A 43,281-nucleotide genomic window follows, 5' to 3' on the forward strand; every position below is an offset into this window, starting at 1 on the left:
CGTGCTGGTCTCCTCCGGCGTCATCGCCGCCGGCCTGGCCCCGCTCGGCCTGCCCCGACGGCCGCGGGCGCTGGCCGCGCAACAGGCCGCCGCCTCGGTCGGGCAGGGCCTGTTGATGCACCGCTACACCGAGGAGCTCGGCCGGCATGGCATCACCGTCGGCCAGGTGCTGCTCACCGTCGACGACATCACCCGGCGCGCGCACTACCGCAACGCGATCTCGACCTTCACCACCCTGCTCGAGCTCGGCGTGCTGCCGATCGTCAACGAGAACGACACGGTGGCCACCTCCGAGATCCGGTTCGGGGACAACGACCGGCTCGCCGCGTTGGTGGCGCACGTGGTCCGCGCGGACCTGCTGGTCCTGCTCAGCGACGTCGACGGGCTGTACGACGCCCCGCCCGGCCACCCCGGCGCGAGCCTGGTCGCCGACGTGACCTCGCTCGCCGACCTCGCCGAGATCAAGGTGGGCAGGGCCGGCTCCGCCGGGGTCGGCACCGGTGGCATGGTGACCAAGCTCGAGGCGGCCCGGATCGCTGTCGAGGCCGGCGTACCGGTCGTGCTGACCTCGGCCGACCGCGCCGCGGAGGCGCTCGCCGGGGAGCCGGTCGGCACGCTGTTCCATGCCACCGGGCGCCGCCGGCCGTCCCGACTGCTCTGGCTCAAGCACGCCGGGGAGCCGGTCGGCGCGGTCGTCCTGGACGCCGGCGCGGTGCGGGCGGTGGTGGAGCGTGGCGCCTCGCTGCTGGCCGCCGGGGTGACCGAGGTCCGTGGCCCGTTCCACGCCGGCGACCCGATCGACCTGGTCGCACCGGACGGCGGGGCGGTCGCCCGCGGGCTGGTCAACTACGACGCCGAGGAGCTCCCGCAGCTGCTGGGCCGCAGCTCGCCCCAGATCCGGGCGGAGCTGGGGCCGGCGTACGCCCGCGAGGTGGTCCATCGCGACGACCTGGTGGTGCTCTGAGCCGAGTCCGACCCGGCTCCGTCCGGACGGCGCCGGCACCGCCGGTCTCACCGTGAATCCGCAGGTGGTGGGCCGGATCACGGCCCCGGCGGAGGGGAGGTGAACATCTGACGAACAGCGTTTCGGAACGCTTTACGACTCCCTGCCGGGTCGGCACCGTTGACGTGTGAGCCCCGAGACATTAGCCCTGGTGATCGTCGTCGTGACGGCACTCGGATTCGACTTTACGAACGGCTTCCACGACACCGGCAACGCGATGGCGACCTCGATCGCCACCGGAGCGTTGACGCCGCGCGTGGCGGTCGCCCTCTCCGCCGTGCTGAATCTGGTCGGCGCGTTCTTGTCCGTGGAGGTGGCGCTGACGGTCACCAACGCGGTGATCAAGGTGCAGAGCTCCGACGGGACGCCGTTGACCGAGTTCACCGGCAGCGGTGCGGACAAGCTGTTGATGATCATCCTGGCCGGCCTGGTCGGTGGCATCGTGTGGAACCTGCTGACCTGGCTTCTCGGGTTGCCGTCCAGCTCCTCCCACGCGCTCTTCGGCGGCCTGATCGGCGCCGCCGTTGCCGGCCTCGGCTTCAGCGGCGTCAACTGGGTCGGTGACGGCTCCGCGCTCGACGGCGTGGTCGGCAAGGTGATCCTGCCGGCCGTGCTGTCGCCGGTCGTCGCCGGCGCGGTCGCCGCGCTGGCCACCTGGCTGGTCTACCGGATCACGGTCGGCGTCGCGGAGCGGTTCGTCCGCGACGGCTTCCGCTGGGGTCAGGTCGGCACCGCGTCGCTGGTCAGCCTCGCCCACGGCACCGGTGACGCGCAGAAGACGATGGGCGTCATCACCCTGGCGCTGATCGCCAGCGGTCACTGGACCGACACCGCCAACATCCCGCTCTGGGTCAAGGTGGTCTGCGCCGTCGCCATCGCCAGCGGGACCTGGATCGGGGGCTGGCGCATCATCCGCACCCTCGGCAAGGGCCTGGTCGAGATCGACTCCCCGCAGGGGATGGCCGCGGAGGCCAGCTCGGCGGTCACGATCCTGGCCTCCAGCCACCTCGGCTTCGCGCTGTCCACCACGCACGTGGCCACCGGCTCCATCCTGGGCACCGGCCTGGGCCGCCCCGGCGCCGAGGTCCGGTGGAGCGTGGCGATGCGGATGGTGACCGCGTGGGTGATCACCCTGCCGGCGGCGGCGGTCGTCGGCGCCATCATGTTCGGCGTCGGCCGACTCTTCGGCGACGTGGGCGGTCCGATCGTGGTGCTGGCCATCCTGATCGCGCTGGCCGGCTTCATCTACGCCCGATCGCGCCACGAGCCGGTGGACGCGAACAACGTCAACGACGAGTGGGACGGCATGCCGACGCCGAGCGGCGGCACCCTCGCCGGTACCGCAGGAGGTGTCGCATGAACGCACTGGAGGCAAGTGCCTTCGTCAAGGATCTGGGCTACACCCTGGATGGCGCCTGGAAGGTGCTGCTCGCCGGGCTGATCCTCGGCGCCGGGCTGTGCGCGGTGTACGCCGTCGGCATCCGTGGGATGGCGCTGTCGGCGGCCGGCTCCGGGGAAGCCGGGCAGGGCGGGCAGGGCGGTCGGCAGGGCAACGCGATCGGATACGTGATCGCCGGGGTGTGCCTGCTGATCGTGCTCTACGGCATCGTCAGCGGCATCATGATCGTGCTGGGCAGTGGCCTGGGCAAGGACGTCACCTTCGACCATGTCATCCCGATGTTCACCGAGAAGTCCTGAGGAGGCGGACATGACCACCGACAGCACCGACAGCTCGACCGTCTCCCGCATCCTGGGGTGGCTCAAGGCCGGCTACCCGGACGGGATCCCGCCGAACGACTACCCACCGGTGCTGGGCGTGCTGCGGCGCAACCTCACCGAGACCGACATCGAGGCCATCGCCGACGACCTGGCGCTGCACTCGGTCTCGGCCGGCGACGTCCCGGTCACCGCCGACGACATCCGGGCGATGGTGCGCGAGCACATCTTCCAGAGCGCCACCGGCGAGGACCTCGCCCGGGTCTCGGCCCACCTGGCGGCCGGCGGCTGGCCGCTGGCCGCCGACCTGGCCTGAGTCCTCGCCCGGACCCGGCGCCTGGGCCTGGTGCCTGGACCGGTCGCCTGGATCGGGCTCGACAGCGAGGGGCGGTACGCCGATCGGCGTACCGCCCCTCGCTGGAGTTCGATGGAGTTCGACGGCGGTCAGCTCGACCGCACGCTCTTCTTCACCCAGGAGATGAAGTTCGTGGTCGCATCCCCGGTCCGCTCGGCCATGGTGTGGCCCTGGCCCCACACGGTGGCGAAGTCGATGTTCTTCACCCCCACCGCGTTGAGCGCGAGCATCAGGTTGATCTCGGTGGTGTTGGCGGTGTCGCCCTGCATGATCCCGGTCCGGATCCGCCAGTGCGGCGCGATGGTGGAGGACCCGTAGCCGTCGTAGTAGCGGTTGAGGAAGTACATCGGGTTGTACATGTCGCTGCGGGTCAGCACGTCCTTGCCGATGCTGTCGGTCTTCGTGAAGTCGCTGGTGTACTCGGCGGCGGCGTAGTCCGAGCTCCAGTCGTCGAGCGCGGAGTAGCTCGAGCGGTGAGCGGCGATGAGGTCGCGGGAGACCGGCGCGAAGTGCAGGCCGTCGGTGCCGCTGCCCAGGACGACGTTCTCGGTCTCGCCACGGTCGATCCCGTCGAAGGCGCCGACGTCCTTGCTCGCGCTCTTCTGGGAGTTGACGAAGCCCTCCAGGCTCAGCACCGTGGCGGTGTTGCTGCTGGAGTCGTAGCTCACCCACTCGGTGTCGCTGTTGAGGTAGTCGATGTAGTCCTCGACGGTCTCGTACGTCGTGGAGGAGCTCGACGAGCTCGACGAGCTGGAGGAGTCGCTGGAGCCGGAGGAGTCGGTGGAGTCGGTGGAGTCGGTGGAGCCGGTGGAGCCGGTGGAGCCGGTGGAGTCGGTGGAGCCGGATGGCGCCGCGCCACCGCTGGGAGCACCCGAGGGGGCGTCCCCGGTCGGCGCGTCGCCGGTCGGGGCGTCGCCGCTGGAGCCGCCGGTGTCCATGCCGGCCATGGTGCTGTTCGACGGGGTGTAGGGGAAGGTGGTGTCGGAGAGGAAGTTGTTCAGCGAGGTGGTGATCACGCCGACGACGTAGTCGTAGTAGCTCCCGGCGAGGTACCGCCCGCTGGCGGACTTCTTCAGCTTCAGGGTCTTCCCGGCCGGGCTCTTGAGCTTGAGCTTGTTGAGGTAGCCGGCGAAGGCGGTGGCGAGGTCGTCGGAGTAGGCCGCGGTCCAGGTGCCCGACGCGCGCGTCCCCGAGGACGAGAACTGCCCCATGTTCCACTCGTACGCCGCGTTGGCGTAGTCCAGGTTGGTGATCGGGCACCACGCCATCACGCCGGCGACGGCGTCGCTGATCGTCTTCCCGCTGGTGTCGGTCATCGCCGCACCCAGCGACTTCAGGTAGGGCCGGTACGCCGCGATGTCGCCGGTCGTGCCCATGATCGAGCTCTGCGCGCCGCCGCCGCTGTGTCCGAAGACGAAGATCCGCTCGGTGCTGCCCGGCAGCACGTCGGAGTTGTAGCGCACGTAGCGCACCGCGGCCTTCAGGTCGGTGACGCCCCAGGGCGCGTTGCCGTCGTAGTCGTCGGTGTTGCTGTCCTTGCCGCGCAGCCCGGCGAAGACGTAGACGAAGCCGGCCTCCAGGAACTCCGAGACGTCGTCGTAGCTGTAGCTCGACGGCGGAGTCTGGGCGGCGTAGCCGGGGGTGTTGACCGGGAAGACGATCGGCGCGGTGCGCGCGGAGAAGCCGCTCACCCGACCGGAGTCGTCGATCGTGGCGGTGTAGTTCCCCTCGTCGTTCTTGCTCGCCTTCAGGTAGGCCCCCGGCACGTAGATGCCGCAGGACTCGTAGTCCTCGGCGGCCGGTGTCGCGACGTAGTAGTTGCCGATCTGGTAGTAGACGTCGTTGTCGGAGTCGTAGCTCCAGGCCGTGTCGTCGAAGGCCAGCGAGGTGTCCTTCGACGACGTCGTCGCCGAGCCCGCCGAGCTGGAGGAGCTCGAGGAGGTCGACGCCTCGGCGGCGCACCCGGTCAGGGCGAGCGCTCCCAGGGAGGTCACCCCCACCGCTTTGAGCATGGTGCGTCTGTTCAGTTCCGTCATGGCCGGCCTTCCCGCTTCGAGGTTGCTGTGCCTCGAAGCCTGCCGGGAGCGGCTATGCGGTTCGTTTACGTCTTCTGTGCCGATATTGTGAACAATCTAGTCGCCGACCGCCTCGATGCCGCGCTTGACGATCAGCGGGTCGGGTCGGCCGACGACCTCTGGGTCCTTGTCGTCGTAGTCGACGCCGGCCAGGAAGTGTCGCATCGCGTTGAGCCGGGCGCGTTTCTTGTCGTTGCTCTTCACCGTGGTCCACGGCGCCCACTCGGTGTCGGTACGGCGGAACATCGCCTCCTTGGCGGCGGTGTAGGCCTCCCACCTGTCCAGCGACTCCAGGTCCATCGGGGAGAGCTTCCACTGCCGCACCGGGTCGATCTGGCGGATGATGAACCGGGTGCGCTGCTCGGACTGGGTGACCGAGAACCAGTACTTGGTCAGCGTGATCCCGGTGTCGACCAGCATCTGCTCGAAGAGCGGCGCCTGGTTCATGAACTGCTCGTACTGCTCGTCGGTGCAGAAGCCCATCACGCGCTCCACCCCGGAGCGGTTGTACCAGGACCGGTCGAAGAGCACCGTCTCGCCGGCGGTCGGCAGGTGCTGCACGTAGCGCTGGAAGTACCACTGTCCGCCCTCCCGGTCGCTCGGCTTGTTCAGCGCCACGGTGCGGGCATAGCGGGGGTTCATGTGCTCCATGAAGCGCTTGATGGTGCCGCCCTTGCCGGCGGCGTCTCGTCCTTCGAAGAGCAGCACGTGTCGCGACCCGGTCCGCTCGTTCCAACGCTGGAACTTCAGCAGCTCGACCTGCAGCAGGTACTTCTGCTCGTCGTACACCTCGCGCTCGAGCCGGTCGGGGTAGGGGTAGTTCTCCCGCCAGGTGTCGACCGCCCGCCCGCTCGGGTCGATGAGCACCGGATCGTCGTCGTGGTCCTCGCCGATGGTGTGACCGTCGATGATGAGGTGGTCGATGTAGGCACGCAGATCCTGGGACATGGCGCGAGCGTAGGGAGCCCGGTTGAACGGCGGGTTACGAGCGGCGCGCCGATGGGCCGTAGGCTGGGGCACGCGATGAAGGACCGCACCGTCTACCTGGATCACGCCGCCACCACGCCGATGGTTCCCGCGGCGATCGAGGCGATGACCGCGGAGCTCGCCCGGGTCGGCAACGCGAGCTCGCTGCACGCCTCCGGCCGCCGCGCGCGCCGGGCGGTGGAGGAGTCCCGGGAGCGGATCGCGCACGCGCTGGGCGTGCGGCCCAGCGAGATCGTGTTCACCTCCGGCGGCACCGAGGCCGACAACCTGGCGCTGAAGGGCATCTTCTGGTCCCGGCGAGCGGCGGACCCGCGCCGGGTGCGGATCCTCAGCTCCGCCATCGAGCACCATGCGGTGCTCGACTCGCTGCACTGGCTGGAGTACGCCGAGGGGGCCAAGGTCGAGCTGGTCGGGGTGGACGCCGAGGCCCGGCTCCGCCTCGACGAGCTGCGGGCGGCGGTCGAGGCGGATCCGAGCTCGGTGGCGCTCATCTCGGTGATGTGGGCCAACAACGAGGTCGGCACGCGGCAGCCGATCGAGGAGGTGGCGGCGCTGGCCGCGGCCTACGACATCCCGGTGCACACCGACGCCGTCCAGGCGGTCGGCGCGGTCCCGGTCGACGCGACCGGCGTGCACGCCCTCTCCCTGACCGGCCACAAGGTGGGCGGTCCGATCGGCGTCGGTGCGCTCAAGGTCGCCCGCGAGCTGGAGGTGACCGCGCTGGTGCACGGTGGCGGTCAGGAGCGCGACATCCGCAGCGGCACCAGTGCCACCGCGGGCATCGTCGGGTTCGGGGTCGCGGTCGAGCTCGCCGTCGCCGGTCAGGCCGAGTACGCCGCCCGGGTCGGCGCGCTGCGCGAGGAGCTCGTCGCCCGGGTGCTCGCCGAGGTGCCCGACGCGGTCCGCAACGGCCCGGCCGACCCGGCCGACGCGCTGCCCGGCATCGCGCACCTGACCTTCCCCGGCTGCGAGGGCGACTCGTTGCTGATGCTGCTGGACGCCCACGGCGTGGAGTGCTCGACCGGGTCGGCCTGCTCGGCCGGGGTGCCCCAGCCCTCCCACGTGCTGCTCGCGACGGGACACAGTCCCGAGGCGGCCCGGGGCTCGTTGCGGTTCAGCCTGGGCCGGACCACCACCCGCGCCGACCTCGACCGGCTGGTCGCCGCCATCGGCCCGTGTGTCGAGCGGGCCCGGGCGGCGGGGTTGAACCGATGAGGGTCGTGGCGGCGATGTCCGGCGGGGTCGACTCGGCGGTGGCTGCCGCCCGCGCCGCGGAGGCCGGGCACGAGGTCACCGGCATCCATCTGGCGCTCTCCCGCAACCCGGCCTCGTATCGGACCGGAGCCCGCGGCTGCTGCACCATCGAGGACGCCACCGACGCCCGGCGGGCGGCCGACCTGATCGGCATCCCGTTCTACGTCTGGGACCTCTCGACCAGGTTCCATGCCGACGTGGTGGAGGACTTCCTGGACTCCTACGCCGCCGGCGACACCCCCAATCCGTGCCTGCGCTGCAACGAGAAGATCAAGTTCGCCGCCGTCCTCGAGCGGGCGCTGGCGCTCGGCTTCGACGCGGTCGCCACCGGTCACTACGCCCGGCTGCGCGAGGGCCCGGACGGTCTGGTGCAGCTGCACCGGGCCGTGGACGGGGCCAAGGACCAGTCCTACGTGCTCGGTGTCTTGGACCAGCATCAACTGCGGCACTCGCTGTTCCCGCTGGGCGAGACCGACAAGCCGGCCGTGCGTGCCGAGGCGGCTCGTCGCGGCCTGCTGGTCGCCGACAAGCCGGACAGTCACGACATCTGCTTCATCTCCGACGGCGACAACGCCGGCTGGCTGGCGGAGAAGCTCGGCGACCGCGCGCTCAACACCGGCGGCCCGATCGTCGACGAGTCGGGCGACGTGCTCGGCGAGCACGCCGGCACCCACGGGTTCACCATCGGGCAGCGCAAGGGGTTGCGGCTGGGCCGCCCCGCCGCCGACGGCAGGCCGCGGTTCGTGCTCGACATCGAGCCGGTCTCTGGCACCATCACCGTGGGGCCGCGCGAGCGGCTCGCCGTCACCCGGATCAGCGGTCGCCGGCCGCGCTGGTGCGGCACCGTCCCGAGGGTCCTGGACTCGCCCGAGGTGAGGGTCCAGCTCCGGGCACACGGCGAGGAGCATCGCGCGATCGTCCGGGTCGAGGGCGACGAGGTCGAGATCGAGCTGCGCGACCCGGCGTACGGCATCGCCCCGGGGCAGGCCGCGGTGATCTATCAGGGCACCCGGGTGGTCGGCTCGGCGACCATCGCCGCGACCCGGCGCGTGCCGGCGGCAGTCTCGTGACCGTGTCCCTGACGAACCGCACGCCCCTCCCGGCGCGGCGCGGTGCGGAAGGTCGGGGGTGCGCGTGACGCGGGCGACGGGGATCGGGTCGCTGCCTGGGACCGATCTCGGCGCCGCGGTCCGGCTGGTCTTCGACGAGACGGCCGCGGAGGGCTTCGTCCCGTATCTGCCGGAGCTGCCCGCGCGTGGGCCGGGTGCCGACATGATCGGCCGCACCCTGGCGATCGTCGGCGAGCTGGACGCCGACCTGCAGCCGGCCGGCTGGCGGCTGACCGGATCCTCGGGCTCGCCGGGCCTCGACCAGCGTCGCGCCAGGTCGCTGCTCGGCCAGGACCTCGACGTCGTCGAGGAGGAGAGCCAGGGGTACGCCGGCCCGCTGAAGCTGCAGCTGGCCGGGCCGCTCACCCTCGCGGCGAGCGTGGAGCGGCCGCGCGGCGACAAGCTGCTCGCCGACCACGGCGCCCGTCGCGAGCTGGCCCAGGCGCTGGCCGAGGGCGTGGCCGGGCACGTCCGCGACGTACGCCGCCGGGTGCCGGGCGCGGACCGGCTGATCGTGCAGTTCGACGAGCCGGCGCTCGCCGCGGTCGCCGCCGGCCGGGTGCCGACCGCTTCCGGCTACGGCCGGCACCGCAGCGTGCAGCCGCCGGAGATCGACGAGCTGCTGCGCACCGTCTTCGCCACCGCCACGGCGCCGGACGAGGATGGACGCGACGGGCAGGACGAGCGAGATGAGCAGCGCCGGCGGAGCGAGGAGGCATGGCTGCACTCGTGTGCCGCCGGCACCCCGCTCGGCCTGGCCCGTACGGCGGGCGCCGCCGGTCTCGCGGTCGACCTCGCGGTCCTCGGCGCCGGTGACCACGACGCCCTCGCCGAGCTGATGGAGTCCGGCGGGAGCGTCGGGCTGGGCGTCGTACCGTCGCTGGAGCCGCCCTCATGGCCCACCACGGGACGGCTGGCCGAGCGGGTGCAGCGCTGGCTGGACATGGTCGGCCTCGACCCGGACCTCGCCGGCGACCGGCTGGTGATCACGCCCGCCTGCGGGCTCGCCGGCGCGAGCCCGCAGTGGGCGCGACGGGCGGTCGCGCTGGCCGCTGAGGTGGCCGCCGCGCTCAGCTGACCCGGACCGCCGGCTCGCCCTCCTCCTCGGCGTCGCTCGCGTCGGGCTCGTCGTGATCGGCGGCCAGCTCGGTGTGCTTGACCCGCATGAACGCCCAGATCACCGCGGAGCCGACCAGCGCCATCACGGTTCCGGCCAGGAACGCACTGGTCGCGCCGTGGGCGAAGATCTGGTTCTGGATCTGGGTCAGCACGTCCTGCGGCACCGCGGCTCCCGAGCCACCGGCCGCCTTGGTGATGGTCTCGGTGTCGTTGCTCATCACGTGGGTGGCGACCGTGGCCAGCACGGCCAGGCCGAGCGCACCGCCGACCTGCTGCATCGTGTTGAGCACTCCCGAGCCGATGCCGTTGTCCTCCGGACGGAGCCGGTGCACGGCGGTGAGGGTGACCGGCACGAACGTCATGCCCATGCCGATCGACATCAGCATCACCCACGGGAAGATGTGCGCCCAGTAGCTGACCTCGGGCGGGTTGACCGGCAGCGAGGTGTCGCTCGGGATCCGGGAGAAGCCGAACAGCGCGGCGGCAGCCAGCAGGGTGCCGATCCCGGCCAGGTAGCGCGGGTCGATCCGGTTGACCAGGTTGGAGGAGAGCGCCGCGGCGAAGACCATCCCGACGGAGAACGGCAGGAAGGCGACGCCGGTGTGCAGCGGGCTGTAGCCCTGGACGTCCTGGATGTACTGGCTGAGGAAGTAGAACATCGCGAACATCGCGGCCGGCAGCAGCATCATCGCCACGAACGAGGCGGCGCGGGTGCTGCTGGCGAAGATGCGGAACGGCAGCAGCGGGTGCTCGGCGCGGGACTCCACCAGCAGGAAGACGGCCAGCAGCACCAGCCCGCCGATCAGGAAGAGCAGCGTGGTCGAGTCGCCCCAGCCGTCGCTGGAGGCATGGGTCAGGCCGTAGACGACGGCCAGCAGCCCGCCGGTGCCCAGGATGGCGCCGGGCACGTCGAGCCAGCCCTCGTGCTTCTCCGACTCGGGCAGCAGCATCGGCGCCAGCACCGCGGCGACGATGCCGATCGGCACGTTGATCAGGAAGGTCAGCCGCCACCCGTCGACGCTGATGCCGGCCACGCCGTCCAGGCCGGTCAGCCAGCCGCCGAGGATCAGGCCGACGGCGGCGCCGACGCCCGACATCGCGGCGTACACCGCGAAGGCGCGGCTGCGCCGCGGGCCGGCCGGGAAGGTGGTGGTGATCAGCGCCAGGGCCGACGGCGAGGCGAGCGCCGCGCCCGCGCCCTGGAAGCCGCGGGAGGTGAGCAGCATCGCCTCGTTCTGGGCCAGGCCGCCGACCAGCGAGGCGACGGCGAACACGACCAGCCCGATGATGAACGTGAGCCGGCGGCCGTAGAGGTCACCGAGCCGGCCGCCGAGCAGCAGCAGGCCGCCGAAGGTCAGCGAGTAGCCGGTGACCACCCAGGTCAGGCTGCTGGCCGAGAAGTCCAGGTCCGACTTGATGAACGGGAGTGCGATGTTGGCGATGGTGGCGTCGAGCACCACCATCAGTTGTGCGATGCAGATCAGCACCAGGGCCCAGCCGAGGTGACGGCTCCCTGTCGCCGAGGAAGGCGGATCCGCCTTGTCGAGCACTGTCATGGAGTGGTCCTTGAGGTTGAGGTGATGGTCGGTTCGTGAGGGGTGTCGGCCACCGACGGATCGGGCGGCCCGATCCCGACGGCGGGCAGGATGACGTGATCGACGACCCGGGTGACGATGTCGGCGCTCGGCGGGTCGTTGAGCAGGAACAGGCGATGCAGGATGATGCCGGCGAGCGCCGGGACTATCACGTCCAGATCGAGGTCGTCGCGGATCTCGCCACGTGCCTGGGCACGCTCGTAGATCTCGCGGCCGAGCCTGATCTTGGGGTCGAGGAACTGGCGGCGGAACTCGGCGGAGAACTCCTCGTCGCGGGCCAGCGCGGTCAGCACCGAGCCGAAGAGACCGACGACTCGGGAATCGGTGAGACCGCCCATGCCGCAGAACGTGCCGATCAGGTCGCCGCGCAGGCTGCCGGTGTCGGTCGGGACCACCGGCTCCTTCTCGGCGAGGAGGGCGTCGATGACCAGGTTGGCCTTGCCCTGCCAGCGCCGGTAGAGGGTGGCCTTGGAGACCTTGGCACGCTTGGAGACGGCGTCCATGGTGAGCCGGTCGTAGCCGACCTCGCCGAGGACCTCGAGGCTGGCGTTGAGGATCTCCAGCTCGCGGTCGCCTTCGACCCGGGGTCGGCAGGCGGCGCGCAACGGGGCGATCACGGCGGCTCCTCCCGAGCTTTCTGTTGCGGTTCCGTTTACCTGGATGAAACGAAACTGTTTCGTTTCATCCAGGGCGACAGTACGCCGGTCGATCCGGTGGTGCAAACCCGTTCCCGGTCGGGGACCCAGGGCGCGCGGCGGCGCGTCGAAATCCGGTGCCCGACGTGTCGGCGCGAGGAGGCAAGATGGGACCGTGACCACGGAGACGAGCCCCGAGTCCAGTCCCGGATCAAGCCCCGAGGCCGGTGCTGGGGCCGGTGCCGAGTCCAGCGCTGAGTCCAGCGCCGTCGAGCTGCGCGACCGGCTCGTCGCGCAGATCGAGGACGCCTCGGACAAGTACTACCGCGACGGCACCTCGCCGCTGACCGACGCGGACTACGACGGGCTGCTGCGCCGCCTCGGCGACCTGGAGCAGCAGTACCCCGAGCTGGTCACGCCCGACAGTCCGACGCAGCGGGTGATGGGGCACGTCTACACCGACTTCACCGCCCACCCGCACCTGCAGCGGATGGAGTCGTTGGACAACGCCTTCAGCCTGGACGAGCTCGCCGCCTGGCACGAGCGGGTGGTGCGGGAGAGCGGCCGGGTGCCGGAGCTGCTGTGCGAGCTGAAGGTCGACGGTCTGGCGATCAACCTGCTCTACCAGGACGGTCAGCTCACCCGGGCGCTGACCCGTGGCGACGGGACGACCGGGGAGGACGTCACCCCGAACGTGCGCACCATCGCCAGCGTGCCGCATCGGCTCACCGGCACCGCCGACTTCCCGGTCCCCGCGTTGGTGGAGGTGCGCGGCGAGGTCTATCTGCCGACGGCCGTCTTCGAGGAGATCAACGCCGCCCAGGCCGAGGCCGGCAAGCCGCTGTACGCCAACGCACGCAACACCGCCGCGGGGTCGCTGCGGCAGAAGGATCCGCGGGTGACGGCGTCGCGGCGGCTCACCATGGTGTGTCACGGCGTCGGCGCCAGGGACGGCTTCGAGCCGGTGGCGCAGTCGCAGGCGTACGCCGCGCTGGCCGCCTGGGGGCTGCCCATCTCGACGAAGGTCAGGGTGCTCGCCTCGCTGGCCGAGGTGCGCGACTACATCGACCACTACGGCGAGCACCGGCACGACCCCGAGGTGCTCGACCACGAGATCGACGGCGTGGTGGCCAAGGTCGACGACGTCGCCCTGCAGCGAGCGCTGGGCAGCACGTCGCGGGCCCCGCGTTGGGCGATCGCCTACAAGTACCCACCCGAGGAGGTCAACACCGAGCTGCTGAGGATCGAGGTCAACACCGGCCGGACCGGACGGGTGACGCCGTACGGCGTGATGCGGCCGACCAAGGTCGCCGGCTCGACGGTGGAGATGGCCACGCTGCACAACTTCTACGAGGTCAAGCGGAAGGACGTGCGGCCCGGCGACACGGTGATCCTGCGCAAGGCCGGCGACGTGATTCCGGAGATCCTCGGACCGGTGCTGGCGCTGCGCCCCGACGGGCTGGCGGAGTGGGAGCCGCCCACCGTGTGCCCGGCCTGCGGCACCGAGCTGGTGGAGCAGAAGGAGGGCGACAAGGACAAGCGGTGTCCCAATCACCGGTTCTGCACGGCGCAGGTCATCGAGCGGGTCAACCACGTCGCCGGCCGCGGTTCCTTCGACATCGAGGGGCTCGGCTGGGAGGCGGCGGTCGCGCTGGTCGAGACCGGGGTGGTGGCCGACGAGGGTGACGTCTTCGCGCTGGATGCCGACCGGCTGGCAGGCGTGCCGCTCTTCACCCGGGCGCCGAAGAAGGGTGAGCCGGACGCCCCGCAGCTCACCGCCAACGCGATCAAGCTGCTCGACCAGCTCGCCGAGCGCAAGCAGGTGCCGCTGTGGCGGGTCCTGGTGGGGCTCTCGATCCGGCACGTCGGACCGACCGCCGCGCGGGCGCTCGCGACCGAGTTCGGCTCACTGGACCGGATCCGGGCGGCCTCGATCGAGGAGCTCGCCGCCGCCGACGGCGTCGGCGGGGTGATCGCCGAGGCGGTGGTCGAGTGGTTCGAGGTCGACTGGCATCGCGAGATCGTGGACAAGTGGGCGGCCGCCGGGGTCTCGATGGCCGACGAGCGCGACGAGTCGATCGCGCGCACCCTCGAGGGCCTGACGGTGGTGGTCACCGGCTCGCTGTCCGGGTTCAGCCGCGACTCCGCCAAGGAGGCGATCATCAGCCGGGGCGGCAAGGCGGCCGGCTCGGTGTCGAAGAAGACCGACTACGTGGTGGTCGGCGAGAACGCCGGCTCCAAGGCGGACAAGGCCGAGCAGCTCGGCGTGCCGGTGTTGGACGAGGCGGGCTTCGTCGAGCTCCTGGCGGGCGGCCCGGATCCGGGTCCGGAGTGATCCGCGGCCCGAGGACGAGCTCCGAACCGAGCTCCGGGCCGGGCTCCGGGCCGGGAACGTGCTACGCCCAACCACGCAGCAGGGTCGGCACGAGCGCGCCGATGAGCGTTCGCGCCTGTGCGCGGGACCCGGTGACGGCGGCGTACATCACCGGTCCGACCAGCTGCGCGACGGCGATCCGGGTGCCGGGCAGGTGGTCGAGTCCGGCGCGGATCCGGTCCACGACCACGGCGGCGGCCTCCCGAACCGGGTCCTGGTCGGCGACGAGCGCGGCGACCCGCGGGTCGTACTGCGCCTCGCCGAGCAGCGCGCGGTAGGAGAGGCCGGCGGGGGAGACGGTGAGGAAGCGGAGCAACAGCTCGGCGAACGCGATCAGCTCCTGGGTGGCGTCGGCGCGCGGCGGGGCGATCAGCTCCTCGCCGGCATCGTGCACCGCGGCCTCCATCAGGATCTCGGCCTTGTGCGACCACCAGCGATAGAGCGTCTGGCGGCCCACGCCGGCTCGCTCGGCGATCGACTTCATCGACATGGCGGCGTATCCCTGCTCCACCAGCAGGTCGTCGACCGCCCGCAGCACGGCACGATGCGCCTGTTCGCTTCGCGGTCGCCCGGGTGCGGCCATGTCGGATCCTCCGGTCAGGATGCGGCGCCATATACGAGGCACTCTGTCTCGTTATAAGGTAGCCCAGACGGAGACCGGACGGGGGCGTGGATGTGTGCCAGATGTGAGGCCGGCGGCGCCACCCACCAGCCCGGCGTGACGCCCGGCCAGCAGGCCGCACCGCGGAAGTTCGGAGCGCTACGGGACCGGCACTCACGGGCGTACCTGATCAGCGCCGGGCTGTCGATGATGGCGGACAACAACGAGCACGTCATCACCTACTGGGTGCTGTGGCAGAGGTTCCACTCGCCGGCGCTGGTGGGCTTCGAGGTGATCAGCCACTGGCTGCCGTTCCTGCTCGGCTCGGTGTGGTTCGGCACGCTGGCGGAGAAGTACGACTGCCGCAAGCTGATCGGCATCTCCCAGGGCCTGTTCATGCTCGTCTCCTTCTCCTGGGGCGTGCTGTTCGCCACCGGCTCGCTGCAGATGTGGTCCGCCTGCGTGCTGCTGGTGCTGCACGGCGTGGCCGGCGCGATGTGGGCGCCCGCCGAGCAGCTGATGCTGCACGACTTCGTCGACCGGGCCGAGCTGCCCAGCGCGGTCCGGCTCAACGCCACCTTCCGCAGCCTCGGGGTGCTGTTCGGGCCGGCGGTCGGGTCGGCGCTGCTGCTCGGTCTCGGCGCCGAGTGGGGGATCTTCGCCAACGTCCTCTTCTACCTCCCGATGACGCTGCTGATGACGCGGATCCCGTTCACCGGCCACACCCGCGACGGGGACCAGCTGGCCGGCAAGATCACCTTCGCCGACACCGGCCGGGTGCTGCGCGAGGTGCGCGCCAACCGGGTGCTGATCAGCATGATCGCGCTCTCCGGTCTCACCGCCGTGACGATCGGCGGGGCGCTCCAGGTCGCGATGCCGATCTTCTCCGCCGACCTCGGCGCCGGCACCTCCGGCACGGCGTACGGCGTGCTGCTGTTCGCCAACGGCGCCGGCGGCGTGCTGGGTGGATTCCTGCTCGAGGCGACCGGGACGATCCGCGCGACCACCGGCGCCGCGGTGGTCAGCAGCGCCTTGTTCGGCGCCACCACGCTGGTCTTCGCCACCCTCGGGAACTATCCGTTGGCGGTGGTGATGCTGGTGGTCGGCGGGGTGGCCAACATGGCCTCGATGTCGATCACCCAGAGCATCGTCCAACTCGAGGCGCCGCCCGGCGACCGGGGCCGGGTCTTCGGCGTCTTCGGGGTCTTCAGCAGCGGCTTCCGCACCGCCAACGGGATCACCCTGAGCGTCTTCGGGCTCCTGGTCGGCACGGCCGGGACGGTGGCGCTGTGCTCGGTGCTGTTGGTGCTGGGCACGCTCGTGCTCGGGCTCTACGCCCGCTCCGGCGGACGTCGCGGTGGCGGGCCGGGCGATGGGCTCGGAGTCGACGCCGAGCGCGTCGAGCAGGCCTTCTAGGATTGCCTCATGCCAGAACTCACCCGCGACGAGGTACGCCATCTGGCCGACCTCGCCCGGATCGATCTCAGTGACGCCGAGCTCGACCACCTGGGCCCGCAGCTCAACGTCATCCTGGACTCGGTCGCCTCGATCCAGGGGGTGGCCGGCGACGACGTCGTGCCGACCTCGCACCCGATCGGGATGACCAACGTCTTCCGCGCCGACGTGGTGGGCGAGTGCCTCACCCCCGAGCAGGCGCTGGCCGCGGCACCGGCGGTCGAGGAGCAGCGCTTCAGCGTGCCGCGGATCCTGGGGGACGAGCAGTGAGCGAGCCGACCACCGGCCGTACCGACTGGATCCACCGGACGGCCGCCGAGCAGGCCGCCTCGCTCGCCACGGGTGAGGTCACCAGCGTCGAGCTGACCCAGGCCCATCTCGACCAGATCGCCCGGGTCGATGGCGGTGCGGCAGGGGTGCACGCCTTCCTGCACGTCGATGCCGAGGGCGCGCTCACCCAGGCGAAGGCCAGCGACGAGCGTCGGGCGGCCGGGACGGCGCGGCACCAGCTGGACGGCGTCCCGATCGCGGTCAAGGACGTGCTCACCACCACCGGTCTGCCCACCACCTGCGGCTCGAAGATCCTCGAGGGCTGGATCCCGCCGTACGACGCCACGGTGGTCGCCAAGCTCAAGGAGGCCGGTCTGCCGATCCTGGGCAAGACGAACATGGACGAGTTCGCGATGGGCTCCTCCACCGAGAACAGCGCCTACGGCCCGACCCGCAACCCGTGGGACCTGGACCGGATCCCGGGCGGCTCGGGCGGCGGCTCGTCCGCGGCCGTCGCCGCCTACCAGGCGCCGCTGGCACTGGGCACCGACACCGGGGGGTCCATCCGCCAGCCGGGGCACGTCACCGGCACGGTCGGGGTCAAGCCGACCTACGGCAGCGTCAGCCGGTACGGCCTGGTCGCGCTGGCCAACAGTCTCGACCAGGTCGGCCCGGTCACCCGTAGCGTCCTCGACGCCGCGCTGCTGCAGGAGCTGATCGGCGGTCACGACCCGCTCGACTCCACCTCCGTGCCGACCCCGGTCACCGGCCTGGTCGCCGCGGCCCGCGCCGGCGCCGCCGGCGACCTGGCCGGCGTCCGGGTCGGCGTCGTCACCGAGCTGCGCGGCGAGGGCTGGTCGCCGGGGGTGATGGGGGTCTTCGCCGAGGCGGTCGAGCGGCTGGAGCGACTGGGTGCCGACGTCGTCGAGGTCTCCTGCCCGCACTTCGTGCACGCGATGGCCGCCTACTACCTGATCCTCCCGGCGGAGTGCTCCTCGAACCTGGCCAAGTTCGACGCGATGCGCTACGGGCTGCGGGTCATGCCCGACGGCCGGCCGGGATCGACCGGGCCGAGCGCCGAGGAGGTGATGCGGGCGACCCGCGATGCCGGCTTCGGCGACGAGGTCAAGCGCCGCATCATCATCGGCACCTACGCGCTGTCCAGCGGCTACTACGACGCCTACTACGGTCAGGCGCAGAAGATCCGCACCCTCATCATCGAGGACTTCACCCGGGCCTTCGAGCGGGTCGACGTGCTGGTCAGCCCGACCGCGCCCACCACCGCGTTCAAGATCGGGGAGAAGGCCGACGACCCGCTGGCGATGTACCTCAACGACCTGGCCACCATCCCGGCCAACCTGGCCGGCGTGCCGGGCATCAGCGTCCCGGCCGGCGTCGCCGCGGACGACGGCCTGCCGGTCGGCGTACAGTTCCTCGCCCCCGTCCTGGAGGACGCGCGGCTGTACCGGATCGGCGCCGCCCTCGAGGCCGCGGTCACCGCGGCGAACGGCCCCGTCCTGACTCCCGAGAAGCTGGCGATCCGATGACCCCCACCCTGGTTGGCCCCGACGACCTGCTGGAGCGCTACGACCCGGCCCTGGGGCTGGAGGTGCACGTCGAGTTGAACACCGCGACGAAGATGTTCTGCGCCTGCCCGACCACCTTCGGCGCCGAGCCGAACACCCAGGTCTGCCCGACCTGCCTGGGTCTGCCCGGCGCGATGCCGGTGGTCAACGCCACCGCGGTCGAGTCGGCGATCAAGATCGGCCTGGCGCTGAACTGCGAGATCGCCGGCTGGTGCCGGTTCGCCCGGAAGAACTACTTCTACCCGGACATGCCGAAGAACTTCCAGACCTCGCAGTACGACGAGCCGATCTGCTTCGACGGCTACCTCGATCTCACGGTGCCCGAGGAGAACGGCGGGGAGGGCGAGATCGTCCGGGTCGAGATCGAGCGGGCGCACATGGAGGAGGACACCGGCAAGGCGCTGCACGTCGGCGGCGCCACCGGCCGGATCCAGGGCGCCGATCACTCGCTGATCGACTACAACCGGGCCGGCATCCCGCTGATCGAGATCGTCACCCGCCCGATCCTGGGCACCGGTGCCCGGGCGCCGGTGGTGGCCCGGGCCTATGTCGCCGCCCTGCGCGATCTGGTCGCCGGCCTGGGCGTCTCCGACGTCCGGATGGATCAGGGCTCGATGCGCTGCGACGTCAACCTGTCGCTCTCCGCAAGGCAGAGCGGCGTGCTCGGCACCCGCACCGAGACCAAGAACGTGAACTCGCTGCGCTCGGTCGAGCGCGCGGTGCGCTACGAGATGTCGCGGCAGGCCGGCATCCTGGATGCCGGCGGTTCGGTCCTGCAGGAGACCCGGCACTTCCACGAGGACGACGGCACCACCTCCGCCGGCCGGGAGAAGTCCGACGCGGAGGACTACCGCTACTTCCCCGAGCCGGACCTGGTCCCGGTGGCACCCTCGCCGGAGTGGGTCGAGGAGCTGCGGGCCGCGCTGCCCGAGCCGCCCGCGGTCAAGCGGGCCCGGTTGCAGGCCGAGTGGGGCTACACCGACCTGGAGATGCGCGACGTGTGGGCCGCCGGGGCGCTGCCGCTGATCGAGCGGACCGTCGCCCTGGGCACGGCGCCGCAGCCGGCCCGCAAGTGGTGGCTGGGCGAGCTGGCCCGGGCCGCGAACGAGTCCGGCGACGAGCTCGACGCGCTCGGCGTCGGGCCGGCCGAGGTCGCCGAGGTGCAGCGTCTGGTCGAGGGCGGCACGCTGAACGACAAGCTGGCACGGCAGGTCTTCGAGGGGATGCTCGCCGGCGAGGGCACGCCGAGCGAGGTGATCGAGAAGCGCGGGCTGGCGTTGGTCTCCGACGACGGCGCCCTCGGTGCCGCCGTCGACGCCGCCATCGAGGCCAACCCGGACGTCGCCCAGAAGATCCGGGACGGCAAGGTGGCCGCCGCGGGTGCCCTGATCGGTGCGGTGATGAAGCAGATGCGCGGACAGGCGGACGCGGCCCGGGTCCGGGAGCTGATCCTGGAGAGGCTCTCCTAGACCGAGCATCGCCGGCGTCGCCGGCCCGGACCGGCGGAGGGCCGGCCGGCCCGGACGGCGCGGCCGAGGGCGCCGGTGTCGTAGCCTGCCGGGGACAACACGTTCACGGGAGGGGAAGCCGGTCGAAGTCCGGCGCTGACCCGCAACCGTAGGTTCCGATCGCAGATCGGGGCGAGCCGGAGCACCTGCCGTGTGACGTCCTGGCCCGAGCGCTGTCGCGGAACGCCACCCACGGGTGGCCGCAGCGGAAAGGAACCCCATGCGAGTCACCTCTCACCGATCTGTTCTGGCGGGCGTCGCGGTCGGTGCGCTCGCCGCCCTCACCCTGACCGGATGCGGCTCCACCGACGCCGACTCCACCGACGCCGACTCCTCGACGGCGTCCGGCACGGCGTCGGCCGCGGCGGCCGCGTCCTCGACCGGATCCGCCGAGTCGACCGGTTCGAGCGGCTCGACCGGCTCGACCGGCTCGTACGACACCGCGACCCTCGACGAGTCCACCGACTGGATCCTGGGACGGACGGACAAGGGCCTGATCTACAACAAGCAGTACCAGTTCGACGACTACTCCCTCAGCGCCGACCTCGGCCTGAGCCTGGCCGCGATCGGCGGGCACGCACCGGAGCTGGCCACCATCGCCAAGGCGGTCTCGGCGAACTCCACCACCTACCTCGCCCCCGGGTACGGCACCCTGGTCTCGGCCGGGTCGGCCGCCAAGGCGGCGGTGCTGGAGCAGGCCGCCGATGCCGGCGCCGGCGTCGTCGGCCCGCTGGTGACGAAGCTCGAGTCGACGGTCGTGGGCAGCGGTCCCGCGGCGGGCCGGATCGAGGACAAGATCGACACCGGGGTGAAGAACGCCGCCGACTACGCCAACACCATCGGACAGAGCCTGGCGGTGCGGGCGCTGAACGCGGCCGGCAGCGACAAGGCCCCCGAGGCGACCGCGTTCCTGCTCGACCAGCAGTGCTCCGACGGCGGGTTCCGGCTGTACTTCTCCGCCGCGAAGGCCGCCGACCAGAGCTGCGTTCACGGCTCGGGCAGTTCGGACGTCGACGTCACCGCCTACGCCGTGCTGGCGCTGGCCGAACTGCCGGATCCGAGCGCGGCCCAACAGCAGGCACTCGACGACGCGGTCGGCTGGCTGCGCGAAGTCCAGGCCGGCGACGGCTCGTTCTCCTCGGCGAAGCCGGTGGTGGCCAACTCCAACAGCACCGGCCTGGCGGGTACGGCGCTCGGCGAGGTCGGCGAGGCGACCGGCGACGCCGACGACACCGCGGCCGCCGAGGCCGCGGCGCGCTGGGTGAGTGCCCACGTGGTCGGCTGCGGTGCCGCGGCCGGTGCCATCGCCTATGACGCCGCGGCGCTGAAGACGGCCAACGCCACCGGCATCACGGTCAAGACCCAGGGCCAGTTCGACCTGGCGACGGCGCAGGCGCTGCCGGTGCTGCAGTGGCTGCCGGCCGGGGCGGCCGGCGCCACCACCTGCTGAGTGTGACATCGCAGTGACATCGAGCGCCGCGGCGACCGTGTTCCCCGCGTCCGTCGCGGCCGGCGGGCTCTGCCCGGTCGGCACCGGGGTCAGCGTGGTGGTCGAGCCGGGCTCGCTCGGCGGTTCGGTGCAGCGCGGCTGCGACCCCGACGGCGGTGGCCGGACGGCGGCCAGGATCCTCACCGAGACCGGTCACCCGCTCGTCCGGGTCGGCTCCGATCCCGGGTTCGTCTGCCGGGTCGATGGCCGTCCGGCCGAGGCGGGCTGCGCGCAGGATCCGCCCGCCGACGCCTACTGGTCGCTGTGGTGGAGCGACGGCCACGACGGATGGACCTACGCCTCGCTCGGCGTCGACGGTCTGACGGTGCCGGCCGGTGGTGCGGTCGCCTTCAGCTGGGTGGACGGCCGCGACGACGGTACGCCGAGCGTGGTGCTGCCCGGGCAGCAGGCATCGGCGACGCCGTCGGGCGCCACGTCGGGTGCCACGTCGGGTGCCACGTCGGGGCCGCCCCCGGGAACGACCGGGTCATCGACGGTGCCATCGACCGGGTCATCGGGCGGATCGGCCTCGGCCGGCACGGGAACGAGCACCGACGCCGGCACCGCCGGCCCCGCCGACCAGACGCTGCCGGGCTGGCTCGCGCCGAGCGTGGTGCTGCTGGTCGCGGTGGCCGCCGCGCTGGTCTGGCGCCGCCGCCGGCCCGGCTCGTTCCGGAGTCCTCGATGAGTGCCCCCGCCGCCGTCCCGCGAGTCCGGCAGCGCATCCGGTGCATCGGGTCGCGCATCCGGCAGCTCGAGCGCGATCTGCACCCGTTGGCCTGGTGGGGCTGGGCGATCGGACTGGCGGCGTACGCCTCCGCCACCACCAACCCCTGGCTGCTGCTCGGCCTGGCCTCGGTCGCCGCGCTGGTCGTCGCCGCCCGCCGCAGCGACCAGCCGTGGGCGGGTCTGTTCCGGCTCTACCTCGTCCTCGCTGTCGTCATCGTGCTCGTCCGGGTCCTCTTCCGCATCCTGCTCGGCGGCGTCGAGGGTCACGTGCTGCTCGATCTCCCCACCGTCCCGCTGCCCGGCTGGGTGCTGGGCATCCGGCTGCTCGGACCGCTCACCCGGGAGGCCCTGCTCGCCGGCCTCTACGACGGCCTGCGACTGGCCACGATCCTGGTCTGTCTGGGTGCGGCCAACTCGTTGGCCAATCCGAAGCGGCTGCTGCGCTCGGTGCCGCCGGCGCTCTACGAGGTCGGCGCCGCGGTGGTGGTGGCGGTCACCGTGCTGCCGCAGCTCGCCGACTCGGTGCGCCGGGTGCGCGCTGCCCAGGGCCTGCGCCGCGGCGCCACCACCCGCGCCGGCCGGCTACGACGCCTCCTGGTCCCGGTCCTGGAGGACGCGCTGGAGCGCTCGCTGGCACTCGCCGCCGGAATGGACACCCGCGGCTACGGCCGGAGCGGACAGGTCGGCCGCGGGCAGCGGTGGCTCACCTCGGCGCTGATGCTGGTGGCGCTGATGGGTCTGTGCCTCGGCGGGTACGCGCTGCTGGACGGCACCACCCCGAGCTGGCAGGTAGCCGGAAGCGGTCTCCGGGTGGGCCTGGCGGCGCCGATGCTGGTGCTGGGCGTGACCGCGGCGGTGACCGGTCTGATCCTGGCCGGGCGACGGGTCGCCCGCACCGTCTATCGTCCCGATCCCTTCCGGGCACCCGAGCTGGTGGTGCTGGCCAGTGGCATCGCAGTAGGGGCGATCGGCCTCTGGGTGAGCCATCACCAGCCCGGCGTCGCCTACCCCTCGGTCGGCGGAGCGCCGGCGGTGAGCCCGCTCGCCCTGGTCGGCGTACTGCTGGGGCTGCTGCCCGCGGTGGCCGCCCCGGAACCGCTGCCCAGCGATCCGGGGCCCACGACACCCGGGGATCACCTCCGCCATCAGGCGGTCGCGGCATGATCGAGCTGCGTCGGATCAGCTTCACCCCGCCGCCACGGCCGCACGGATCGACCCGCGCGCCGTCGGCTCCCGTCCTGGACCGGGTCGACCTGGCGGTCGAGGAGGGCGAGCTGGTGCTCGTCTCCGGCCCGACCGGGTCGGGCAAGTCCACCCTGCTCGGAGTGGTCGCCGGGCTGGTGCCGCGCTTCTCCGGCGGGACCCTGTCCGGAGACCTGGTGCTCGACGGCCGTTCCATCGTGCGCACCCCACCGCGCGAGCGCGCCGGCGTGATCGGCTACGTCGGTCAGGACCCGGTGGCCGGCTTCGTGACCGACACCGTCGAGGAGGAGCTCGCCTACGGCATGGAGCAGCTCGGCCTGGCGCCGGCCACCATGCGCCGGCGCGTCGAGGAGACCCTCGACCTGCTCGGCATCGCCGAGCTGCGCCGCCGCGCGCTGCGCACCCTCTCCGGTGGACAGCAGCAGCGGGTGGCGATCGGGTCGGTGCTCACCATGCACCCCCGCCTGCTGGTGCTCGACGAGCCGACCTCGGCGCTGGACCCCACCGCCGCGGAGGACGTGCTCGCCACCCTGACCCGGCTGGTGCACGACCTCGGCACGGCGGTCCTGCTCGCCGAGCACCGGTTGGAGCGGGTGATCCCGTTCGCCGACCGGATGGCGCTGCTGCGCGGGGACGGCACCCTCCGCGAGGGGGAGCCGGTCGAGGTGCTGCCGGACTCGCCGGTGGTCCCCCCGCTGGTCGAACTGGGTCGCGGCCTGGGCTGGTCCCCGCTGCCGCTGACGGTCCGGGACGCCCGACGACGGGCCCGGAGCCTCGACCTGCCCGAGCTGCCCCAGTTGTCAGGGGAGTCCGCGCCGTCCGCCGACGGCGTCGACGGGTCACCCGTGGCCCCGCTGCTGACCGCACGCGGACTGCGGGTCGCACACGGGCGTACGCCGGCGCTGCGTGAACTGACGATGAGCCTGGCGCCCGGTCGGGTGGCCGCGCTGATGGGCCGCAACGGCGCCGGCAAGTCGACCCTGCTGTGGACCCTGCAGGGCACCGGGTCCCGGCAGGCCGGCAGCGTCGAGGTGAGCGGTCGCGATCCGGCCGCGCTGCCGCCGCCGCAACGGCGCGAGCTGGTCGGCCTGCTGCCGCAGAACGCCGCCGACCTGCTCTATCTGGAGACGGTCGCCGAGGAGTGCGAGGCCGGCGGGCCGGGCACCCGCGCGATCCTCGACCGGCTCGTCCCCGGCGTCCCGGACGACCAGCATCCCCGTGACCTCTCCGAGGGCCAGCGTCTCGGGCTCGCACTGGCGCTGGTGCTGGCCGCCGAGCCGCCACTGGTGCTGCTCGACGAGCCGACGCGCGGCCTGGACTACGCCGCCAAGGCCCAGCTGGCGACCACCCTGCGGGAGCTGGCCGGATCGGGCCACGCGGTGATGGTGGCGACCCACGACGTGGAGTTCACCGCGAGCGCCGCCGACGACGTGCTGGTCCTCGCCGACGGCGAGATCGTCTCCGCCGGACCGGTCCGGAGGGTGGTCGCGGAGTCGCCTGCGTTCGCTCCGCAGGTGAGCAAGGTGCTCGGGCCCGGCTGGCTGCGGGTCGACGAGGTGCTCGATGCGGTGCGGGCCACCCGATGAGCGCGGTGCGGATCTCCGGCTGGACGGCGCTGCTGCTGGCGGTGGCCTCCGCCGGGGGACTGATGATGCTGTGCTGGCCGCTGCTGGTGCACGGACACGACCGGGTGCAGCCGCCCTTCGTCTTCATCGCGCTGCTGCCGCTGATGGTGGCGCTGGTGCTGGCCGAGCTGACCGCGGGCGGTCTGGACGCCCGCGTGCTGGCGATCCTGGGGGTGCTCAGCGCCATCGAGGGGGTGCTGCGCGGCATCTCGGCCGGGACCGCCGGGGTCGAGCTGGTCTTCTTCCTGCTGATCCTGGCCGGCCGGGTCTTCGGGCCCGGCTTCGGCTTCGTGCTCGGCTGCACGTCGCTGTTCGTCTCCGCGCTGCTCACCGCCGGCGTCGGGCCGTGGCTGCCCTACCAGATGATCGGCGCCGCCTGGGTCGGGATGGGGGCCGGACTGCTGCCGCGGCGGGTCGGTGGCCGCGCAGAGATCGCGCTGCTCGCCGGGTACGGCGTCGTGGCCGCCTATGTCTACGGGCTGCTGCTCAACCTGCAGGGCTGGCCGCTGCTCACCGGGGTGACCGTGCCCGGTCACACCGGGAACCTCTCCTTCGACCCGACGGCCTCGTTCACCGACAACCTGGTCACCTTCGGGCACTACACGCTGCTGACCTCGACCCTGAGCTGGGACACCGGTCGTGCCATCTCCACCGCGCTCGCCGTCTGCCTGCTGGGGCCGGCGGTGCTCACCACCCTGCGCCGCGCGGCCCGCCGCGCCCACATCGCCGAGCACGCCGAGCACGCCGCGCAGGAGTCCCAGGGTCATCGGGGTGAACCGGGACCGGGCGTGGACCCAGATCCCGCGATCGGCCCCGGCGGCCCCGGCGGCCCCGGCGCACCCGGGTCAGCGCGGTGAGGTCCGGCCGTCCTGGACCCGGGGGAGGAAGTCCAACAGCAGCCGGTGGATCAGTTCGGGCTGCTCCAGGCAGAGGAAGTGCGAGCCCCGCACCTCGATGAAGGTGCCGTCCGGGACCGCGGCGGCGGCGGTGGCCATGTGTCGGGCACCGGCCAGGACGTCGTACGATCCGGCGACGAAGGTCACCGGCACCTTGATCCGGCGCAGCGAGACACGGCGATGCTCGGCGCTGCGCAGGGCGAGATGGAAGTACCACTCCACCGGGGTGCGCAGGAACTCGGTGAGTGCCAGGGCGGCGAGCTCGGGATCGGCCACCCGCGCCACCAGGCCGGTGTGTCGCAGCGCCTCGATCATCCCGGGGCGGACGGTGAGATGCGAGGTGAGCGGGGTCAGCACCCGTCCGGTGAGCCGGAGCGCGTGGGAGGCGGAGACGGTCAGCGCCCGCGCGACCGGACGGGGCAGCCGGAGCGGGCCGAGCATGGTGGAGAAGGTGTCACCGGGGACGCCCGCGACGGCGAACAGCCCGGCGACCCGCTCGGGGTGCTCCGCGGCCAGCTCGAACATCGTGTTCACCCCGATCGACCAGCCCATCACCACCGGTCTCTCCAGACCGAAGTGGTCCATCACCGAGAGCGCGTCCTCGACGAACTCCGTCACGCCGACCTTCCACGGATCCGCCGGCAGATCGCTGCCCGCGGTCCCGCGGTGCATCCAGGAGACCACCCGGACGCCGCAGTCGGTGTGCAACAGCGCCGGCCAGGCCCACGGGTTGGTGCCCAGCCCGTTGCAGAGCAGCACCGTCGGTCCGTCGATCACCCGATCGGGATCGTTGGTCCAGGCCCGCAGCACGGTGCCGTCGTCGGAGATGATGTCGCGGTAGGCGACGGTCGAGTGCGCGGCGGCTTCGGGCAGGCTCACGACTCGATTGTGCAGTACCGCGCCAGGACGGTCCGCGCAGCGGCGCGCCTCCGGATGAGATCAGGCGAGATCCGGGCTGCGTCCGGTCGGGGCTCGGGACACGTTCTCAGAGGGCCTCCGACCGGGTGGCGCCCACGCTGGCCGCCACCACGCAGCCGATCGCGAGCCACTGCAACAGCGCCAGCTGCTCCCCGACGACCAGGATGCCGGCGAGCGCGGCCGCCGCCGGCTCCAGGGAGAGCAGGATGCCGAAGACGGCCGGCCGGATCGAGCGGAGCGCGACCAGCTCGCAGCTGTAGGGCACCACCGAGCTGAGCAGCCCGACCAGCACCCCGATCAGCCAGATCCGTGGCGAGTCCAGCCGCTCGCCGGTGGCGAGGATCAGCGGCGTGAGACCGAGCACGCCGATCAGCGAGGCCATCGCCAGACCGTCGAAGCCGGGCCACCTGGCACCGGTGGCCCGGCTGCACAGGATGTACGACGCCCAGGCGGCTCCCGCGGCCAGGGCGAACAGCACCCCGGCCGGCGAGAGCGTGCCCGGTTCGAGGCCGAGCAACACCACGCCGACCGCGGCGAGCACCACCCAGGCCAGGTCCCGCGGCCGTCGCGAGCCGAGCACGGCCAGCGCCAACGGCCCGGCGAACTCGATGGTGACGGCGATGCCCAGCGGGATCCGGGCGAACGCCTGGTAGATGCAGGCGTTCATCGCCGCCAGCGACGCCCCGAACCCGACCACCACCAGCCAGTCGCGGCGGTCGCGGCCGCGGAGGGACGGCCGGATCCAGGCCAGCAGCACGACGGTGGAGGAGAACAGCCGCAGCCACACGATGGTGGTCGGGTTGACCTCGCCGAAGAGTCCCTTGGCGATCGCCGCCCCGAACTGGACCGAGAGCACCCCGATCAGCACCAGCGCCACCGGCGAGCCACCGCGCAGCCGGAGGGCGAGAGGACTGCTCACCGAGCCAGGCTAGCGATCGAGGATCGCCGGCGCGGCACCGTACGCAGCGCCGCGCCGGTGGCGCTACGGCAGTTCGACCGGGCCCGAGGTGGCCGGCTTCACCGGTGGCTCGGGGCCCAGCGACGGCACCATCGCCGGGTGGGTGTGGTCGAGCTCGTAGTCCTCCGGATCGATCGAGGCCGGCACCGTCGCGGTGATGGTGCTGCCGTCCGGACGGGTGCCGCCGGTCGCCGGCCGCTCGCCGAGCTGACCGCCCATCCGGGGTCCCTGGTCGCTCAACGGCACGGTCAGCTGTGCGCCCGGTCGCACCACGTACTCGGCGCCGCGCACCGTCACGGTGGCGCCGCTCGCCCGGGTCACCGCGCCGACCGTACCGGCCGTCTCGGGCGCCACGTCCTCGCAGGTGAACCTGATCCGGTCCTGGGTCAGCTCCACCAGCAGCCGCGCACCGCGCCACCGCACCCGGAACCGCAGGCGCGTCCACGACTCCGGCAGCCGCGGATCGAAGCTGAGCCCGGCGGCATGGTCCCGCATGCCGCCGAAGCCGTAGACCAGTGCGCTCCAGACCCCTCCCGTCGAGGCGATGTGCATCCCGTCGACGGTGTTGCCGTGCAGATTGCCCAGGTCGACGTAGAGGGCGTCGTGGAAGTAGCGGAGCGCGACCTCGTGGTAGCCGACCTCGGCAGCGATGATCGACTGCACGACCGCGGACAGGGTGGAGTCACCGGTGGTGATCGGGTCGTAGTACTCGAAGTCCGCCTGCTTCTCGGCCAGGGTGAACCGCTCACCCTGCAGGAACAGCGCCAGCACCACGTCGGCCTGCTTGAGCACCTGGAAGCGGTAGATCACCAGCGGGTGGTAGTGCAGCAGCAGCGGCCGCAGCGAGGCCGGCGTGGAGGAGAGGTCCCACACCTCCCGGTCGAGGAAGGAGTCGTCCTGCGGATGGATGCCGAGGCCCTCGTCGTACGGGATGTGCATCGCCGCCGCGCACCGCGCCCACTCCTCGATCTCGTCCTGGGTGACGTGCAGCCGGCCGGTCACCTGGGTGTAGTCGCGCGGATGGTCCTTGCGGATCCGGCGCAGCGCCGCGACGGCCTGCTCCAGGTTGTAGCGGGCCATCACGTTGGTGAACAGGTTGTTGTTGACCACCGTGGTGTACTCGTCCGGCCCGGTCACGCCGTGGATGTGGAAGGACGGCTCGCCGTTGTGTCGCCAGAAGCCGAGATCGGCCCACATCCGCGCGGTCTCCACCAGGATGTCGACGCCCTCACGGATCAGGTAGCCGATGTCACCGGTGGCGTAGGCGTACTTCATCAGCGCGTAGACGACGTCGGCGTCGATGTGCACCTGCGCGGTGCCGGCGGCGTAGTAGGCCGAGGCCTCCTCGCCGTTGATGGTGCGCCACGGGTAGAGCGCCCCCTGCTGAGCCATCTGCCCGGCCCGCTTGCGGGCCGCGGGCAGCATCACCGAGCGGGCGTGCAGCACGTTGCGGGCGATTGCCGGCTGGGTGTAGCAGAGGAACGGTACGACGTAGACCTCGGTGTCCCAGAAGTAGTGACCCTCGTAGCCGGAGCCGGTCACCCCCTTGGCCGGCACCCCCAGACCGTCGGTGCGGGCGCTGGCCTGGGCCAGGGAGAACAGGTTGAACCGGATCGCCTGCTGGACGGCGGTGAGCTCGGCGGCCCCGCCCTCGACCTCCACGTCGGCGGCGGTCCAGAAGTCCGCATACCACCGCCGCTGGTCCTCGATGAAGTGCGGTACGCCGAGGCGGGCGGCCCGGTCGAGCGTCCGGTCGCAACGGTCGGCCAGCTCGCGCACCGGCACCCCGCGCGAGGTGTGGTAGGCGACCACCTTCTGCAGCCGCAGGGTGTTGCCCTCGGTCGCGTCGACCCGGAAGACCACCTTGGCCTGGTCGTCGTCGGCCCGCTGGACGGTCTCGACCGGGTCCGCGGTCTCGATCCGATGGTCGGCGGCGACCGCCACCGTCATCCCGGAGCGGTGGCACTGATAGCCCAGCAGCATCCGCTCCTCGTTGGCGTAGCTCATCTTCGGCACCAGCACCCGCTCGGGGAAGGCGGAGGCCTTGCGCGGATCGACCGCGCGGTCGCCGAGCGCTGCGGTCGGGATGTGGTACTCGTCCTTGCCGTCTTGTCGATTGAGCAGCTGGGAGGAGATGACCACCGGCGCGCTGCCGCTGAGCATCGTCACCTCCAGGGTGAGGATCGCCAGGTGGCGCTGGGTCATCGACACCATCCGGGTCGAGGAGATCGCGACCCGTTTGCCCGACGGGGTGCGCCAGATCAGGTTCCGGCGCAGCACCCCGTCCCGGAAGTCGAGCACCCGCTCGTAGGCCTCCAGGTCGGCGGTGCCGAAGGTGAGCGGCTCGTCGTCGACGTAGATCTTCATCACCTTGGCGTCCGGTGCGTTGACGATCGTCTGGCCGGTCTCGGCGAAGCCGTAGGCCGCCTCGGCGTGCCGGATCGGCCAGGTCTCGTGGAAGCCGTTGATGAAGGTGCCGTGGGCGTAGGTCGGCCGGCCCTCCTCGGGGGTGCCGCGCATCCCGAGGTAGCCGTTGGCGACCGCGAACAGGGTCTCGGTCAGGCCGAGATCGTCGGGGGAGTAGGTGGTCTCCACCAGCCGCCACGGATCGGCGGGGAAGCGTGCCCGGTCCATCGGGTCGGGTCCGACTCCGCTCTTCATGCTGCTCCTCCCACCGGGGTCGCCGGGGCTGTCGGGGCCAGCTCGGCCAGGTCGTCGACCACCACGTCCGCCCCGGCGTCGGCCAGCGCGTCACGACCGACGCCGCGATCGACGCCGACGACGAGGGCGAAGTCGCCGGCGGCCCCGGCGCGTACGCCGGAGGTGGCGTCCTCGAGGACGACCGACGTCGCGGGGACCGCGCCGAGCTGTCGGGCGGCGTACTCGAAGGTGTCGGGGGCAGGCTTGCCGGGGAGGTGCTGCTCGGCCGCGACGGCGCCGCTGACCACGCAGCCGAACCGGTCGAGCAGGCCGGCGGAGTCCAGGACCGCCGGCGCGTTGACCGAGGAGGAGACCACGGCCAGCGGCAGCCCGAGGGTGGCCAGATGGTCGAGCAGCAGCACCGATCCCGGGTAGGCGCTGACGCCGTCGCGCGCGAGCACCGCGTTGAAGGCATCGTTCTTCCGGTTGCCCAGGCCGCAGACCGTCTCCGCCTCGGGCGGGTCCGCCGGACTGCCCTCGGGCAGCGTGATGCCGCGCGAGGCGAGGAAGTCCCTGACCCCGTCGTAACGCGGTTTGCCGTCGACGTGGGCGTAGTAGTCGGCGTCGGTGTACGGCGCGGCCTGCGGGGCGTGGGCGCCCAGGAAGTCGGCGAACATCTCCGCCCACGCCCGCATGTGCACGATGGCGGTCGGCGTGATCACGCCGTCGAGATCGAACAGCACCGCCTGATAGTCGCGCCATCGCACCTCGTCCGGGCTCATAGGGCCAAGGCTAGGCGAGCGCGGGCGTCGTAGCGCGGAGGCGAGGCAAGCTGTCACGCAGATGTCTTCCGCCCGTCATCTGGCCCGTCATCTGGGTCGTCGTCTGGCCCGTCATCTGGGTCGCCGGCCCCGTCCGCCCCGCCCGACTCGGCGCGGTCCGCGGTGACCGGCTGCGCCCGTCGGATGGGAGAGGATGAGCCGGTGACTGGACTCCTCCACCGGCTCGTGGCGATCCGACCGCTCCCACCGGGCAGCCAACGGGTGGCGGTCCGGGCGGGGATCTCGGTCCTGGTCCCGTTGCTGATCCTGCTGGCGATCGACCATCTGGAGTGGTCGCTGTATGCCACCTTCGGTGCGTTCACCTCGCTCTACGGCCGGGAGCGGGTGGATCTGGCGCGGGTCGTGCGGCAGGCCAGCGCGGGGCTGGGCCTGGTGTTGGTGGTCACCGTGGGGGCCGTGGTGGCGGTCTCCGACCAGCGGCAGTGGCTGGCGGTGCCGATCGCGGCCGTGGTCGCGATCGAGGCCGCCTACGTCTCGGCGCGCTGGCAGTGGATCCCGCCGGGATCGCTGTTCCAGGTCTTCGGCTTCGCGGCCGTCGCCTCGGTGCCGGCGGCCTGGTCGGGGGTGCTGCCGGCGGTGGTGGTGGCCACCGGCTCGGCGCTGATCTCCATCCTGGTCGGCAACATCGGAGCGGCGATCCGCCGGGTACGGCGCACCGCGGTGCTCACCGACGCGGGGCCGCCGATCGGCGGCGTCTCGGTGGGGGTGTGGCGCTACGCGATCGAGTCGGGGGTCGGGGTGGCGCTGGCCGGCGCCGCGGCGACGGCCAGCGGGATCGGCCGGCCGTACTGGGCGATGGTCTCGGCCGTCGTACCGCTGGTGGCGCGGGACCTCAGCACCCAGCTCGTCCGTGGCCTGCACCGGGTGATCGGCACCGGCGTCGGCCTGTTGGTGGCGTGGGTGCTGCTCGAGCTCGGGCCGCCGAGCTGGGCGACGATCCTGATCGTGGCGGCGCTGCAGCTGGTCATCGAGCTGCTGGTGGCGCGCAACTATGCGCTCGCGCTGATGTGCATCACCCCGCTGGCGCTGCTGATGGTGCACATGGTGGCGCCGATCCCCATCGGTCAGCTGCTCGCCGACCGTGGCGCGGAGACGGTCATCGGGGTGGTGATCGGGCTGCTCGTGGGGTACGCCGGCAGCCGGATCGCGCCTCGCCCCGAGGCCGACGCCTAGACACGGAGTCGGCGCGCATCTGTCGACCCTGGGTTGCCGGCGCCCGGGACGGGCCGCGGCCCGTCCCGCTGCGATCGGATGATGGGATGCGCATCCCACACCTTGAGACCCGTGGCACACTCGGATGACACGGAACACACGGCCCGGTTACGGTGAGCGCATGCTGCACGAGATTCTTGTACGCACCGGGTGCGCCCGCTGACCTCAGATCAGCTGACGCGCCTCCCTCCGTTGCCCGCCGGGCCGGAGGGTTTTTTGTTGCAGCAGGCCAGTTCCACGCAGAGACAGGACACGACGGACATGAGCGAGCAGGGCGCATCGATCACCGGTGCACAGAGCCTGATCAGGTCGTTGGAGGCAGCGGGAGTCGAGAACATCTTCGGCATCCCGGGAGGTGCGATCCTTCCGGCGTACGACCCGCTCATGGACTCCACCATCCGTCACATCCTGGTACGGCACGAGCAGGGCGCCGGCCACGCCGCCCAGGGGTACGCCGCCGCCACCGGTCGGGTGGGCGTGTGCATGGCCACCTCGGGGCCGGGCGCGACCAACCTGGTCACCCCGCTCGCCGACGCGAACATGGACTCCGTCCCGCTGGTCGCGATCACCGGGCAGGTCGGCGCCGACCTCATCGGCACCGACGCCTTCCAGGAGGCCGACATCCGCGGGATCACGATGCCGGTGACCAAGCACAACCTGCTGGTCACCGATCCCGCGCAGATCCCGAGCATGATCGCGGAGGCCTTCCACATCGCCAGCACCGGCCGGCCCGGGCCGGTGCTGGTCGACGTGACCAAGTCGGCGCTGCAGGCCACCACCACCTTCCGCTGGCCGACCGAGCTGAACCTGCCCGGCTACCGGCCGGTGACCAAGCCGCACGCCAAGCAGATCCGGGAGGCGGCCCGGCTGATCGTCGAGTCCCGCCGACCGGTGCTGTACGTCGGAGGCGGCACCATCCGCTCCCGTGCCAGCGCGGAGCTCGCCCGGCTGGCGGCGCTCACCGGCATCCCGGTGGTGACCACGCTGATGGCGCGCGGCGCGTTCCCGGACAGCCACCCCCAGCATCTCGGCATGCCCGGCATGCACGGCACCGTCGCCGCGGTCGCCGGCCTGCAGAAGAGCGACCTGATCATCAGCCTCGGTGCCCGCTTCGACGACCGGGTCACCGGTCGGCTGGAGGCGTTCGCCCCCGGGGCGCAGGTGATCCACGCGGACATCGACCCCGCCGAGATCGGCAAGAACCGGCATGCCGACGTGCCGATCGTGGGTGACATCAAGGAGGTCGTCACCGACCTGCTCACCGTCTTGGAGGCCGAGGCCGCCGCCGGCCACACCGGCGACTACGAGGCCTGGGTGGAGTTCCTCGCCGGGATCAAGCGGCAGTACCCACTGGGCTACGACGCCCCCGCCGAGGGCCTCTCGCCGCAGTACGTGATCGAGCGGCTGGGCGCCATCTCCGGCCCGGAGACCGTCTTCACCGCCGGCGTCGGACAGCACCAGATGTGGGCCGCGCAGTTCATCGGCTACGAGAACCCGGCCACCTTCATCAACTCCGGTGGCCTGGGCACGATGGGCTACTCGGTGCCCGCCGCGATGGGCGCCAAGGTCGGCCGTCCCGACACCTGCGTGTGGTCGATCGACGGCGACGGCTGCTTCCAGATGACCAACCAGGAGCTGGCCACCTGCGCGATCGAGAACATCCCGATCAAGGTGGCGGTGATCAACAACGACAACCTCGGCATGGTTCGGCAGTGGCAGACCCTCTTCTACAACGAGCGCTACTCCAACACGAACCTGCAGCGCCACCGTGCCGCCGGGGGAGCGCCGGTCCGGATCCCCGACTTCGTCAAGCTCGCCGACGCCTACGGCTGTATCGGTCTGGCCTGCGAGAGGCCGGAGGACGTCGACGGATGCATCGAGAAGGCGATGGCGATCGACGACGTGCCGGTGGTGGTCGACTTCCGGGTCAACAAGGACGCGATGGTGTGGCCGATGGTGGCCGCCGGCGCCAGCAACGACGAGATCCAGTACGCGCGCGACCTCGCGCCCAAGTTCGACGAGGACGACCTGTGACCGCTCCCGCCCATCCCGCCGCGACCGGCAAGCACACCCTGAGCGTGCTGGTCGAGAACAAGCCGGGCGTGCTCGCCCGGATCGCCGCGCTCTTCAGCCGGCGCAGCTTCAACATCGACTCGCTCGCGGTCGGGCCGACCGAGCACCCCGAGATCTCCCGGATGACCATCGTGGTCAACGTCTCCGACACCCCCCTGGAGCAGGTGACCAAGCAGCTCAACAAGCTGGTCGAGGTGCTCAAGATCGTCGAGCTCGACCCGAGCTCCTCGGTCGAGCGGGAGCTCATGCTGGTCAAGGTCTCGACCGGCGCCGAGACCCGCGGCCAGGTGCTCGACCTGGTCACCATGTTCGGGGCCAAGACCATCGACGTGTGGCCGGACGCCCTGACCATCCAGATCGTCGGCAACGCCGACAAGCTGGCCGACTTCCTGCGCGTGCTCGAGCCGTACGGCGTGCGTGAGCTGGTCCAGTCCGGCATGCTCGCCATCGGCCGCGGGTCGCGCTCGATCTCCGAGCGCACCCTGCGCCCGGTCGCCGTACCGGTCCCGCCGGCGGCGGTCTGAGCCCGCCCGGCCGGCGCCACCGGCTCGGTCCACCCGGATCCATCCCGAAGAGAATCACACAACGAAGGAGAAGCCCCCGTGGCTGAGATGTTCTACGACGACGACGCCGACCTGAGCCTGATCCAGGGCAAGAAGGTCGCTGTCATCGGTTACGGCAGCCAGGGCCACGCCCACTCGCTGTCGCTCCGCGACTCCGGTGTCGAGGTCAAGATCGGACTGCAGCCCGGCTCGAAGTCCGCCCCGAAGGCCGAGGCCGAGGGCCTCGAGGTCGTCACCCCCGCCGAGGCCGCCGCGTGGGCCGACGTGGTCGTGATCCTGGCGCCGGACCAGCACCAGCGCAAGCTCTACGCCGAGGAGATCGCCGACAAGCTCGAGCCGGGCAACGCGCTCGTCTTCGGCCACGGCTTCAACATCCGCTTCGGCTACATCGTCGCGCCCGAGGGCGTCGACGTGTTCATGGTCGCGCCGAAGGGCCCTGGCCACCTGGTCCGTCGCGAGTACGTCGACGGCCGCGGCGTCCCGGTCCTGGTCGCGGTGGAGAAGGACGCCACCGGCAACGCCTGGCCGCTCGCCCTCTCCTATGCCAAGGGCATCGGCGGCCTGCGCGCCGGCGGCATCAAGACCACGTTCACCGAGGAGACCGAGACCGACCTGTTCGGTGAGCAGGCCGTCCTGTGCGGTGGCGCCTCGCAGCTGATCATGTACGGCTTCGAGACCCTCACCGAGGCGGGCTACCAGCCCGAGGTCGCCTACTTCGAGGTGCTGCACGAGCTCAAGCTGATCGTCGACCTGATGTACGAGGGCGGCATCGCCAAGCAGCGCTGGTCGGTCTCCGACACCGCGGAGTACGGCGACTACGTCTCCGGGCCGCGGGTCATCGACCCACGGGTGAAGGAGAACATGCAGGCGGTGCTCTCCGACATCCAGAACGGCGCGTTCGCCAAGCGGTTCATCGCCGACCAGGACGCCGGCGCGCCGGAGTTCTCCGAGCTGCGGGCCAAGGGTGAGCGGCACCCGATCGAGGCCACCGGCCGCGAGCTGCGCAAGCTGATGGCATGGGTGAAGTCGCACGACTCCGACTACACCGAGGGCACCGCCACGCGCTGACCCGAGCCAACGCCGAGTCGGCGCCAACTGCACACGAAATGACGCCGAGTCGGCGCAACTTGGACCAAGTTGCGCCGACTCGGCGTCTGGCTCAGGTGAGCAGGGTGCCGGGGGAGGCGGCGTACGGCGTGAAGAAGTCGTTCGCCGGGGTGCCGGCGAGGGTGTGCACCAGGGTCTGGACCGAGACCCCGTCGATCTGCTCGCGGATGATGTCGGCGTGGCCGGCGTGCCGGGCGAACTCCTCGATCTGGTGGTTGAGGTAGAAGCGCAACAGGATCGGGGTGGGCTGGAACACTCCCGCCCACGGCGCCGGTGGCTCGGTGGCCTCGCTGCCCGGATCGGCGTCGAGGATCGCCGCGATCAACTCGGCGCGAGCGGCGTCGAACTCCTCGATGGTGCCGGCGACGCTCTCGCCCTCGCCGACGGTGAAGCTGCCCAGGTAAGCGGCGAAGGCAGCCTCGTCCAGCGGCCGGGTGCCGTGCGGCTCCCGGATCCGGAGGACCGCGCCGCGCATCCCGTGGGCGACGTGTTTGAGGATGCCGCCGATCGACAACGCACTGCGGCACGGCGTCGACCGGGCCTGCTCCTCGGTGAGGCCGAGGGCCGAGGCGCGGATCGCCTCGAGCTGCTGATCGACGTAGCGCGCGATGGTGGTGACCTCGTCGTCACGAGCGGGTGCGTACATGGAGGACTCCTGCGGTTGGGTCGTTCCGACTCACGACACTCTGCCACTCGCCACCGACAAGAGCCGCTGTCGCACGTACGCCGAGTCGGCGCATCTGACACGGGACAGATGCGCCGACTCGGTGTTATTTCGTGTGCAGTTTGCGCCGACTCGGCGACGACCTCAGCTGAGGGTCTTGACGAAGTCCGGGTTGTCCTTGAGCCATTCGTCGACGCCGGTCTCGGGGTCGCTCTTGTGCTCGACCCTGACCTCCTGCTCCAGGCTGTTGAGCTGGTCGTCGGTCATGTGGAACTTCTTCATCATCTTGGTGACCTCTGGGAAGTCACTGGCGAAGGAGCCGGTGCCGACGATGTGGATCTGGTCGGGGTCGCCGAGGGCTCCCTTGGGATCCTTGAGGTCCTTGATCGGGTAGGCGCTGTAGGCCCAGTGCGGCCGCCACAGGTCGACCACGATCGGGTCCTTGGAGTCGACCGCCTTCTTCAGTGCGGCGAGCATCGCCGAGGTCGAGGAGGTCTTGAGCGTCCAACCGTCCAGGCCGTAGGTCTGGATCAGCTTCTGCACGATCCCGGTCTCACCGGCACCGGGCTCGATGCCGGTGATGGTGGAGTCGAACTCGTCGGCATTGTCCTTCAGGTCGGCGATCGAGTTGATGTCCTTCAGGTACGTCGGCACGGCGATGGTCAGCGGGGCGCTGTCGTACCAGGTGCTGATGTCGGTGAGCTGGTCGCCGTACTTCTTCCAGTAGGCGGCATGCGTCGTCGGCAGCCAGGCGGCCACATAGGTGTCGACCTGGCCCTTGGCCAGCCCCACGTAGAGTGGCCCGGCGTCCGAGACCTGCTTGAGCTCGACGTCGTATCCCTTGTCGTCCAGGATCCGCTGCCACAGGTAGCTGGCGGAGACGTCCTCGTCCCAGTTGATGTAGCCGATGGTGATCTTCTGGCCGCTCCCGCCGCCCGAGTCGTCTCCTCCCGAGTCGCTGCCGGTCTCGCTGTTGCCGCTGGCGCACGCGGTGGCGCCGACCAGCGCTACCGCGACCAGCGCCGCGGTCAGCTTGAGTCGCTTGAGTGGTTTCATTCAGAGCTCCTTCTGCTCTCGTACTCGGTCCGAGGATCTGAGTTCGTCGGCTCGGTGGCTTGGTGAGTCCACGGGTCAGGCGGCTCCGGTGCCGATCGCGGTCGCGGCGCGCTGCCGCTCGAACAGGCGCCGGGCCCAGGCGATGCCCGAGCGCTGGTCCTGCTTGCTGAAGCCGGCGGTGACCCGGTCGAGATAGACCGCCAGGATCACCACCGAGATGCCGGCCTCGGCGCCCGGTGCGATGTCGAGGTTCTGCAGGGCGGAGGTGACGTCGCCGCCCAGCCCACCAGCGCCGACCATGCCGCCGATCACCACCATCGACAGCGAGAGCATGATCACCTGGTTGACGCCGGCCATGATGGTGGGCCGGGCCAGCGGGATCTGGACGCCGAAGAGGATCTTGCGGCCGGTGGCGCCGAAGGACTGGCCGGCCTCCACCATCTCGGCGTCGACCTGGCGGATGCCCAGTTCGGTGAGCCGGATCCCCGGCGGCATCGAGAAGACGAGCGTTGCCAGGATGGCGGTGGTGTAGCTCAGCCCGAACAGGAACAGTGCCGGCAACAGATAGACGAACGCCGGCAGCGTCTGCATCAGGTCCAGGAGCGGACGCATGACCACCGAGGCGACCTTCGACTTGGCCGCCAGGATCCCGAGTGGCACCGAGATGACGATGGCGATCGCCGCCGCCACGATGATCAGCGACAGCGTCTCCATCGAGGCACTCCACTCGTCGAAGGAGTCGATGAGCAGGAAGCCGATCGCCGCCAGGATCCCGAGCACCGGGCCGCGCACCAGGAAGGCGATCACCGCGAGCACGATCACGACCGCGACGATCGGTGCGGACATCAGCTCGTCGTAGATGTGCTCCACGAGCCAGTCCAGTCCGGAGGCGATGTGGTCGAGGACGTTGCCCCAGTGACGGACCATCCAGTTGACGACGTCGTTGACCCAGTCGCCGAAGTGGATGCGGGGCATCAGGTTCAGCGGGGAGAGGCTCAGGTCAGTCATGGGCGGCCTCCTCGGCGGTCAGGATCTTGTCGGGCGGGGTGGTCGAGTCCTCGACCGCCGCATCGGGTGGCGCCGGCTCGTGGTCGCTCACGATGGGCGCGTCGGCGTGCTGACCCAGCGCGGAGAGCAGCGTGACCCGGGGGATGACCCCGATCAGCCGGTCGTTCTCGTCCAGCACCGGCAACGGCAGGTTCGTCTCCGCCGACGGGGTGAACAGGCTCGCCACCGGGTCATCGGCTCGCACCGTGGTCTCGATCGGGTGCAGCATCTGCTCGAGGTTCGTCTCCTGCAGACGCAGGCTGACGTCCCGCTCGGTGACGTATCCGCGCAGCTGACGGTCGCGGGTGACGACGTACAGCCCGGGCTGCTGGTGCTCGCGCATCAGCTTGTGTGCCGCGCGCGGTCCCTGCTCCCCGCCGAGTACGGCGACCGGCGGCTCCATGATCGAGGAGGCGGTCAGCACCCGGGTGCGGTCGACGTCCGCGACGAACTGCGCCACGTAGTCGTTGGCCGGGTCGGTCAGGATCTCCTCGGCGGTGCCGATCTGCACGATCCGGCCGTTGCGCATCATCGCGATCCGGTCGCCGAGCCGCATCGCCTCGTTGAGGTCGTGGGTGATGAACAGGATCGTCTTGCCCAGCTTGTGCTGCAGCTCGATCAGCTGGTCCTGCATCTCGCGGCGGATCAGCGGATCGAGCGCGCTGAACGCCTCGTCCATCAGCAGGATGTCGGTGTCGGCGGCCAGTGCGCGGGCCAGCCCGACGCGCTGCTGCATGCCGCCGGAGAGCTGGCTGGGCAGGCTGTCGTCCCAGCCCGTGAGGCCGCACAGCTCCAGGGCGTCGTGCGCTCGAGCCCGTCGCTTGGCCCTGCTCAGCCCCTTGGTCTCCAGGCCGTAGGCGGCGTTGTCCAGCACGGTGCGGTGCGGGAAGAGCGCGAAGTGCTGGAAGACCATGCTGATCCGCTCCCGCCGCAGCCGGCGCAGCTTGCGGCTCGAGGCGGCGGTGAGGTTCTCGCCGTACACCTCGACGTGTCCGGACGTCGGCTCATGGAGTCCGTTGATCATCCGGATCAGGGTCGACTTCCCGGAGCCGGACAGGCCCATCACCACGAAGATCTCGCCCTCCTCGACGGTGAACGAGGCGTCGATCACCGCCGGGGTCAGACCCGACCTCTTGAGCTTCTCGGGCGGTTCGCCGGCCTCGATGCGGCTCACCGCATCGCCGGCTCTGCGCCCGAACACCTTGTACAGGTGATGTGCTGCTATGGCTGGCACTCAGCCCCCTCGTGCTTCGTCGACACGTGCGTGGAACGCTGCGATTTCTCAGCGAGATCTTTGCCAACCCATCACAGTCGACGAGGGTTGCGCAAACTCGGCTCGCCGGTGCGGGCTCGTGCACGCGGCGGAAAAACCCCCGCTGACCTGCGGAAACACAAATCGCGTGCGGAGTCTCGAGCTGGCCGGTGAGCACGGGTCGGGGAGAGCCGTTGTCCGCGGCCACCTCGTGGTCACCTCACGGCCATCTCACGGCCATCTCGCGACCCGCGACCTGCGACCCGCGGCCGGGGCCGCGGCCCCGACCCGGCGAGGCCGGCCCGTCCGGTAAGGATTCGGTCAGGACAGAGCGGATCAGGCGAGCCTAAGATAGGCTCACCTAAGTTACCCACCGTGTCATCTGCTGTCCGTCGAGCATCGCTCCCTGAGTCTGAATCGAACCGCCGTGCTGCCCACGTTCGTCATAGGCCTTCGCGAAGGCCTCGAGGCGGTACTGATCGTCGCGATCATCGCCACCTTCCTGCGCCGCAACGGTGCCTCGCTGCGCGGCCTGTGGATCGGGGTCGGCGCCGGGGTCGCACTGAGCATCGCGGTGGGGCTGATCCTGCGTGCGGTGGAGAAGGGCCTGCCGCAGCGACAGCAGGAGATGATGGAGACCGTCATCGGAGTCGTCGCGGTCTTCTTCGTCACCGGGATGATCCTGTGGATGCGCACCCATGCGCGGTCGATGAAGAAGGAGCTCGAGTCCGCGGCCGCGCAGGCGCTGAAGGACGGCACCACCACCGCGCTCGCGGTGATGGCGTTCCTCGCCGTGCTGCGCGAGGGCTTCGAGACCGCGGTGTTCCTGCTGGCGACCTTCCAGAGCACCAGCGGCACGGCGCCGCTGTTCGGCGCGATGCTCGGGATCCTCGCCGCGGTCGTGCTCGGCTGGGGCATCTTCGCCGGCGGGGTCCGGTTGAACCTGCAGGTCTTCTTCAAGTACACCGGCATCTTCCTGGTCCTGGTCGCCGCCGGCCTGGTGCTCAACGCCTTCCGCACCGCCCACGAGGCCGGTTGGGTGACGGTGGGTCAGGGCCGCACCGTCGACCTGGCCTGGCTCACCCCGCCCGGGTCGGTCCGCTCGGCCCTGTTCACCGGGGTGCTCGGCATCCCGAGCGATCCGCGGGTGATCGAGCTGCTGGCCTGGGCCGCGTATCTGGTGCCGATGCTGGTCGTGACGTTCTGGCCCCGGCGCTACCTGCCCTCGGCCACGCTCGCCCAGCGATTGCGGGTCGGCGGAGCGGCGGCGATGCTGCTGGTGGGCGCGGTCCTGCTGGTCGCGGCGCCGCGGTCGGCCGCGTCGGTGCCGGCCTCCGCGCCGTTGGACGACGGCGGCACCGTCGGCCTCACCGTGCACGGCGGCGGCGCCACGCTCACCCTGACCGGCCTGTCCGGTGACTCCGCGAGCTCGAGCGACACCCTCGAGCTGACCCGAGCCGCCAGCCTCGGCGCCACCGGTGCCAGCGCCGGCGCCGACACCCGCTGGACCGCGACCGAGGCCGCCGGCGACCTGCCCAGCACGCTCGACCTGACGACGCTGCTGACCTACACCGACAACCAGATCCCGGTCGGGCTGAGCACGGCCACCGCGCCGGGACCGTACGACGCCAGCTGGACCGACTCCACCGCCGCCCAGGTGCTCAGCCGCGACGGCGGCATCCTGGACGCGGAGTCGTCGGGTCGGCTCATCCTCACCATCTCCGGCGGTGGGCTGACCTCGCCACGCACCTTCACCATCGACTCCGCCTCCTGGCGGGTCAGCCCGGGCTATGCGTCCTCGGTCCAGACCCGGGTGGCGGCGGCCGCGGCCACCGCCCACGACCGTTCGCTGTGGAAGTTCTGGGTGCCTTGCGCACTCCTCCTCGGTGCCGCGGTCCTGCTCGGGCAGGCCAGACGGCACGCACACCCACGCCGACTCGGCGTACTCGACCCTGCGCACAGCACGCAGGGGCCCGCATCGAAAGGGAACTCGCATGACTCAACGACCGTCTAGGCACCCGCACCCCGCGGCGCGTGGCCTCGCGACCGCCTCGGTGGCCGCGATGGCCCTGCTCGCGCTGGCCGCCTGTGGGAGCTCCGAGAGCACCGACAGCTCGGACAGCTCCGACAGCACCGGCTCCGCCTCCGCCTCGGCCGCCAACGCGTCCTCGGCCGGCTCGGGCGCCGCCCAGGTCAACGTGACGATGGTCAGCGGCAGCGACGGCGACGAGTGCCAGGCGGACACCACCTCGGCGGCGGCGGGTCCGGTCACCTTCCACGTCACCAACCAGAGCGCCACCGGGATCACCGAGTTCGAGCTGCTCAGCGGCCAGCGGATCGTCGGGGAGAAGGAGAATCTGGCCCCGGGTCTGCCCGAGGTGAGCTTCACCGTCACCCTCGGCGGCGGCGACTACGAGCTCTACTGCCCGAACGCGGCGACCGAGAAGCAGGCCTTCACCGTCACCGGCGAGGCGTCGGCCAACCCCACCGGCGGCCCGACCGCACTGCTCGCCCAGGGCGTGAAGGACTACACCGACTACGTCAACGTGCAGATCGAGAGCATGGTGACCGGCGTGGAGAACCTGCAGAAGGCGATCGACTCCGGCAACCTGTCGGACGCCCAGACGGCGTACGCCGAGGCCCGACCGTTCTACGAGAAGATCGAGTCCGACGTCGACGGCTTCCTGCTGCCCGGCGCCGACCCGACGCAGAACAAGGGCAATCTGGACTACCTGATCGACATGCGTGCCTCCAACCTCGACCCCAAGGTCGGCTGGACCGGCTTCCACGCGGTCGAGCGCGACATCTTCGGACGGGAGAAGATCACCGCCACGACGAAGAAGTACGCCGCCAACCTGACCAAGAACGTCAAGGAGTTGGCCAAGATCGGCAAGAAGCTCACCTTCAAGCCGGAGGACCTGGCCAACGGCGCGGCCGGGCTGCTCGAGGAGGTCCAGGCGAACAAGATCACCGGTGAGGAGGAGGCCTACAGCCACATCGACCTGGTCGACTTCGCCGGCAACGTCGAGGGCGCCGAGCAGGCGTTCGTGGCGTTGCAACCGGGTCTGGCCAAGATCGACGCGGACCTGACCAAGACGATCGCCAAGCGGTTCGCCGCCGTCGACAAGCTGCTGGAGAGCTACAAGGACTCCCAGGCCCTGGGTGGCTACCAGCGCTACACCGCAGCGGTGAAGAAGGCGGATGCCAACACACTGAGCCAGACCGTCCAGGCCCTGCAGGAGCCGCTGTCTCGTCTCGCGGAGAAGGTCGCCACCGCAGGATGACCGACGAGCAGACCCCGGCCACGGATGGGCCCGAGCCCACCCGCGGCCTCTCCCGGCGCCGGCTGTTCGCCGGCGCCGGGA

At 71.3% G+C, this 43,281-nt stretch carries 36 protein-coding genes and 1 riboswitch; of the genes, 23 read left to right on the forward strand and 13 right to left on the reverse strand.

The window, feature by feature from the left end; genetic code table 11:
- The 4 genes from proB to QM638_RS00035 all read left to right on the forward strand — a co-directional run.
- The coding region (gene proB / locus QM638_RS00020; RefSeq protein ID WP_415139873.1) for a glutamate 5-kinase at positions 1–964 on the forward strand (964 nt) is incomplete at its 5' end.
- 166 nt (positions 965–1,130) lie between these two features.
- The gene (locus QM638_RS00025; protein WP_415139874.1) at positions 1,131–2,363 is read left to right on the forward strand and encodes an inorganic phosphate transporter; all 1,233 of its coding nucleotides are present in this window, start codon (positions 1,131–1,133) and stop codon (positions 2,361–2,363) included.
- Entirely contained in the window at positions 2,360–2,701 is a 342-nt protein-coding gene (locus QM638_RS00030) for a hypothetical protein (protein WP_415139875.1), read from the forward strand. The genes QM638_RS00025 and QM638_RS00030 overlap by 4 nt, the downstream gene beginning before the upstream one ends.
- A gap of 10 nt (positions 2,702–2,711) precedes the next feature.
- On the forward strand, positions 2,712–3,035 hold the full coding sequence (locus QM638_RS00035; protein WP_415139876.1) for a DUF3349 domain-containing protein: 324 nt from the start codon (positions 2,712–2,714) through the stop codon (positions 3,033–3,035).
- A gap of 128 nt (positions 3,036–3,163) precedes the next feature.
- Here the strand turns inward: QM638_RS00035 and QM638_RS00040 are convergent, their stop codons facing one another.
- Both QM638_RS00040 and ppk2 read right to left on the reverse strand, forming a co-directional pair.
- Positions 3,164–5,110, reverse strand: a complete 1,947-nt coding sequence (locus tag QM638_RS00040; RefSeq protein ID WP_415139877.1) for a subtype A tannase — start codon at positions 5,108–5,110, stop codon at positions 3,164–3,166.
- A gap of 96 nt (positions 5,111–5,206) precedes the next feature.
- The gene (ppk2, locus tag QM638_RS00045; RefSeq protein WP_415139878.1) at positions 5,207–6,097 is read right to left on the reverse strand and encodes a polyphosphate kinase 2; all 891 of its coding nucleotides are present in this window, start codon (positions 6,095–6,097) and stop codon (positions 5,207–5,209) included.
- Positions 6,098–6,172: 75 nt separating this feature from the next.
- On the opposite strand from ppk2, the gene QM638_RS00050 reads away from it, so the two are divergent.
- From QM638_RS00050 to QM638_RS00060, 3 genes are all read left to right on the forward strand, one after another.
- Positions 6,173–7,351 (forward strand): cysteine desulfurase family protein, encoded by a 1,179-nt coding sequence (locus tag QM638_RS00050; protein ID WP_415139879.1) that lies wholly within the window; start codon positions 6,173–6,175, stop codon positions 7,349–7,351.
- The gene (gene mnmA / locus QM638_RS00055) at positions 7,348–8,460 is read left to right on the forward strand and encodes a tRNA 2-thiouridine(34) synthase MnmA (RefSeq protein ID WP_415139880.1); all 1,113 of its coding nucleotides are present in this window, start codon (positions 7,348–7,350) and stop codon (positions 8,458–8,460) included. Before QM638_RS00050 ends, mnmA begins: the two co-directional genes overlap by 4 nt.
- A 64-nt stretch (positions 8,461–8,524) precedes the next feature.
- A complete protein-coding gene (locus tag QM638_RS00060; protein WP_415139881.1) occupies positions 8,525–9,577 on the forward strand; it encodes a methionine synthase in 1,053 nt (350 codons plus the stop codon).
- On the opposite strand, the gene QM638_RS00065 is transcribed toward QM638_RS00060, so the two are convergent.
- Both QM638_RS00065 and QM638_RS00070 read right to left on the reverse strand, forming a co-directional pair.
- Complete coding sequence (locus tag QM638_RS00065) at positions 9,570–11,174, reverse strand: MFS transporter (protein ID WP_415139882.1); 1,605 nt, start codon at positions 11,172–11,174, stop codon at positions 9,570–9,572. The two genes, QM638_RS00060 and QM638_RS00065, sit on opposite strands and share 8 nt — an antisense overlap.
- Positions 11,171–11,830 (reverse strand): TetR/AcrR family transcriptional regulator, encoded by a 660-nt coding sequence (locus QM638_RS00070; protein ID WP_415139883.1) that lies wholly within the window; start codon positions 11,828–11,830, stop codon positions 11,171–11,173. The genes QM638_RS00065 and QM638_RS00070 overlap by 4 nt, the downstream gene beginning before the upstream one ends.
- A 43-nt stretch (positions 11,831–11,873) precedes the next feature.
- Between QM638_RS00070 and ligA the strand changes: the two genes are divergently transcribed.
- Positions 11,874–14,183 (forward strand): NAD-dependent DNA ligase LigA, encoded by a 2,310-nt coding sequence (gene ligA / locus QM638_RS00075; protein WP_415139884.1) that lies wholly within the window; start codon positions 11,874–11,876, stop codon positions 14,181–14,183.
- 61 nt (positions 14,184–14,244) lie between these two features.
- On the opposite strand, the gene QM638_RS00080 is transcribed toward ligA, so the two are convergent.
- Entirely contained in the window at positions 14,245–14,805 is a 561-nt protein-coding gene (locus QM638_RS00080; protein ID WP_415139885.1) for a TetR/AcrR family transcriptional regulator, read from the reverse strand.
- Positions 14,806–14,895: 90 nt separating this feature from the next.
- On the opposite strand from QM638_RS00080, the gene QM638_RS00085 reads away from it, so the two are divergent.
- The 9 genes from QM638_RS00085 to QM638_RS00125 all read left to right on the forward strand — a co-directional run bounded on the left by QM638_RS00085 (position 14,896) and on the right by QM638_RS00125 (position 25,545).
- Positions 14,896–16,239, forward strand: a complete 1,344-nt coding sequence (locus QM638_RS00085) for an MFS transporter (protein WP_415139886.1) — start codon at positions 14,896–14,898, stop codon at positions 16,237–16,239.
- Positions 16,240–16,248: 9 nt separating this feature from the next.
- Complete coding sequence (gatC, locus tag QM638_RS00090) at positions 16,249–16,548, forward strand: Asp-tRNA(Asn)/Glu-tRNA(Gln) amidotransferase subunit GatC (protein WP_415139887.1); 300 nt, start codon at positions 16,249–16,251, stop codon at positions 16,546–16,548.
- On the forward strand, positions 16,545–18,095 hold the full coding sequence (gene gatA / locus QM638_RS00095) for an Asp-tRNA(Asn)/Glu-tRNA(Gln) amidotransferase subunit GatA (RefSeq protein ID WP_415139888.1): 1,551 nt from the start codon (positions 16,545–16,547) through the stop codon (positions 18,093–18,095). The genes gatC and gatA overlap by 4 nt, the downstream gene beginning before the upstream one ends.
- Positions 18,092–19,603 (forward strand): Asp-tRNA(Asn)/Glu-tRNA(Gln) amidotransferase subunit GatB, encoded by a 1,512-nt coding sequence (gene gatB / locus QM638_RS00100; protein ID WP_415139889.1) that lies wholly within the window; start codon positions 18,092–18,094, stop codon positions 19,601–19,603. Before gatA ends, gatB begins: the two co-directional genes overlap by 4 nt.
- Positions 19,604–19,686: 83 nt before the next feature.
- Positions 19,687–19,811: riboswitch (cobalamin riboswitch) on the forward strand.
- Between the two features lie 51 nt (positions 19,812–19,862).
- The gene (locus tag QM638_RS00105) at positions 19,863–21,092 is read left to right on the forward strand and encodes a prenyltransferase/squalene oxidase repeat-containing protein (RefSeq protein ID WP_415139890.1); all 1,230 of its coding nucleotides are present in this window, start codon (positions 19,863–19,865) and stop codon (positions 21,090–21,092) included.
- Between the two features lie 13 nt (positions 21,093–21,105).
- A complete protein-coding gene (locus tag QM638_RS00110; protein WP_415139891.1) occupies positions 21,106–21,819 on the forward strand; it encodes a hypothetical protein in 714 nt (237 codons plus the stop codon).
- Positions 21,816–23,024, forward strand: a complete 1,209-nt coding sequence (locus tag QM638_RS00115; RefSeq protein ID WP_415139892.1) for a CbiQ family ECF transporter T component — start codon at positions 21,816–21,818, stop codon at positions 23,022–23,024. The genes QM638_RS00110 and QM638_RS00115 overlap by 4 nt, the downstream gene beginning before the upstream one ends.
- Positions 23,021–24,649, forward strand: coding sequence for an ABC transporter ATP-binding protein (locus tag QM638_RS00120; RefSeq protein WP_415139893.1), 1,629 nt, complete (start codon positions 23,021–23,023; stop codon positions 24,647–24,649). The genes QM638_RS00115 and QM638_RS00120 overlap by 4 nt, the downstream gene beginning before the upstream one ends.
- Positions 24,646–25,545 carry an ECF transporter S component gene (locus QM638_RS00125; protein WP_415139894.1) on the forward strand — a complete coding sequence of 300 codons (900 nt, stop codon included), beginning with the start codon at positions 24,646–24,648 and terminating at the stop codon, positions 25,543–25,545. Before QM638_RS00120 ends, QM638_RS00125 begins: the two co-directional genes overlap by 4 nt.
- Here QM638_RS00125 and QM638_RS00130 read toward each other — a convergent pair.
- The 4 genes from QM638_RS00130 to QM638_RS00145 form a co-directional block, all read right to left on the reverse strand.
- Positions 25,534–26,463, reverse strand: a complete 930-nt coding sequence (locus tag QM638_RS00130; RefSeq protein WP_415139895.1) for an alpha/beta fold hydrolase — start codon at positions 26,461–26,463, stop codon at positions 25,534–25,536. The two genes, QM638_RS00125 and QM638_RS00130, sit on opposite strands and share 12 nt — an antisense overlap.
- A 106-nt stretch (positions 26,464–26,569) precedes the next feature.
- The gene (locus QM638_RS00135) at positions 26,570–27,421 is read right to left on the reverse strand and encodes an EamA family transporter (protein ID WP_415139896.1); all 852 of its coding nucleotides are present in this window, start codon (positions 27,419–27,421) and stop codon (positions 26,570–26,572) included.
- A gap of 63 nt (positions 27,422–27,484) precedes the next feature.
- Complete coding sequence (locus QM638_RS00140) at positions 27,485–30,121, reverse strand: glycoside hydrolase family 65 protein (protein WP_415139897.1); 2,637 nt, start codon at positions 30,119–30,121, stop codon at positions 27,485–27,487.
- Entirely contained in the window at positions 30,118–30,882 is a 765-nt protein-coding gene (locus QM638_RS00145) for an HAD family hydrolase (protein WP_415139898.1), read from the reverse strand. Before QM638_RS00145 ends, QM638_RS00140 begins: the two co-directional genes overlap by 4 nt.
- Before the next feature lie 201 nt (positions 30,883–31,083).
- Between QM638_RS00145 and QM638_RS00150 the strand changes: the two genes are divergently transcribed.
- From QM638_RS00150 to ilvC, 4 genes are all read left to right on the forward strand, one after another.
- Positions 31,084–32,115, forward strand: a complete 1,032-nt coding sequence (locus QM638_RS00150) for an FUSC family protein (RefSeq protein WP_415139899.1) — start codon at positions 31,084–31,086, stop codon at positions 32,113–32,115.
- Between the two features lie 300 nt (positions 32,116–32,415).
- Positions 32,416–34,188, forward strand: a complete 1,773-nt coding sequence (locus tag QM638_RS00155) for an acetolactate synthase large subunit (RefSeq protein ID WP_415139900.1) — start codon at positions 32,416–32,418, stop codon at positions 34,186–34,188.
- A complete protein-coding gene (gene ilvN, locus QM638_RS00160; RefSeq protein WP_415139901.1) occupies positions 34,185–34,751 on the forward strand; it encodes an acetolactate synthase small subunit in 567 nt (188 codons plus the stop codon). Before QM638_RS00155 ends, ilvN begins: the two co-directional genes overlap by 4 nt.
- A gap of 78 nt (positions 34,752–34,829) precedes the next feature.
- Positions 34,830–35,858, forward strand: coding sequence for a ketol-acid reductoisomerase (gene ilvC / locus QM638_RS00165; protein WP_415139902.1), 1,029 nt, complete (start codon positions 34,830–34,832; stop codon positions 35,856–35,858).
- Between the two features lie 91 nt (positions 35,859–35,949).
- On the opposite strand, the gene QM638_RS00170 is transcribed toward ilvC, so the two are convergent.
- The 4 genes from QM638_RS00170 to QM638_RS00185 form a co-directional block, all read right to left on the reverse strand.
- Positions 35,950–36,543, reverse strand: coding sequence for a DUF664 domain-containing protein (locus QM638_RS00170; protein WP_415139903.1), 594 nt, complete (start codon positions 36,541–36,543; stop codon positions 35,950–35,952).
- A gap of 162 nt (positions 36,544–36,705) precedes the next feature.
- On the reverse strand, positions 36,706–37,617 hold the full coding sequence (locus QM638_RS00175) for a glycine betaine ABC transporter substrate-binding protein (protein WP_415139904.1): 912 nt from the start codon (positions 37,615–37,617) through the stop codon (positions 36,706–36,708).
- Positions 37,618–37,692: 75 nt separating this feature from the next.
- The gene (locus QM638_RS00180; RefSeq protein WP_415139905.1) at positions 37,693–38,625 is read right to left on the reverse strand and encodes an ABC transporter permease; all 933 of its coding nucleotides are present in this window, start codon (positions 38,623–38,625) and stop codon (positions 37,693–37,695) included.
- A complete protein-coding gene (locus QM638_RS00185; RefSeq protein WP_415139906.1) occupies positions 38,618–39,898 on the reverse strand; it encodes a quaternary amine ABC transporter ATP-binding protein in 1,281 nt (426 codons plus the stop codon). Before QM638_RS00185 ends, QM638_RS00180 begins: the two co-directional genes overlap by 8 nt.
- 445 nt (positions 39,899–40,343) lie before the next feature.
- Here QM638_RS00185 and efeU point away from each other — a divergent pair, with 445 nt between their 5' ends.
- Positions 40,344–41,930 (forward strand): iron uptake transporter permease EfeU, encoded by a 1,587-nt coding sequence (efeU, locus tag QM638_RS00190; protein WP_415139907.1) that lies wholly within the window; start codon positions 40,344–40,346, stop codon positions 41,928–41,930.
- Entirely contained in the window at positions 41,911–43,200 is a 1,290-nt protein-coding gene (gene efeO / locus QM638_RS00195) for an iron uptake system protein EfeO (RefSeq protein ID WP_415139908.1), read from the forward strand. The genes efeU and efeO overlap by 20 nt, the downstream gene beginning before the upstream one ends.
- The last annotated feature ends 81 nt before the right edge of the window (positions 43,201–43,281 follow it).

The organism is Nocardioides sp. (assembly GCF_047606145.1).
GTDB lineage: Bacteria > Actinomycetota > Actinomycetes > Propionibacteriales > Nocardioidaceae > Nocardioides.

Excerpts from the sequence above, each read along its gene's own strand:
- QM638_RS00030 (WP_415139875.1), top strand. The coding sequence starts at position 2,360 with ATGAACGCACTGGAGGCAAGTGCCTTCGTCAAGGATCTGGGCTACACC.
- QM638_RS00035 (WP_415139876.1), top strand. The coding sequence starts at position 2,712 with ATGACCACCGACAGCACCGACAGCTCGACCGTCTCCCGCATCCTGGGG.
- QM638_RS00040 (WP_415139877.1), bottom strand. The coding sequence starts at position 5,110 with ATGACGGAACTGAACAGACGCACCATGCTCAAAGCGGTGGGGGTGACC.
- ppk2 (WP_415139878.1), bottom strand. The coding sequence starts at position 6,097 with ATGTCCCAGGATCTGCGTGCCTACATCGACCACCTCATCATCGACGGT.
- QM638_RS00050 (WP_415139879.1), top strand. The coding sequence starts at position 6,173 with ATGAAGGACCGCACCGTCTACCTGGATCACGCCGCCACCACGCCGATG.
- mnmA (WP_415139880.1), top strand. The coding sequence starts at position 7,348 with ATGAGGGTCGTGGCGGCGATGTCCGGCGGGGTCGACTCGGCGGTGGCT.
- QM638_RS00065 (WP_415139882.1), bottom strand. The coding sequence starts at position 11,174 with ATGACAGTGCTCGACAAGGCGGATCCGCCTTCCTCGGCGACAGGGAGC.
- ligA (WP_415139884.1), top strand. The coding sequence starts at position 11,874 with ATGAAACGAAACTGTTTCGTTTCATCCAGGGCGACAGTACGCCGGTCG.
- QM638_RS00080 (WP_415139885.1), bottom strand. The coding sequence starts at position 14,805 with ATGGCCGCACCCGGGCGACCGCGAAGCGAACAGGCGCATCGTGCCGTG.
- QM638_RS00085 (WP_415139886.1), top strand. The coding sequence starts at position 14,896 with ATGTGTGCCAGATGTGAGGCCGGCGGCGCCACCCACCAGCCCGGCGTG.
- gatC (WP_415139887.1), top strand. The coding sequence starts at position 16,249 with ATGCCAGAACTCACCCGCGACGAGGTACGCCATCTGGCCGACCTCGCC.
- gatB (WP_415139889.1), top strand. The coding sequence starts at position 18,092 with ATGACCCCCACCCTGGTTGGCCCCGACGACCTGCTGGAGCGCTACGAC.
- QM638_RS00105 (WP_415139890.1), top strand. The coding sequence starts at position 19,863 with ATGCGAGTCACCTCTCACCGATCTGTTCTGGCGGGCGTCGCGGTCGGT.
- QM638_RS00115 (WP_415139892.1), top strand. The coding sequence starts at position 21,816 with ATGAGTGCCCCCGCCGCCGTCCCGCGAGTCCGGCAGCGCATCCGGTGC.
- QM638_RS00120 (WP_415139893.1), top strand. The coding sequence starts at position 23,021 with ATGATCGAGCTGCGTCGGATCAGCTTCACCCCGCCGCCACGGCCGCAC.
- QM638_RS00125 (WP_415139894.1), top strand. The coding sequence starts at position 24,646 with ATGAGCGCGGTGCGGATCTCCGGCTGGACGGCGCTGCTGCTGGCGGTG.
- QM638_RS00140 (WP_415139897.1), bottom strand. The coding sequence starts at position 30,121 with ATGAAGAGCGGAGTCGGACCCGACCCGATGGACCGGGCACGCTTCCCC.
- QM638_RS00145 (WP_415139898.1), bottom strand. The coding sequence starts at position 30,882 with ATGAGCCCGGACGAGGTGCGATGGCGCGACTATCAGGCGGTGCTGTTC.
- QM638_RS00155 (WP_415139900.1), top strand. The coding sequence starts at position 32,416 with ATGAGCGAGCAGGGCGCATCGATCACCGGTGCACAGAGCCTGATCAGG.
- QM638_RS00170 (WP_415139903.1), bottom strand. The coding sequence starts at position 36,543 with ATGTACGCACCCGCTCGTGACGACGAGGTCACCACCATCGCGCGCTAC.
- QM638_RS00175 (WP_415139904.1), bottom strand. The coding sequence starts at position 37,617 with ATGAAACCACTCAAGCGACTCAAGCTGACCGCGGCGCTGGTCGCGGTA.
- QM638_RS00180 (WP_415139905.1), bottom strand. The coding sequence starts at position 38,625 with ATGACTGACCTGAGCCTCTCCCCGCTGAACCTGATGCCCCGCATCCAC.
- efeO (WP_415139908.1), top strand. The coding sequence starts at position 41,911 with ATGACTCAACGACCGTCTAGGCACCCGCACCCCGCGGCGCGTGGCCTC.